Genomic DNA, 57,671 nt, shown 5'->3' with positions numbered 1-57,671 from the left:
CAGTGACGACGCATCGAGAAACTCAGTCCGGAAATATCCCGGCTCGACGACCGTTGCATGGATGCCCAGCGGCGCAAGTTCTGCGTGCAACGCTTCCGTGATGCCCTCGACAGCGAACTTCGTCGAACAGTACACGCCGAAGCCGGCTCCTGCGCGATAGCCGCCGACCGATGAAATGTTGATCACGTGGCCGGAGCGGCGTGCGCGCATCGTCGGCAATACGGCGCGCGTGATGTTCAGCAAGCCGAATACGTTCGTGTCGTACATACGGCGCACGTCCTTGTCGGCGGACTCTTCCACGGCGCCGAGCAGGCCGAAGCCGGCGTTGTTGACCAGCACGTCGATGCGTCCGAATTTCTCGACCGCCGCCTGCACAGCCGCCTTGGCCTGAGCTTCGTTGGTCACGTCAAGCGCGACGGGCAGCAGCGCGTCCGATTCGCCCAGACGTTCGACGATCGCCGAGACGTTGCGACCGGCGGCCACGACCGCGTTGCCGTCGGCGAGCGCGGCTTGCGCGATCAGTGCACCAATGCCGCGCGAAGCGCCCGTGATGAGCCATACGCGCTTGAAGCCACCTTGCTTGACGTTATCCATGACCTTGCTCCTGTGTGTGAAGGGGTGAAAACGTGATGAAGTGACGCCATCGTAAGCGCGGCGATTGACATCAACTAGCCGTACATTGATTGGTAGATAATCAATGTGAACTTGTTAATGGGTGAACAGCCGAGATGAACGGAATTCGTGGGGTCACCGTATTCGTGCGTGCCGCAACGCTTGGAAGCCTGCGCAGTGCGGCTGTCGATCAGGGCATTTCGCCACAGGCAGCCAGTCAGGCGGTCATGCAGCTGGAGAAGGAACTGGGCGTGCGGCTCTTTCATCGGACCACCCGAAAGCTCAGCCTGACTGAGGAAGGTCAACGGCTGCTTGATAGCGCGAAGCCGGCACTGGCGACGCTGTCGTCGGCGCTCGACGATGCGCGTCGCTCGAAGGAAGACACGGGTGGCGTGCTGCGCATCAGCGCACCGCGCGCGTTCGGGCTCACCGTTTTGTGGCCGTACTTCGAAGCCTTTCAGAAGCGCTATCCCAACGTGCTGCTCGAAGTGCAATTCGACGATCAGTTCACCGACCTCGTGACAGACCGCGCCGACGTGGGTTTTCGCGGCGGGCCGCCGCCATCGAGCGGTTCAATCGCGCGCCCGCTGGTGCCCATTCAACTCATCGTGTGCGCCTCGCCGGAGTATATCGAGCGTCACGGTGCGCCACAGACCATCGACGAGCTCTATGCGCATCGCTGCACCGGGTACCGTCGTGCGAACACGGGCAAGCTCGCGCAGTGGCAGTTTCGGATCGGCGACGAGATCGTCTATCGCGACGTGCCCGCTGTCGTCTATGTCAACGACACCGAAATCGAAACGCAGGCCGTGCTATCGGGTCTCGGTATCGGGCAACTGGGTAGCTTCAGTGCGGCACCGCATATCCGAAGCGGTCGACTGATTCCGTTGCTGACGCAGCACATTACCGACTACGGCATGATCCATATCTACTACCGGCATCGCACCGAGCAGTCACTGCGCTTAAGGACATTCATCGACTTCATGATCGAACACATCGCCGGCAACCGGGACTTTTTCCTTGACCCACAAGAGCTCCGCGCGACGCAGTCGCTCAAGCGCGGCGGCAAGGCGAAGGGGCGAGGCTAGTGACTGGAGATTAGCGGCTGGGGATTTGCAGATAGAGGTTTCCGGATCGACATTGGCAGCTAAAGGTCAATGGCTGGATGTTGGCGGCGGGAGCTTAGGCCAGAGGTTAGCGTCCACGTTTTTCACGTCTCAGTGTGCATCCGGCGGGGGAGCTGTGTTTGTCGCAGGCTTCGTTAAAAACGCACCGATCACCCCGACTCCAAAGCACAATGCAACGGCAAGAAATGCGTCGGCAAATGTCAGAGTCAAGGCCTCGCGCATCAGCAATGCATGTAATTCGCTCAACCCGGCTTGTGTGGCGTTGACGGTATCGCCCACCGCGTTGGAAACGAGCGCGGCCTGATCTCGCAGAAACGCCCCGACCACAGGTCGTCCGATGCTCGCGCGTTCGGCCAGTCGCTCATAATGAAAATTCAAACGATCATTGAGCATGGTGCTGGCCACGGCGATGCCGATCGCACCACCGAGATTGCGCATCAGATTGAACAAGCCGCTCGCTGATCTCAGCCGGGCCTGAGGCAATGATCCCAACGCCATGATCACAATGGGCGGAATAGCCAGCTGCTGCCCGAATCCGCGTAGTGCCTGAGGCAGCAAAAGCTGCTGCCAACCCCAGTCACTTGTGAGCGGTTCGTAGAGATAGCATCCAATGCCGAACAACGTCAGGCCCGCAATCATCAGATAGCGCATGTTGATGTATCGCGCCAACACGGTGTACGCGATCATGCCCATCAACTGAAAGCATCCGACCGACAGCAGCGCGATACCTGTCTGAAGGGAGTCGAAGCCGCGAACACGCGTGAGAAACACCGGCGTCAGATAGACCGTGCAGAAAATGCCAATGCCGATGATGAATGACAGCGCGCTGCACAGTCCGAAGTTGCGCACGGCGAGCGCACGCAGGTCGATGACCGGGTCTTTCGCCGTCAGCGCATGGACCACGAAGAGAAAGCCGCTGAGTGCGGACACCCATGCGCAAAGGAGAATCGCCTCGTCGCCGAACCAGTTTTTACGCGGCCCCTCTTCGAGCACGTATTCAAGGCAACCGAGGCACGCTGACATCAGCACGATCCCTCGATAGTCGCCCTGCTTCAGCAACGAGAGGTCTGCATGATCGAAGTTGACGAACCTGGGCACACAGAGCGTCACTGCAATGCCAGGCACGACATTCAAATAGAACAACCAATGCCAGGACCATGCTGCGGTCACCCAGCCGCCGATCACCGGCCCGATCGTCGGCGCGAGTGTCGAGAGCGCACCGATCGTCGTGGCGGCAACGAGACGCTGCTTCGGCGGAAAGATCACGAACACGGTCGTATAGACCGTCGGAATCATGGCCGCACCCATCGCGCCCTGCAGACCTCTGAAAAGGATCATCGAGTCGATGTCCCACGACAGTCCGCAAAGCATGCTGGTCACCGTGAATCCGAGCGCGGAGAAAGCGAACACCCAGCGTGTGGAAAACACGCGTGTGAGCCAGCCCGACATGGGAATGACAATGATCTCGGCGATCAGGTAGGACGTCTGCACCCAGGAAAGCTCGTCCTGACTCGCCGAGAGCCCGCCACCAATGTCTCGCAGTGACGATGCGACGATTTGAATATCGAGTGTCGCCATAAAGAAGCCGACACACATGATGCCGAAGGCAATCAGCTTCGTGCGTGCGGGCAAATCCATGGGATTCGGTAGCGATGTCATTGTGGAAGTGTTCATGCGTGTAATTCAATTGCTCGATTGCTCAATTGCGTCAAATCGGGAACGTCGTCCATACAATGCAGAACGGGCTCTGGATGTCCCCCGCCCCACCTGCTGCATCTGCTGCGTCGGTGAGGTGGGGCTTCGTGGTCGACCTCAGAGGGCAGACAAGTCAGGATGCTGATTTCGCACCGGGCTGACCGCTTCGAGCAGCGCGCCGAGATGCAGGCTCGTGGATTCCGCAAGCCAGGGCGATACCAGTTGCACGCCGATCGGCAACCCTTCCCTGCTCGTGCCGAATCGCAACGACAAGCCCGGAAGGCCCGTTACGCTAAAGGGCGCGGTGGCCGTCATGACATGCAGCGACGACACCTTTTGACCGTTGATGTTGAATTCGGTCGCGTCGTGTTCATGTGCGGGCACCGTCGTTACCGGGCACAGCAGCGCGTCGTACCGCTGGAAGTATTCGGCGAATCCGTCGCGCAGTTGTTGCGCTTGCTGATCTGCCTCGACGAAGTCGGCGATCGGGGTGTCGGGCGTGTCGTACACCGCCTGAACATGCTTGAAGATTTTGTCTTCGTGTCCGGCGGTCACTTTCCTGAACGCAGGTTTGGTTTCCATCACCTGTAATTTCCAAAGCAGTTCCAGTGCATTGATCTGCTCAAGCACGGGGATGCGCACGGGCTCGACGATGACACCGAGGTTCTGAAGGGCCTCGGCAGCGGCCTTAACCGTGGCCGCGACATCCGGATCCACCGGCGAAAACGCGGGGTCGACGAGCCAGCCTACCCGCAGCGGACGAAACGGATTCGAGGCCACGCCGGCGTCGAGATGAACCGGCGCGATGGAGAAACCATCCGCCCCGTCCGGGCCCGCGAGGAGCGAATAGGCAAGTGCGACGTCCCGCACGGAACGCGCCATCGGACCGATGTGCCAGAAGCGACGCGGCACGCGCGGCCAGATACCCGTCATCGGAATACGCCCATACGTGGCTTTCAGGCCCACGACACCTGTAAGTGCCGCGGGGCCTCGCACAGAGATGGCCACATCGGTCGCGAGACCGATCGGCGACATACCCGCCGCAATGGCTGCCGACTCGCCACCGCTCGATCCACCCGGCGTGCGGTCCGGATTCCAGGGGTTACGCGTGCGGCCCGACAGCAAGTTGTCCGTCTCGATCCAGAACGAAAACTCGGGGTGATTGGTCTTCGCGATCAGAATGCCGCCCGCGTTCTTCATGCGCACGATGCTGGTCGCGTCGGTGTCCGGCACACGCCCCTTGAAAATCGGCGAAGCACGTTGCGTCAGCACGCCAGCGGTGTCGATCGAGTCCTTGGCCGTGAACGGCACGCCATGCAGCGGCCCCAGCCTCTCGCCTGCCAATACCGCGGCTTCTGCTTCCTTCGCCGCTTCGAGTGCGCCATCGGCGATGGCGACGATTGCATTGATCTTGGGGTCCACCGCTTCGATACGGTCGAGGTGGGCTCGCATGACTTCAACAGGGGACACTTCTTTATTGCGGATCAATTCAGCCAGCGCGGTGGCATCTTGGGTGACGAGTTCGTTGCTCATGAGGAGCCTCAAAAAAAGTGATGTGAGGAATGAACAAGGTTTGGTTCGTGCATCTACCTAACGTTTGTTAGGTTGCAAATTAGACGCTATAATTCGTCTCGTCAACCGATTTTTTGAGCGGGTGCTTCTCGAACGATCCTGTGCGAGGGCACCAAGACGAGCTACCATCCGCCATGCCGCTGCCATAGCGGGCAGCAACGCAGGCCGACCGACGTCGCGCATCGCGATGAGGGCTGTGTCACTGAGGGGCGATTCGTGGAAAACAAAGCAAATACCAGTTCCAGCGACAAGATACTGGCCGTCGCGACGAAGATTGCGCAGGCACATGGTTACGGTGGATTGAACCTTCGGACCCTTGCAGAAGAGGTCGGCATCAAGGCCGCTAGCCTCTATCATCATTTTCCGAGCAAGGCCGACCTGGCCGCTGCCGTCGCCAAACGGTATTGGGAAGATGCTGCGGCCGCGCTCGAGGTCATCTCCGCGAAGACAGCCGACCCGATCGAACGCCTGCGCAAATTCCCCGGGACATTTCGCACCGCCCTCGAAAACGAGAACCGGATGTGCATGGCCAGTTTCATGGCCGCCGAATATGACGACTTGCCGGAGGTGGTGCAGGTCGAAGTCCAGGCCTTCGCCGACGCCAATGTCGAGTGGCTCGGCAAAACCCTCGTCGAAGCAGGCATCGTGAATTCCCGTGACGCCAAAAAGCGAGCGCGAGCCATCTTTGCGGCGGTGTCCGGCGCGCAACTCATGGCCCGCGGGCGCTCAGATATCAAGCTCTTCGACACGCTGATCGAGACTTACCGTTCTGCGGGGCTTTTGCCAGGATAGAAACGGGGCTACCGACCGGCGTCGCCACGCCGATATTCGGAGGTGACCTCATCGAGTTTTGAGAGCACAGCAGGCTGGACCTCCTGATCTGCGCCCACGAGCGTGTCGCGCAGCTGTTCGCTGCGGCTCGCACCGAGAATCACCGACGTGATAGCAGGATTCTTCAGAATCCACGCCACGCTGAGCGTGGGTAACGGTATGCCGGCTTCGGATGCCATCGAAAGCAACTGCTCGACGGTCGCGAACTCCCGATCACGCCAGTAGCGATCCTTGTACATCGCCCCGAACTGGCCCATTTCCGTTTGAGAGAAGCGCCCCTGGGTCGGATCATCATCCCTGCGATATCGGCCGGTCAGCAGACCGCCTGCGAGCGGGTTGAACGAGATTACGCCGACGCCTTCTTCTTGCGCCAAAGGCAGTAACTCGCGCTCGATCTCTCGAAACAACAAGTTGTAGCGAGGTTGTGCGGACACGAAGCGCGTGAGGCGCAGCACGTCCTGCCGGCCAATGGCGCGCGCCAATCTGTACGCCAGGAAGTTAGACACGCCGATATAGCGAGCTCTTCCCGACCGCACGATGAGATCGAGTGCCTCGGCCGTCTCGTCGAGCGGCGTGGTGCTGTCATCCATGTGAATCTGGTAGAGATCGACATAGTCGGTGTTCAGGCGTCGCAATGAAGCATCGATCGCGTCGAGCAAGTGTTTTCTCGACGTCCCGCGATCCCATGGCGAAGGCCCGATCGGCCCGCCGCCCTTCGTGCCGAGAATGAAGCGGCTGCGCTTGTCCTTGAGCCACCGGCCCGTGATTTCTTCTGAACTACCCAACTCATGCGGAAGCGCACCACCAGGATAGATGTCGGCCGTATCGATGAAATTGACACCCGCATCTGCCGCGGTATCGAGGATCTTGAAGGCTTCGTCTTCGCGGGTCTGATGTCCGAACGTTCCCGTTCCAACACAAAGCCGCGACACGGACAGGCCCGTACGGCCCAACTGCTTGAACTGCATCGTGAACCTCATTCAGTGAGAGCGCCCGACGACTCGAGCGTGACGAAATATATCGACCACTATATTTGAGGCAAACAACAAGTCAAGTGAAATATAGTGATCACTATGTTATCCTGCGGTCGGAGAATAGCTATGGCACGACAACGGACGTTTGACATCGAGCATGCGATCGACATCGCCACCGAGATGTTTTGGCGCAAGGGTTATGAACGGACCTCGCTCGCCGACCTGACGAAGGCAATTGGCATCACCCCGCCGAGCTTTTACTTTGCGTTTGGTAGCAAGGAAGACCTCTTCCGCGCGGTACTCGCGCGGTATCGATCCAGTCGACTCGAATACGCCGAGGCCGCGACGAGCCTTGCCACGGCGCGTGATGTCGCTGAGCAAATGCTTTTGCGGTACGCGGAACTCTATACAGACCCGGCGAAGCCGCCCGGATGTCTTGCCGTGAACTGCTCGCTTCCGAGCGGCTGTAGCGATGCGTTGATGCAGGAAGAGTTCACGAAGCAGCGATGCGCGAGGCGCGCACGGATTCGCGAACGCTTCGAGCGTGCTCGTGCAGAGGGCGACCTCCCGAAGGATGCGGACGCGGATGAACTCGCGCGCTATCTGATGACGGTCGGATGGGGTATGGCAATCGATGCGCAGTCAGGCGCCACGCGCAGCGAGCTGACGGCGACTGCGAAGCGGGCGCTCGCAGCCTGGCCCGCGTGATGCCTCGGCCGCGGGTTTGCGATCGTTTGCCCGATCATTAGCCCGAAGGGCGCGACGCCTCCGCCTCGGGTCATCGATTCCTACGTTCAAAGTTCAAGGCTGACGTTTGCCGTGGCCGCCACCGGGTTTGCCTGCCGGCTTATGTGAATTCGCAGCCGGTTTTGCTGCCGGTTTGGTCGTCGGCTTTGCAGCGGACTGGGTGGCGGACTTGGTGGCTGACTTGTTGCCGGATTTACCCAGCGTTTTTTGCCCTATGAATGGGCGATCGCTGGACACATCCACGCTTTTCCTCTGTCCCGCAGGACGTGACGGCGCAGGCTTGCGTTTGCTTTCGCCAGTTTGCGGGCGGGCTGCATTGCCGAGCGCCTTTGGTGCACCCGCCACCGCTTGAGGCACTTTGGGCTTCTTCGGCTTTTTGGGTTTCTTGATGAGTTCGCCTGCGGAGCTGGTTTGCGGCACGCGGTGTTCGGCCTCAAAACCCGGCTCTTCTTCGCGGGGCAGCGTTTGCCCGATCAACGCTTCGATCGCAGCTAGCTGCGGCGCTTCATCGGCGCAGACGAGCGACACCGCCACACCGCTTGCCCCCGCTCGGCCAGTACGGCCAATACGGTGCACATAGTCCTGTGCCACGATCGGCAGATCCACGTTGATCACCAGCGGCAAGTCGTCAATATCCAGCCCGCGCGCAGCCACATCCGTCGCCACCAGCATATTCACTTCGCCCGTCTTGAAGCGCTCGAGCGCACGCAAGCGTGCTGGCTGCGGTTTGTCGCCATGAATCGTGTCGATCGCATAGCCCGCATCTTCAAGGATGCCCGCAAGATACTCCACGCCCTTGCGAGTTTTGACGAACACCAGCGCGTGCTCCCAACTGTTCTCGGCCACCAGGTGCATAAAGAGGTCGGGCTTGTTCTTTTTATCGACCGGCACGACCCACTGCTTGATCTTGCTGGCGGTGACATTAGGCGGGCTGACGCTGATATTGACCGGGCTACGCAAAATGCCCGCGGCCATGGTCCGGATATCGTCGGTAAATGTGGCAGAGAACAACAGCGTCTGGCGCTGAGCCGGCAAGGCAGCAAAGACCGCGTTGAGTTCGCGTGCAAAGCCCAGATCCAGCATGCGGTCGGCTTCATCGAGCACGAGCGTTTGCACCTGATCGAACTGCACGGCGTTCTGGCGATTCAGATCCAGCAAACGCCCCGGTGTCGCAACGAGCACGTCCACGCCCTTGCGCAGCTTCATCATCTGCGGGTTGATACTCACCCCGCCGTACGCGGCCAGGAATCGCAGATCGAGGCCTTTGCCGTATTCGATAAAGCTTTGCAGCACTTGCTCAGCCAGTTCGCGCGTGGGTACGAGCACGAGCACGCGCGCACGGTTGCTCGACACTGCAGGCCCGTGTTGCACCAGGCGTTGCAACAGCGGCAGCGCGAAGCCCGCCGTCTTGCCTGTGCCCGTTTGCGCTGCAGCCATCACGTCTTTCCCGCTGAGCACAACAGGAATCGCCTTGGCTTGCACCGGCGTCGGCGTCTCGTAGTTAAGGCCGTGCACATTGCGCACCAGGGGATCGATCAGGCCAAGCGAGGCAAAAGACATGGACGTGTTCCGGACTGAAACCGTGATTTTAGCGGTCTCAGGGTCATGATGGTCTTTCAGCACATTGAGCGCATCGGACCGAAGGCCCGTTGCCGGTCAGGCTTCGATTGACAAAGGCGGCAGAAAGGCCGTGCTCGAGCGGCCCGCAGCGCATGACCTCGCTTCTACCCCTCCTCCGCAGCACGATCCTCTTGCTCGTCGCCCTTACCCGAGGTTCCGTGTCTGAAGTCCTTGGAGTGCAAGCCGTGCTTCTTGAGCAGCATCTGCAAGTGCGATCGATTCATATCGACGCGGCGTGCGAGTTCTGCGACGGTGCCGCCGACCTCCTGCAATCCGCGTTGAAGAAACGCCTTTTCCGCTTCGTCGCTCGCCGCGCGCTTGGCTTCGCTAAGGGACGTCACCGATGTGATGTTCGATGTGGCTACCGCGCCGGACGGATTCGCGTTGAACGAGGCCGGGCGTAGATCCACAGGAAGATGCTCGATGTTTGCGACGTCGCCGGCCAGGCACGAGATGCGATACATCATGTTGCGCAACTCGCGAATATTGCCCGGGTACGCGTAGTGAATCAGAAAATCCCTCAAGCGCGGCGTCAGCTTGACCGGGCGACGCTTGAGCATTTCGGCGGCCTCGTCGCTGAAATACGAAATCAGTAGCGGAATCTCGTCGCGCCGCTCGCGGAGCGGCGGCAGGCTCACATGAATCACGCTGAGCCGGTAAAACAGATCCTCGCGAAAGCGGCCTTCTTCGCTGAGCTTGCGCAAGTTGCGATTGGTCGCCGCCACAATGCGCGTATCGACGCCGATCACTTCGTCCGAACCCACGCGCTGGATTTCGTGCGATTCCAGCACGCGAAGCAGCTTGACCTGCCCCGTCAGCGGCAGCTCACCAATTTCATCAAGGAAGATCGTCCCGGTATGCGCGCTTTCGAATTTGCCCTTTCGATCGCTGGCAGCCCCCGTAAATGCACCACGCTTATGGCCGAACAATTCGGACTCGAGCAGATTATCGGGAATCGCACCGCAGTTGACCGAGATGTAGGGCCGGTCGGCTCGGCCGCCGTTCGCGTGAATGACCTTGGCCATCAGCTCCTTCCCGGTGCCGCTCTCTCCGTCGATCAGAACCGGCAAATCAGTCGGCGCCGCCTTTTCGGAGATTTCGAGTGCCTCGAGCAGGGTCGGATTGTCGCCAAACGTGCCTTCGAAAATAAAGCTTCGGGCAAGCAGCGCCTTGCGTCGATCGCCCGACGCCAGCGGCTTGTCGGGCATGCGCTCGACATCACCCGTTGCGGCCTGGACGAAGCGCTCGGTGTGCGACAGCTGCATCACTTCGTCGCGCAAGGTGCTGGCCTGGCGCAGCAGCTTCTCGATGTCGGCGCGTTCGAGACGCGATGACCATCGCAGCGTCGAGCGCAGGATTTCAATCTTTTCGATAAGCCCGGCGTACGAAATCGCCGGACCGGGCTGGCCAATCTGGTCGAGTATCTTCATCCGGCACTCAGCTGTTTCTGCACAAGTTGGTAATACATGCCCTTCCTCTCAACGAGGTCGGCATGCCGCCCTTGCTCGACGATTGCCCCTTCATAAAGCACGAGAATCTTGTCGGCCGACATGACCGTGCTGAGCCGGTGCGCGATGATGACCGCCGTGCGCCCCTTGAGAATCTCCTGCATATTCGCAAGGATGTTGCTCTCCGACTGCGTATCGAGCGACGACGTCGCCTCGTCGAACACAAGCAAACGCGGCTCGTGATACAAGGCGCGCGCAATGCACAGGCGCTGGATCTGGCCGCCCGACAATCCGATGCCACGCTCGCCGACGATCTGTTCGTAGCCGAGCGGCAGCTTCGTGATGAACGCGTGGGCATCCGCCATCTTCGCGACCTCTTCGATTCGACGTCGATCGGGGGCCTCGTCGCCGCTCGCAATATTCTCGGAGATCGTGCCCGAGAACAGCAGATTGGTCTGCATCACATAGCCGATCTGCGCGCGATAGTACGCCTTGTCGATTGCATCGATGTCGTAGCCGTCGATGCTCATCTTGCCTTCCGTCGGCGTATAAAAGCCAACCAGCAGCTTGGCCAACGTCGTCTTGCCGGAGCCGCTCCGCCCCACGATCGCAACAACCTCGCCCGGCTTGATTTCGAAGCTGATGTTTTCGAGCACGTACGGCGCATCGTCGCTCGCATAGCGGAAATACACGTCACGCAGACTGATTTCGCCCTGCAGATCGGGCAGCACCACGCGCGACGGCAAATCTTCAGGCCGTTGTTCAGGTGCGATATCAAGCACATCGCCAAGCCGTTCCATCGCCACCGCCGCATCGTTGAGCAAGCTCCACAGCCCGACGAGCCCCATCAACGGCGACAGCACGCTGCCCATAAACGCATTGAAGGCAATCAATTGCCCGATCGTGAGTTCGTGGGCGAGCACCAGATTCGCCCCCATCCAGAGGATGCCGATCGTCGTGGCCGCGTTCAGCAGTTGGCTCCCGAACGCGACCGCAATATTGAAAGACTGGGCCCGATACTGTGCCTCGAGTGACTTTGCGTACTTCTTTTCCCACTTGAGTCGCACAGCGCGTTCGATGCCCATGCCCTTGACGGTTTCTACCCCGCCAAGCAGTTCCATCAGGAACGACTTGGCCTCCGTCCCGGCTGAAAACATTTCGCGCGCATAGGCCTTGATGCGTGGCGTCGCAACAGCGGTCAAGGTCATGATCGGAATCACAAACCCGATCAGCAGCAACGTCAGCTTGACGTTGTAGACAAACATGATCGAGAAATAAATGAACACCATCAGCAAATTGAGCGCCGTGGTGACCGTTGATTCCGTCAGAAAGGAACGAATCGTCTGGTTCTCCTGAAATCGAGCGAACACGTCGCCCGTCTTCCGTTTAACAAAGAACGACAACGGCAACGACATCGTGTGCTTGAAGAACTGCGACATCATCGCGAAGTCCATATTGCGCACCATGAAGTTCGCAAGATAGGAGCGCACGGTGACCATCAATTGCGAAAAGATGTTCGAAATGATCAGCCCGATGATCAGCAGATGGAGCAAGTTCACGTTCTGGTGAACGATCACGCCGTCGAGAATGTTTTGAATGATCAACGGCGGTATGACGCCCAGCACCTGGATCACAAAGGTGGCCAAAAACAGGTGCAACAGAATCTTTTTATAGGGCTTGAGGTAGCCAACGAACCGGATCCACGGCGAGCGCGCAACCGACTTCTGCACGAGTTCGCTCGTCGACGTAAAGAGCAGGCACGTGCCACTCCAGCCGCGCTCGAAATCCTCGACGCTCATCTTGCGGAAACCCACCGCCGGGTCCGCGACCCAGACCCACTCCTTCGAGAGCCCGTACACGACAACGTAGTGATAGCCCTCCCAATGCACGATAAAGGGCAACTCAAAGCCGCTCAGAGAAGCAAAAACGCATTGCACGCCACGCGTCGTAAAACCCAACGACTCGCCCGCACGCGCGAGGCTTTCCAGGGTTGCGCCTTGCGTGGTCACATTCGCCAACTCACGCAGCTTGCCAAGCGTCATCGAAATGCCGTAGTGCCGGCACAGCATGGCGAGGCACGCGGCACCGCAGTCCATCTCCTCGGCCTGCTCGACGAGCGGAAAACGCCGGATCACTTTCTCGCCGAGTTCGGGCTTCGAGTGCAGATCGAGAATCACCGGACGCTTTCTACGCTCCGCGAGTTTCTTCTGGCGCTGCAACTCGCGTTCGGTAAAGCGCACGCGTTCGTCGAGCACCTCACCCAGCTTCGGATTGCGCTCGAGGATGAAGTGCACGGTCTTCTCGGGAATCACGAGCAGGCGCGTATCCGTCACGGCAATCGCTGACGCCATCTGCTCCTGCCTGAGCAGGCAGGCCTTTTCGCCAAAGATTTCGCCCTGCCTGAGCGTAGCAAGCACGAAGTCCTGCCCGTCTTCCTTGCGCACGATCTGGACTTCGCCCTGACGTACGACATAAAGACGTCGGTCTTCACGGCTGTCCTGCGCAAGAATCGTCTTGCCGGCACTCACGCGCTTGACGCCGACGCTGCGCACATATTCCTCGAGCTCCGCCTTGTTCAGCTTGTTTCGCAAATCGAATAGCCGGGCCACAAAGCCGCCCGCGGAACTGATTGCGACATAGCTGGTGATAAACGCAAGCGCGGCCGGATTGGACGCAAGCAGCGGTTCGATCGCTGTGCGCGGGATAAACAGCAATTCGGTTTTGCCCGACGAGCGCACCGACGATTCGTGACGATAGGCGCGCAGCATCGCGACATCCGCAAAGATCTCACGCTCCTTGCGCACGCCCATGCTGATTTCCTTGCCGTGCTCCTCGGTAAAGATGCGCACCGAACCTGAACGGATCACCACGACGCCATCCGCCGCATCGCCGACATTGCAGACTGTTTCGCCAAACGCGAAATGCCTCGATTGCACTTGCGCCGCGAGCTGCTCCACTTCTTCTCGGGAAAACGACGAGAAGATTTCGACGGTTGAAAGGAACTCGCCGACAGAAGGCGTGTTCGATGGTGCGTCCATGCTGGTCTCTCTTTCCAATGCGGTCAGCGCACCGCGATCACGTGTTCCTGCGCGCGCGCCATGAGCCACTCTTCGCGTAGCAGCCGCCGGATTTCAGCGGCGACATCGTCGTCGAGCCTGGCCGGATGCTTGGCGGTCACGGCAAAGATCTCAAAGCACGATCGATCCGGCGACGCAAACGGTCCCAGTAAATCGTCGACTTCTGCGTTAAATACTTTGGCCTCGATGTCACTCTTGAGCGAGCCACGCAAGACCTTGCCGATGACCCCACCCGCATCGCGGGTGTCGGCAATCGAATGCTCGCGCGCCATCTCGGCAAAGCTGTCGGGATCGTCACGAAGCACCGAAATCATTTCCTTGGCCTTGCCCTCGTCATCAAGCACGATATGGCTGACCTCGATGGCGTCGAAGCGCGGCGAATTGAGCACGAAGTAATCACGTATTGCTGCATCGCTGCCGACGAGATCGAGCATGCGTTCCTGGTACAAACCATCGGTCACGAACTGCTCGAACTCATCGAGGCCTACACCCAGCGCATCGAGGTAGTGATTCATATCGGTTGCCCGATGCAGTCCACGAACACGCCTGAATTGATCGGCGCGCTCCTGAATGTCTTCGGCTTCGAGCTTCACACCCGCTTTGCGCGCGGCATGCGAAGCCAGTTTTTCGCGCACCATCTGCTCGATCAGGTTTTCGAATTGCCCGGTCAGCTTGAGCCAGCGCATAAAATCCTCGGCGCCAATAGCCTCATCGTCGATTCGCACGATCGGGGTCATCTCGTCTGCTCCTTGACATAGGCGCCGCTCGCGGCGCAGGTCGATCCGTTCCCCGACTCCATCGGTGCGCGCGGGTCGTGCCCGGGCGTCATTGATTTGACCACCATGCTTGCCCACCACCTGAGTCGTTGGGTGCGCGTCGCTTTACCTGACTCTCACCGCCTGGCTCCGGCAAACGAACCACTTCGTCGTTAGGCCCCTACCCGGCGAGTTCCCTGAACGGGTCAAGGCCAAGGTCGATCAGACGGCGTTCACGCACAACGACTTCGGCGCTCGCCGTCATTCCGTAGCGCAGCGGATAGCGCGTCCCCGCGACTTCAAAGTAATTGCGGCTCAGCGTCACCCGACCTTCGTAGACGGGTTGCTTGTCCTGAGCCGACGGCTTGGTAGCCGGCGAAATGTATTCGAGCTTGCCGTCGATCACGCCATAGCGCTGATACGGGAACGCATTGAACTTGAGCTTGACCGCTTGTCCTTCATGAAGGAACGCGCGATCGCGCTCTGCGATTTCGATCTTGACGACCGAGCGCGCGTCCTTGGGAGCAATTGCGCCGAGCGGCATATTGGCCTGCACCTTGTCCCCGCGCTGGGTCGACGTCACATCGGTAATCACGCCGGACACAGGCGCGACGATCAGCAGAAAATTGTCCTTGTCGATATTTTCGAACTTGATCCGTGCGGCGGCCTCTGCAACCAGACGTGCTGTCTGCAATTGCAGACGCAGCTTGTCTTCCGTGCTTTCGATCTCGCGCGTCGCCTCATCGAATTGAATGCGTAAGTTCGTACTTTCCTGATCGCTTGTTTCAAGCACCGCCTTGGCCTGCTCATATTCATGACTCAGCCGGAAATCCAGCTCGGCAAGATGCGATTGCGCGACGCGAAGGTTGTTTTCAGCTTCGACCAGCGCATTGCGCTTGGCCTGCACCTGCAGTTCCGACACGCCACCGCCGCCTGGCTGCTCGAACAAATGTGAGTATTTGTCGAGTTCCTGCTTCGCCGCGTCGCGCACGTGCGACGCGTTATCCAGCGCGCTGCGCGCTTCTTCGAGTTGCGCCTTTTGCCCTTCCGCGAGCTTCGTCGTGCCTTCCGACACGCGCTCTTCGTGCAGGTGTTCGGCAACGTCCATCTGCTCCTTGAGTGCCGCAGCCTTGCGCTCCATCAAGGCTTTCTTCTCAGGAAAGTCCTTCCATTCGCGCTCGGCATCATCGAGCTTGAGCCGTGCTTCAAGTGCGTTGGTGGCCGCCTCGATCGCGCCGCGTGCGTTGAGGCGAGCTACGACATCTCCCTGAGAAACGGGCTGACCCTCGGCGATATAGATATCGGCAAGCTCTCCGTCGATCGGCGCATAGACGCGCCGGACTTCGGCTTCAGGCGCATAGGTGCCCGTCGCACTGACAATGACGTCGGCGCGCCCTACAAAGGACCATGCAAGACCGGCCATAACGAGACCAACCAGTGCGATCACCAAGCCAAGCATCATCTTGCGCGGCTCGGCCATCAGGATGGCGATGCCTTCCTCGCTGTGATCCTCGAGTGCGATCGATAGCGGCCTAAGGCGACTGGTGGACTTCATCGTCACCTCCTCCGATCAGTGCGAGCTTGGCCTTGAGCAGTCCCGGGTCGAGCACCATGCGCAGTTCGTCGAGCGAGCGCCGCTGGAGTTCGACCTCCGCGTCGACCGCATCGGCCAGTTGCGTATAGTCAGTCGGAAATTCCGCGTTGAGCTCGGTGAAGATGCGCATGCCTTGCTGCGCGGAGGTTTGTGCGTCAGACAGCAAGTGGGCCTGGCTGCGGAACTTCTCCGAAATGCCCGATTCGAGGCGCTGCGTTCCGCCAATCGCACCGCCATCGCGATACTTGAGCCACTCGGCCTGCGAGCGCGTGATGAGGTCATGTGCATGCGCAAGCGCCTTGTCGCGTACATCGTCGACGTCACCCTGTACGGCTCTGACGAAGTAAGCGTCGTCTTTCGGATCGAGATTGCCGTAAAACGCGAGCAAGCGATCCTGATAGACGGACGTCGCGCGCGCAGCCTGCAACGCGGCAAATTCATTGACGACCACTTTCTTGTGCGCGATATCGGCCGCCACGACGTCGGCCCACGGGGCGGGCGCCGAAATCGCGGCCAGGCTGGCAAGCGCCTGCTTGCTATTGCCCGCGTGCCAGGCCGTTGCCGCAGCCGCATAGGCGTCGGTCATCTCGGGCGACGGCAGCACGGTCTGCTTCATGTGTGCGTATTGCGCTTCGAACGGCGGCGTCGAGAAGTGTACGGCCTTGACCTTGTCGATCAGTGCCCCGAGCTTCTTGCCGCGCAAATCGGCGTCGAGCGCGCTATAGGTGCGCAGATCCTCACGCACGACATCGAGCCCGCCGAGCCGCGGATATTTGTCTGCGTATTCGTCAAGCGCCGATTTGACCGCACCGGGGTTGTCGGCCGCGAGCGCCGATACGATGGTCGAATTCAGCCGGTCCATCGCCGGCAAATAGACCGAGTTGTCGCTTTGCAACTTGCGCAGATGACTCAGGACATCCGCATAGAGATCGTTAAATGCCGGCACGAAAGACGCAATGCGATCGAGCCCGCGCTGATGCGTGAGCGGATCGTTGTTCCAGCGTTTGACGAGATCGCTGATCGGCGCCTCATCGTGGTAAAGACGGATCGGCGCTTCGGTGCCGCCGCGGCCGACGACGAGTCGCTCAAGGTCGGTCACCCATTGCAGCTCGCCGGCGAGCGTCGTGGCATCGCGATTATGGGTGCCTTCGACATTCATGCGATGAATCCCCGTATTGGCTGCGTCGAAGTCGCCGCGCGTCACGGCCCTTAGCCAGTCCGGCATCGACGACTTGAAAATGGCCTCGGTGTTCAGTGCAATCGACGACGCATCGTCCGGGTGATTCGCAAGGTAACGATCCGTGAGCACCGCGGCATCGCCGTAGCGGCCCTCGCTCATCGCTTCGTGAATGCGGCGCTCGCTACTGCCCGTCAAATAAAGCGCGAGTGACACAGCCGCCACCAGCGCGAGCGCGCAAGCCGCATAAATCACGTGCTTGCGAGTCACCATGGGCTCATCGCCCGAAAACGCGTCCGCGAGTTCTGCGCACATCGTCATGACGCGACCGCGCTTGCGACGCATCGTGGTCTGCGATGCCGACGCGTCATCGGCCTGCGACCCGGCGGTCTCGCGATTGATTTCGTCGGCCTGCCGCGCGACCGGATCGACGCAGAAAATGTCGAGAAACGAATGGGCCGCGGCAACAAAGGTGGTCTTGTCAGCATCCGCATCGACTTCAGCAAGATCGTCATTCGCACCGGGCGTCGCGCGCAAGCGCGTCAGCGTCGCGTCAGCCTGCTCGCGCCGCAAATGCACGCGATACGCGAAATGGCTGCCGCCAAACGCAAGCAAGTCGCCGTCCTGCAACGCCTGAGCACTCTCCTCAAGCCGTTTGCCATTGACGAACGTCCCGTTCGTGCTGCCCAGATCCTCGACGTACGCCGTATCGTCGTTGAGAAAGATATGGGCATGCCGGCGGGAGATGTAATTGACCTGGTGCGGATAGGTCTTTCGATAGCGCGCAAACCGTTCGTCGGTCTTGCTGATCATGAACGGAAAACTCGACAAATCGAGCTCATGCAAGCCGAGGTCCGCCCGCTCGGGAACCAGCGCAAGCCCAACAGTGCGTACCGTTCGCGCTTTGGTCTGTGAGGGACGATGCGCTTCAAGCCGGATGCGGTAAACGAGTGCGCCGCCAAGCGAAAGCTCGTCGCCGTCACGCAGCCGCGCCGGACGCTCCTTGACCTCGACGCCATTGAGCAACGTGCCGTTCTTGCTGCCGAGGTCGGCAATCCACGCGTCGCCGTCTTCGATAAAGATCTTGGCGTGGCGGCGCGACAGCTGCGCAACGCTATCGGCGGGAAGCGTCACAAACGGCGGGTCTCCGCGTCCGATGGAGAACAGCGTATCGGTGATCCGGATCACGCCGAGCATGGCATCGGAAACCGGCGAGAGCACGACATCGCAGGCCTGACCCACGGTCGTCCGCTTCTCGGCAATCGGAGCTTCGGCAGGAGCCATGGCGGCCATCACGCACCACGCCTGTTCGCTGCGGCGATCGAGTCGGACGTGTGTCTGCTGTCATCGCAGCGAACAAACTTCGTTGTACTGAACCGCCAGCACGGCGGAGACATTGGGGATTGTAAGTCACGCATTGGCGTAGTCAATTTGGTGTTGGCGTGTTGTGTATTTCGCGTGATTCGACGCAACGCTTAGCGTGCGCTCAGCGAATTTGCGGCGCATTTTTCGGCGCGGCATTCGCCGGTGATTCCGTCGGCGCCGCGGCTAGCGCAGCGGGCCCCACGTCGACCGCTTGCCATCCTCCGCCGAGCGCCTGATAAAGCAAGACCGTGTCGGAAAGGCTCTGTGCATGGTTCGTCAGCAGTTGCTGTTCGGCGGCCAGCAGCGAACGCTCGGCCTCGAACACTTCGAGTTGCGACACCACGCCCTCCTTGAGTTGCGCCTCGACCTGGGCGGCGACGACACGCAACTGATCGACCTGCTGCTGGATTTCCGCGCGTTCCTTGCGATCTGCATCAATATTGACGAGCGCGTTTTCGACATCCTGGAACGCGGTCATGACCGTGCGTTGATAGTCGTGTTCCGCGACTTCGGTTTGCGCTTCGGTCGTTTTGACGTGTGCACGTACCGCCGGATCGAGCAAGGGAATGTCGATGCTGGGCATGAAACCATACGTAAAGGATTTCAGCAGGTCGCTCAGTGCAAAGCTCGATGTGCCGCCATGACCGGTCAGGCTGACTGTCGGCAATTGCGCGAGCTTCGCCGAATGCGTGAGCTTGTAAGCCTCGAGCACGCGAAACTCGGCAGCGACGATATCGGGCCGGCGAGCCAGCATTTGCGAAGGCAGGCCTGCCGGGACGGCCGGCAATTGCACGCGTTGTTGCAAGTGACCGGAGGGCAATTGAAATGTGCCGGCCGGCGCACCAATCAGCGTCGCAAGCGCATTGTTCGCAAGATCACGAGAACGCTTGAGATCGATCAGATTGGTCGTCAGGCGATTGACTTCCGCACGTTGCTGCAGCACCTGTGTCTTCGGCACCAGGCCGGTTTGGCTCATGCCGTCCAGAATCGATGCCATTTGACGGTTCTTATCGAGCGTCACCTGCTGCTGGGAAATTTGGTCGTCGAACTGCAGGACCTGAAAATAGGTGGTCGATACGTTCGACACAAGCATCAGATAGCCCGCGCGCCAATCGGCCTCGGTCGCATGAAACTCGGCCTGTTGCGCCTCGACACCCTTCTGCACGGCGCCCCAGATGTCGATATCCCAGTTGACCTGACCTGCCGCGTTGTATTGCTTCGTAAAAGTCTGACCCGTGACCTTCTGATAGTTGACGCCCGCACCGAGGTCCGCGGTCGGCAATTCGCCTGCGTGGGCCTCGGCGATTTCGGCGTTCGCAACACGAATGCGCGACGCCAGCGACTTGATATCGAAGTTGCCGGTGATTGCGCGTTCGATCAGGCCATTGAGCTCGGGGTCGCCGAACGCCTTCCACCAGTCCGGGGAAATCGTGTCGGCCGCCGATACCGTGATTGCATTCGAGGAAGACCAGTTGGTTTTTTCGGGCGTTTCGGGCCGCTTGTAGGCTTGCATGCTGACGTCGACGCATCCCGAGAGCAGCGCCACGGTCAGTGCGGCGCAGGCGATCGCAGCGGCACGTGGAAGTTGAACACGCAGCGCAGCGCGCGCCGCCGGGCAAGCCGCCACAGCATCTTCTGCGTTGACTCGATCACTGCCCGTGCCACGGATCATCCATTCCACGATAGCCTCCCGATGGGTGCTGACCGAACAGCGTACGGAGCGTTGGATCCGGAATCCCGGAAGAGGCCGACCGCTTGTTGCCCTGGAGACTTCGCTCTCGCTAAGTCCCGTCTCTGCCCTGTCTGTTCGCGTCAGACTCATGCATGGGGCATGCCAGTCGCGTGTGAAGCGTGGATATCTTTGCGACGCCGATCGTATGTCGTTGCCCTCCTTCCCGCCTGCACACACGGGCGGCACTTCAAGCGAAACGAAGCGCGCTTCGCCGCATCACGCACGACCTCGACCGTGTCTGTGCAAGCCAAGGCTGTCGGGTGATTCACAACACTGCCGCACAGATGTGTTGCCAGAGTGGCGACACTTCACGCAAGGCTGTACCGGGCGAACGCACCTGAATGAATCGCGGCGGAGTCTGTGACGTATGCGTAGCACGCAAAGTATGCGCAGCGAATGACGGCACACGCTGCCGACGCGTTTTTCGCCACACGCCTACTTCACATAGATCGTGATCTTTTTCGAATAGACCGGCGGATTGTGCGGTATGTGATTCGCGTCGCCCAACAGCAGCTGAAGCGTGTGCTTGCCGGGCGCAAGCTGAACCGTCGTTTCCGTCTCACCCGCACCGAAATGAAGATGGTTGCGATCCGATGGGATCTCCTGATCCATCGGCGGCAAGTCGGTATCGATCAGCAAGTGGTGATGGCCCGTGTTGGGAAACACAATCCCCTTAGGCGCGACGCCCATATTGCGCAGGCCAAACCAGACGCGAAACGGCTTGTTGGATTCGACGGTCTGGTTATTGTTCGGGTAGCCGACATAGCAAAAGGCGCCTTCCGGCGAAGGCGTCGGGCCCGCGACGGCCTGACGATAGGCCGCGCTAAACGTGGCCGCTACGGCCGCAAGCGCATAACGTTTATTCATCGTTCGACCTCTCCCTTGACGCGTCGCGCGCCCTGCGTCACCGCACGACGATCGTGATCTTCTTCGAGTACACCGGCGGGTCGTGAGGCCGGTGGTTGTAGTCGCCGAGCAGCAGTTGCAGTGTGTGTTTGCCGGGCGGCAATTCCAGATGCGCATCCGTCTCGCCCGCACCGTAGTGGAGATGATTGCGATCCGACGGAATTTCCTGATCGAGCGGCGGCAGATCCGCGTCGACGATCAAGTGATGGTGGCCCGTGTTCGGACGATTGAATCCCTTCGGACAAACGCCCATATTGCGCAGCCCCATGCGGACCCAGAGCTTGCCACCGGTGATGACGGTGCCATCCGAAGGCCAGATGATGTAGCACATCGCATTGGGCGGAGACGGCGTAGCGCCCGTCGCATGCGTTGCCGACGCAGGCGACGCAGTCGCGGTCGACGGAGGCGTCGCTGACGCCGCGCTCGATGCCGCGCCCTGCGCGCTCACACGCGTCGTCACGCCGATGGACGTCATCGCTAGCGCGCCAAGCATTTTTCTTCTTCGCATACCCGGCATCCTCCAGAAGAATCGGGCACGACAAGCTGCGCGTATTTCATACGAATGAGGCCGCGTTCAGCGGCTACGACGTCATGTAGCTTAGGACGTGACCTGCTAAAAAGATACCCGGCATTCGCTCACCAACCCATGCGCAAGCTGCTATGGTTGTGAGTGTTCGCCGTGACGAATTCCTCAGCTATCCGAAGGATATGACTCGGGGACCGAAGGTTTGCGCACAAAGGAATCGATCGGCACTTGACCCGCATACAGTTGGCGCACCGGAAACGTGCCAGGCAGGGATACCGATTCGAACAAGACAAACAGGGCTCGACTATGTGGCGACATCTTCTGCTGATACTCATGATCGGCATCGGCGTGCTGCAGGGCGCCGCGGGCCCTGGCGCATACGCGGGCGTGATGCCGAAGGACAGCTCCGAGCAGTACGAGATCACGTTCTGGGACTCGATCAAGGACAGTTCGTACGCAAGCGACTACGAGGCCTATCTGAAGGCCTATCCGAACGGACGCTTCGCGACGCTCGCGCGCGCCCGAATCGACCGGCTCCGCACCGCTGCGTCGGCCCCCTCGGGCGGTGCAGCGCCTGCGCCGTCGAACGCATCGGCGGGCAACGCGTCGCACGCAACGCAGCAAGCCGCGCCCTCCACCTCTGCACCGTCATCGGGCAACAGCACGGCGACGCATGCGCCGGCGGCGGCGACACCTGCGGCAACCGGGGCTCAGGCCGGCGCACAGGGGGGCGCTCAAGGAGGCAATGCCCACCCCACGGCCCCGGCCCCTTCCGCCACGAATGCAAGCCCGGGAACGGGCGCACACACCCCGACGCCTGCGCCGGCGCCCTCACCCGCCCCTGCGCCGGTCGCTGAACATACCGGCGCGAATGAGGGCCGCGATTGCACGGGCTGCCCGATCGTCGTCACGCTGCAGGCCGGTGCATTCACGATGGGGAACAACACGGGCGACCCGTCGGAGCGTCCCGCGCATCACGTCGCGATCGGTCAGTCATTCGCGATCGGCAAATTTCCCGTGACTGTCGAGCAATGGAACGCCTGTGCCGATGCGGGCGGATGCCCGAAGCTTTCGCCCGACACGAATTCGAACAAGGGCAACCCCGCCCGCGACCTGAGCTGGGACGACGCGCAGCAATACCTGAAGTGGCTCAGCAAGGTCAGCGGCAAACCGTATCGATTGCCGACCGAAGCCGAATGGGAATATGCGGATCGGGGTGGCACGACAACGCGCTACTGGTGGGGCGAGCAGATGAAAAAAGGCATGGCCAACTGCAAGGACTGTGGCGACCCGTGGCGCGCCGATGGCCCATCGGATGCAAATGCGTTTCCACCGAACCCGTTCGGCCTCTATGACATGAACGGCGGCGTGTGGGAATGGGTCGCCGACTGCTGGCAGAACACCTACAAGGGCGCGCCGCCCAATGGCAGCGCATGGGACGACCCGGCGTGCGTGGCGCGCGTGATCCGTGGCGGGTCATGGCGCGAGGGCGGCGACTATATGACTGCCACCACGCGCTTCAAGTACAGTCCGAGCGTGCGCCAATCGCAAAACGGCTTCCGCGTGGCGCGAGACGTCAAATAGTCTTGCGATTGAATGCCGAGTCTTAGGCGGCAGATCTTTAGCGCCGAGTGATTTGCACGAAGCCGGTGGCTCTGAGCTTGGGGCCATTGAGCCGCCGCTCAATCGATGTTGCTAACGCGTTGCCCCCAAAGCTTCAACGCCGCGCAGCGCGCGTCGTGATCTGCGCCATATCGACGTCGACCTTGTCCGCGCCGTACTTGTCGGATATCTGCTTAAGCCGCGGTTGTAACGCGGCGAGGTACTCGGCACGCGATTCGCTGGGCGGGCGCAAGACATCGAATACCGGCACCGGGGTCGTCGTGAGCACGATCAGTTCGGAGCCGAACGGCTTCGAAATCACCCACCCGCCTTCACTGCCCACGGTCGCCGAATAGTTCGGCGGAGCCTGGTTGTCTTTTTCCCGCAGGCTCGGCACCAGGTGCACGACGCTGCCATCGAGTTCGAAGTAGTCGACGCTGACGTAGGTCTCATAGGCGGGCGTCGTCACGTCGACGATCAATGAATCGCCGTCGCTCAGATGACCGTTGTGCTGCCTCGGCTTGACGGCGGCAGGATGCCCGCCCTGCCAGTTGGTCATCATGAACGGCGACAGGGCTTTGACGACCTCGCATTTGTCGTCCGCGATGGTCTCGACGTCGACGTCACGCGTGCTGGCGCCATTGACCCCGCGCAGCATCTCCGAGATCTTCGACGCGTTGTAGCCCGGTGGCGCAAAGCCGCGGACCTGTACCGTGTGGTCGTGTACGTTTGCGCTCAGCGCCGAGCAAGGAACCTGCGACAGCACCGGCATCACCGTCGCCAGCGACAAAGGCGCCGGCGGCGCGGTGGGCGCAGCGGGTGCACCAGGGCCTGCAAGCGACGCCGCCGATACCACGGTCGACGGCAGCGGCGGCACGACCGGTACGACGGCCGATGCCGACGCGAGCGGCGGTGTAGCCGACACGGCAGCAGAGACCGCGGCTGGTGCCTGAGCAGCCGTGCGTGCGGTCGCCGACGCCAACGATACCGTTGGCGGAGTCGGGCTGCGCGTCAATGCGGCCTCCGATGCGGGAGAACTCGCGGGCGCCGCGGCAAGCGACGCATTCGGCAGCGATCTGCTCGACAACGCTGAACTCGCTTCGCTTCCCTTTGACGGCGTCAACGTCGGCGCCGCCGTCGCATCCGACTTCGCCACGACAGGCGGTTGATCCAGATGACCGGTCGACGCGCTGCGATACCAATACGCGCCGATGCCCAGCACAGCGAGTACGCCAAACCCGATCGCCGACTTCGCCCACATGCCGACCTGAGGGCGCTCGCGTTGCTGCGCCCCCATTTCCGACACGAAGCGCGCGACCGTCGGTGTACGCAGTTCCCGATCGAACGACAAGGCGCACTTGAGCGCACGCCATTGACGCATGCCGAGTGCATCGGGCCGGCGCAACTTGAAGTGCGCATTGCGCGCCTGAGTCGCGGAGAGCCGGTCGAACGGATGCACGCCCGTCAGCATTTCGTACGTGATGCAGCCCAGTGCATAGATATCGTCACGCGGATCCGGCTCGAGATGCTCGAGCATTTCCGGACTCGCGTACGCAGGGGTCAGCGCGCCGAGGCTGCCCGGGTCGAACACTGTCGCATCGGTCTCCTGCTCGGGTCGCTGAAACACGCGCGCTATGCCGAAGTCGATGACTTTGACCTCGCCGGCGTCGGTCAGAAACACATTGGCTGGCTTGAAATCGCAATGCACGAAGCCGCGCTCATGCGCATAGGCAAGCGCATGGCCCATGCCGCGCACGATCGGCAAGGCATCGGCAATGGGCATGCCTTTAAAGTTCGGTGCACGCAGCACGCGGCTCAGGGGCTTGCCTTGCAGATACTCCATCGTCAGAAAGACGACCGGTCCGTCGCGATCGAAATCGTAGACAGTGACGATATTGCGGTGTGCGAGCGTCTGCGCCTTGCGCGCCTCGCGCTGCAGGGCGATCAGCGATTTCGGATTGCCCCGGAACTGCAGATTCAGCACCTTGATCGCGACATACGGGCGCCGGTCGGACGCCTCGAGCTTACGCAGATCGAGCGCCTTATAGACCGTGCCCATCCCGCCCACGCCGAGGCATTCCTCGAGCACAAAGCGGTTATTGAGCGTGTCGCCGATGCCTTTTGTCTGATCCATCTCGGCGAGCGTGCGCGCATGATCTTCGGCGCTTGCACGCAGGGACGGCAGCGAGGGCAGAGACGGCGCATCGTGCTGCCCCGGCGGAATGAGCATCTCCGTATCCGCAGCGAGCACGCGTGTTTCCTCGACGCCTCCCGGAGCATTCGAAGCAGACAGCAACTCGATCCGGCGACGCAACTCGGCGTAAAGATCCGGAGGCAGCGGCATGCGGCTCTGCTCATCCCTGAGCGTTTCGAGAAGCCGCGCCGAACTGACCCCGTCCGCGGATAACGTGCTGTCAATCTGTTCGAAAAACTCGTCGTGCGTCAGGCTACCGCTATGGAAGTTGTGAATTACGAACGCGAGGCTAGCCATCTAAGCAACTCGATGCGGCTCAAGATCGGTCGGGAATACGCCCATTCGCCTGTGGTAACCAATTAAGTGCTCTGTTGGATACTAGGCTGCACCTGCTCCTTTCGCAAATGGGACATATTCGCAAAACGCGACGGAACACCGAATCATTCCCTTCGATATCCGAATTAATGCCATCGACCCTATACCGCGCAAATGTACAAAAAAAGAGACGGTGGCAACTTCGCCACCGCCGCGAAAGAAAAGCGGAGCACCCCCATTCCAGCGAGTCGACGATCTCGCGTTGACGGATAGCGCGCCGAAAACCGCTTTCCAGACCCGATGCCGTTCGCCGCAGCGATCGGCGCGCTCGTAAGCGCACCGACGCGCAGTCATGCAAGGCCCGGCATCGGGCCGAATCGAGTTCAGTGTTGCTGAATCGCTGCTGCCAGCGTGCCAAGCGCGTTCGTGACGCTGGACATGTTGACGTCGACATTCGTGTCGCCGATTTGCGTCACGACGGGCGCAAATACGCCAACGTTCGTGACCGGGCTCAGAAAGCCGCCGCCACCGGCAACGGTCTGGATCTGGCTGCCGACGCCGGCGATGTTGAAGCCGCCGCGCACTTCGGACAGTTCCTTGTCCGACAGGTCCTTGCTCATTTCGAGGTCTTGAATCGCGATATTCGAGGTCATGATCGTCTTCCGTGTGTGTGGATCAGCGTTCGCCTGCGCGGTCGTCGGTGTTGCCTGGTCCATGCAACAAGCCGGTGTGCCGGGTTGTGTGTTTTGCCGCGTGCGCCGCTAAAAAGTCTGGATATTCGGTGTTGCGTGTGGAGAGAGCAGCACACCGTCTTGCAGGATGGTGCGCAAGGTGGGCTGCTCTCAAAGCGCCTTACTTGCCTTGAAGTTGTTCGGCCGACAGCTGGCCCAACACATTCGTGATGCTGGCGAGGTTGACGGTCGTCGTCGTGTCGCCGCCTTGCAGAACCGTCGGCGAATACGAGCCGATGTTCGTCGTGCCGCTCAGGAAGCCGCCACCGCCGACGACGGTTTGCACTTGGCTGCCGACCGATGCGACGTTCATGCCGCCGCGCACGGCTGCGAGTTCCTTGCCCGACAGGTCCTTGCTGATTTCGAGGTCTTTGATCGAGAGAGTTGCGTTCATGATGATCTCCTAGAGGTTGGGTTGGTGAGCACTTCTTTGCGCTCGCATCTCTTTATGCGAGAGGTGTGCCATGTCGTGCCACTGCGCTCAAAGAAATTTGCATTGCCTTGAAAACAAAGGGGAAAGACGGCATCAGCGCGCGGCAACGCCCAACATCCACGATCAGGATCACGAATGATGTGTTCGATCGACGGAGACACTTCGGCCAAAGGTGTCTGTTCAGCAAAAACACTGCGGATTTTCAGGCCCCGCTGAATCGGCGAACCTCGATCGGGATGGGTACTTACACCGATGCGTACACCGATGCCCCCCGGACAACCGTTGCGATGCAGCACCAAGTAACACCTGGCGCGCGTATTTGGATGTAGAGTCGAAGCGCACGTGATCCCCCGCCCCAAGATCCACGCGCGACGATTGATCAGATGAACATCGGAGCCCTCAATACATATGGCAATCCTGACTATCAAGGATCTTCCCCAGAACATCGAACTCGACCGCGCAGCGATGACTGCGATCGTCGGGGGATCGAGAGCGGGAAGCAGCTCGACTTTCGTGTCGATGACCCCGACGTCGATGCCGCGTCCCTCGCGTGTCTTCGACTATCCGCCCGGTTTTCCGAACGCCCACCCCACTGATCCGGTCAGCGCAGAAGATCAGACCCATTCCGCCGCGACTGACGTGCGGACAAAAAAATAGCGCACTCGTTATTCGCCTCCGCCCCGACGCTCGTTCTCATCGAGTGATCGCTTCGATTCGCCTCGTTCTTCCTTGATACCGGCCGATCCGCGCCTGCGGATCGCCAAGCCGGTATCATGCTCCGGCATTCCCGTTAGGCTTGGTCCCCGTTGCGCCGATCTGTATCGGCAACGGGCACTCAACACGTCACGACGAACCTTTCCATGCCCTTGCTCGAACCGAATCGCCGCTATGTCGACCCCGCGATCCAGTCCCTCGATCCGCGTTTCCACTCGCTGAGGCTGGCCAACGCATCGGTCGAACATCTTTTCGATGGTTGCCGCTGGTCCGAAGGCCCGGTCTGGTTCGGGGACGGTCGCTACCTGCTCTGGAGCGACATCCCGAACAACCGCGTGATGCGCTGGGACGAAGCGAGCGGACAAGTCAGCGTCTGGCAGCAACCGTCGAACTTCGCGAACGGGCATACGCGCGACCGGCAGGGCCGTCTCGTCAGCTGCGAGCACCTGACACGCCGCGTGACACGCGTTGAATATGACGGCAGCGTGACCGTGCTCGCCGACAGCTATAACGGGCACCGCCTCAATTCGCCCAACGATGTCATCGTCAAATCGGACGGGTCGATCTGGTTCAGCGACCCGACCTTCGGGATCGACGGCTTCTATGAAGGCGAGCAAGCGAAGCCTGAACTCGCGCCGGCCGTGTACCGCGTCGATCCGCATTCCGGTGAAGTCACGATGGTCGACGACGGCATGCTGGGCCCGAACGGCCTTGCGTTTTCACCCGATGAGCGCGTGCTCTATATCGTCGAGTCGCGTTCGAACCCACGGGAGATTCGCGCGTTCGACGTCAGTGAAGACGGCAAGCGCCTGAGCAATCCGCGCAAGTTGATCGATGCACAAGGCGGCACGCCCGACGGCTTCCGCGTCGATATCCACGGCAATCTGTGGTGTGGCTGGGGCATGGGCACCGCCGAACTCGACGGCGTGCGCGTGTTCACGCCGCATGGCGAAGCGATCGGCCATATCGCGCTGCCAGAGCGATGCGCGAATCTGTGCTTTGGCGGCCGGCACCGCAACCGCCTCTTTATGGCGGCAAGCCACGGGCTCTATTCGCTGTATGTGAATACGCAGGGCGTGGCGGGCGGCTAAGTTTGAGCTGGGCTTTTGGCATTGGCTTTGGCCGAGTTTGAGTCCATCACGAGCCGAATACGCACGCATCGAAAGCGAATCGAAACCTCTTACGGAATCGGTCTTGAGAGGTGCGAATCTCGCCGCGACTCGCACAAGACTATCGATCGATGCAACTGATCGCAGGATGCGCTGTCGAATCGGCCACATCTTCCGATTCAGCGAGTCAAAGTGACGCCGCATCCGCATAACTTACTCAATCCGTAACAAAAAGTACTCGGACAGACTGCCGAGAAAGACAAGGCACGGTAGTCGAAAAAATTTATAATTGCCGCGCCGATCTGCGAGCGCGCCGCGAGGCAAATGAAAGCTTCAATGCGCGCACGCAGGATTTCGCAGCCAGTGTCATGCGATCGGCCGAAGTCATTCTGGCTGCCAATGAATTCGCCTATGCAGATCAAAACCGGGTTGTCGTCGTTTTCGTTTCTGACGTTGTCGTGTAGTGCGCTAGTGCTGCTCTCGGCATGTTCGTCGACACCCAAGCCGCTTTATCAGAGCGAGCAGTTCGATTCGAAGGCCAGTCCCTTCGCGCGGAATTTCAATGTGGGCGCCGCTTCGGCGTGCCAGGCGGCTCGTCGCGCCTTGTTGAGCCAGGGGTATATGACGACATCGACGCGTTTCGATCTCGTCGACGGCTCAAAGAATTTTCAACCCGACGGCGATTCGCACGTGACGATCGAGTTTCATGTCGTCTGTACGTCCGATGACCCTGAAAGCCCGAATAGCACGGCATTTGTGAGTGCCGTGCAGGATCGCTACACGCTCAAGAAGACGAGCACGTCGGCCAGCGTTGGCCTTAGCGTGCTGGGCTCGGTGTCGCTGCCCATCGGTTCGAGCGACGATTCGATGGTCAAGATCGCGAGCGAGACGATTCCTGCCGGCGTGTTCTACGACCGGTTCTTCAACCTGGTCAAGTACTACATCGACACGGCGCCCGAGAAGCCCGCACCGGCCAAGCCAGTGGCACCGCCACCGCCGATGCCGGAACCCGTCAAGCCGCCGCACGCCGAGCAGCACACGGAATCGGGTGCCGCAGCCGTTGCCGCGCCGGCGATTGCCGCAAGCGGCGCGAGCGCGGCCGGGACGACGATCCTGGCCACTCCCGCCACGGCGCCCACGCCGGCTGTTTCGACAGCGGTGCCCGCGCCAGTCAATCCGGCAACGGCGTCGACGTCCGTGTCTGCGCCGGCAGGGTCGACGTCCGCACCCGCCACGGTAACTGCTCCGACCGCTTCGACTGCTGCGGCCGCGCCGGCTAGTGCGGCGATCAACGCGCCGGCCGTAGCGACGCCGGCTATCACGCCCGCCGCGTCACCCGTGGCCCCCACTACCGCGCCTGTGAACGAAACCCCAACGGTCGCCCCCGCGGTCATCACACCGGCAGCACCTGCAGCAGTGCCCGCAGTCGCTGCGCCGGCCCCCGCGTCGTCCGCAACGCCGGCTCCGTCGTCGGCGGCTGCACCCGAAGTGGCCTCGTCGAGTTCATCGAACACGTTGGACTCTTCGAAGCCGGTGGAAACGGCGCATGCAGAAGCTGCCAGTTCGACGGCATCGGCCGCATCGTCGGCTGTCACCACGACGGCCGCAGCCGACGCATCGCCGTCGCCCGCTGCGGCAGCAAGCACCGACGCCCCTGCCAGCCCCGCGTCAAAGTAAGCGCAAAAGTAAGTCCGCGACGCCGCAAGTCGAAGCGATGTCCTGTCCGCACGCCTCTATTAAAATCGCAGGCAAAAAAAAGGGGGCCGTCTCTGAACGGCCCCGAAAGCACACTCGCAGCACAGGGGAAGCTGCAGGACCGATAGTGCTGCGCGATTCTTAAGTCAATCTTAGGACTTGCCCCGAATAATCGGGGCACGATGCAGCGGGCCTTACGGAGCAATACCGCTGAAATGTTTCAGTACGCGACAGCAGTGTGTCGCGCGTGTGCAGTTACATATCGCGCGATCCAGCGATAGCGATGTCATTCAAACGCGTGCTCGAATTGTGGTGACTGTCGCGTCCGCCTTAACAGGCTCTGATGCCGTTGATACGCTGACGCATCCGCCATCACCGTTGGTTGCGATCACCGTTGGTTGCGATCACCGTTGGTTGCGATCACCGTTGGTTGACGTCTTCGTTAGCTGCCGTCTCCGTGGGCGGGGCCCAAGCGTTTCAGGTCGACGCCCTGCAGACCGCGGCAAGTTTGTTGCCATCGGGATCACGCACATACGCCACGTAAAACGTCGGTCCGTAGTAGGGCCGCACACCTGGCTCTCCCTCGGACGTCCCGCCGTTGTCGAGCCCGGCCCGATAAAACGCATCGACGACCGCGCGCGAACTCGCATCGAATGCGACCATCACGCCATTGCCCGGTATCGCGGGCTGGTTATCAAATGGTTTGACGACCCAAAGCGCAAGCTCGATCACCTCGCCGTCTTCGTATGTCCCCCACCCCGCCCATTCGAAGACGTCGGTCACGCCGCCTTCAGGGCAACGACGGTGACCCAACGCAGTCATCACCGGGTCGTAAAAGCGAATCGAGCGCTCGATGTCGTTGGTCCCTACAGTCACGTAACTGAACATGCATTTCCCTGTGTGAACGCGTGGGGGTTTATGTATCCGGCGCAAGTACGGATCGCAATGAGGAGTGGCAGCGCTTCTGAGCGACCGTCATCGAGACGTTGCCGAGACCAGGCTGAGCCTTAAATTACCGCGGGTTACGTATCGCGCAGCCTAGCGCAAACACGCATGTTGCGGGAGCATCGCGGCGCGTCGAACTGGTTTATAGTCGCGCTGCCGTTCAACGCCTGCCCACCCTGCTTTGCCGACTTATACCCTTCGCGATCGCGTATCCGTCGAACTCGATATCCGCAAAAGCCGCTTTATCGGCCTCGTCATTCCCGTTGACGACCGCCAGGCGGCAATGGTCGAACTCGACGCATTGCGCGCCCAGCACCCGACAGCCACGCATGTCTGTTGGGCGCTGCTTGCGGGCGGCGAATCAGGCATGTCCGATGATGGTGAACCGTCGGGCACAGCTGGCCGGCCCATCCTCGAAGTGCTTCGTCATCATGATGTCGACGGCGTACTCGGTGCCGTTGTTCGCTACTACGGCGGCATCAAACTCGGCGCGGGCGGTCTGGTCCGCGCCTACACCGACGCGGTTGCGAGCGCGATGCAGGTCGCCGAACGCATCGAACGCATTCCTCTGACCGGATTGTTCGTCGAAATCGACTACGCCGATGAAACGCGGATGCGCCACTGGATCGAACAGCAAGCCTACACGCTGATTGATGCGACGTACGGCATGAACGTTCGCCTCCATATTCGCCTGCCAGTCGCGTCCGCACAGGATGCACACGACACGATGCGCGATATGACCAGCGGCCGCGCGCTCGTCGAAAGGGATTAGAAAGCAATTTACGTCGCGATAGTCTTTCGCGACCATTGTCAAGATTTCGATAGCATTTTCGCGCGAGCGCCGACGCGAGCGCCCTTCGCATGACGAGACGACGATCAGTCGGCCGAACGCATTGATCGCAATCAGTATTTTACGAATCGGCCGGAATCTGCGACAATGCGTCGCCGGTTCGATTCGTCGAACCGGTTTTGTTTGGTCGGCCAGCATGGTGTCGATCAGTCGTTTGGCCCAACCGGGTCGCGACGGATCGACAGGATTTTGGCGATCGGGCCGGTGCGAACTGTCGCAAATGGCCCAAACAATTAAGCTTTACCGCGCTCCGGCTTCCATAAAACGACAGCCGTACGCATGACGCGTGTATACTGCGCGTTCTCGTCTCCGTGGTGCTGGATTGGCGGAAGACTCGTACGGATTGCATTTGGCAATCTGTTGCACACCCTGACATCAACCGAAGGATTGCATGACAACCATTCACATCAAGGAAAATGAGCCGTTTGACGTAGCACTGCGCCGTTTCCGCCGTACCATCGAACGCAATGGCCTGATCACCGAACTGCGCGCACGTACCTCGTACGAAAAGCCGACGACCGAACGCAAGCGCAAGAAGGCTGCTGCTGTTGCTCGTCTGCGTAAGCGCCTGCGCCGCGATCAGCTGCCGAAGAAGATGTACTAAGCGTTACGATGCATACGGCCCGGCACTCGCCGGTCCGATGCTTTGTGTTCGCATCGTGTGTGTCGCAGGCGTGATGCAGTGCTTGTGAAGTCGCCCCCGGCTTCCCGCCCTGCCTAGGCTGCCTGGCCTTAACCTGCGATTCCTCTTCTTTTCTGGTCATCTACACTCGCTGTTTGCTCCGGTGAATTGAACCGGCGTCTTCGGCTGGATGTGTTCGCCCGTTTCGACCATATCAACTTCATGACCCATTTGGGCCGATGAGGATTTTTTGCGTCTGTCGTCGTTGAGCGGACCCCGTTCGATGCTCGATCGAGTCGAACTCCCCCGCCACATCGCCGCGGGCACGCTCCACACGGACTCCCAGGCACCACGTGACGAGGCCCGCGCCGCTCGCATGTACGAGGTGCCACATCGGCATCGATCGATACGATAATGCTTCGACTTCAATCAGCGAACGGCACCGTGCCGCGCATGTCGACATGAGCGTATCTCCGCGCATTGCAGATTCGACCACGCCCGCTTCACAGGCCACTTCACAGACCGCTGCACAGCTCGCTCCACAGCCCGCTTCCGCGGCCGATGCGACCGTTCTGTTTCGAACGCTCAATCACATCGCCTTTATCACCCTGAACCGCCCGGCCGCGCTGAATGCGCTCGATCACGCGATGATCGAACAGATTGCGGCACGGCTCGAACAGTGTCGTCACGATGACGATATCGTCGCCGTCGTGATCAACAGCGCGATCGAAAAGGCTTTCTGCGCGGGCGGCGATGTTCGCGCCCTGCTACGGCCCGGCAGCGACGGACGCGCCGACATCGAGCGCTACTTCAACGACGAGTACCGGCTCGACTACGCGATTCATCGCTTCCCCAAGCCCGTTGTCGTGATCATGGATGCCATCACGATGGGCGGTGGCATGGGTCTCGCACAAGGCGCCGCGTTGCGCATCGCAACCGAACGCAGCCGGATTGCCATGCCCGAAACCAAAATCGGCATGGTCCCGGACGTGGGCGCGACGCATTTTCTCGCGGCCATGCCCGTCGAACTCGAGCTGTATGTCGGGCTGACAGGCGTCACGCTAAGCGGACCGGACGCCGTCGTATGCGCGCTCGCTGACGTGTGCGTCCCGCACACGAATCTTTCCGATGTCGAACAGCGATTGAACAATATCGACGCGCGGGCGCTCGCCGGGCAACGCGATGCGCTGCTTGCCGCGTTACGCGAGGCGTACGTACGCACCGAGGCAGGCACTGACGCATCGGTCATCGAGCGCCAGCGTGGGTGGATCACCGAGCACTTCAAGCGTGAAGCAGCGCCGACTTCGATCGTCGCGTCTCTCGGGCGAACGCTTGAAGGTCTTGAAGACGCCGAGGCCACGCGCGAGGAACGTGAGTGGATCGAAGCCACCCTCACGGCATTGAAGAGCTACTCACCCACCATGATTCACGTGACACGCGAAGCCCTGCTCCGCGGCCGTGAGATCACACTGGAAGACAGCTTCCGCCTTGAGATGGGCATCGTGGTGCGCACCATTGAAGAAGGCGACTTTCGCGAGGGCGTGCGAGCCCATCTGATCGACAAGGACCGCGCGCCGAAATGGAAGCCCGACACACTCGAAGCCGTCACGCCTGAGCATGTCGCGCATTTCCTGAGTTCACCGTGGTCGAGTGATGCTCATCCGCTTGCCAATCTTGGCGACGACGCACAACGCTAGACTCTCGCGCGGCGCGAGCGTAGCAGCCCTTCCCCTGCTGCGCTCGCCACCGTCAGCGGCCTTCGGCATGCCTGACTGATCTTCGAGGCCACCGCTTGCGGCCATCCGATGCGACCACTCGATGCATTAGCGCCCCCTCACCGCGACGCTGCATCTCTCCAGCTGAACTTCGGCGCGTAACCCAGCACACGTCGCGCCTTGTCGATCGACAGCAGCGTATCGTGAGGTCCCTTGGGTTCCGTGAACGGCACCGAGGGGAAGAACTCGGCAACGAGCTCGCGATTGGGACGCGTCATCACCGTATCGGCGTTCGCGATAATGAAATGGTCGGCGCCCTTGACCTTCGCCTCGAGCGCGAGACGAATCGCTTGTGAGCCGTCGCGCGCGTCGATATAGCCCCACAGATTCCATTTGCGCGATGCCGGGTTGGCGTCGAACGGGAATGCCGCATAGTCAGCCGGCTCCATCACATTCGAAAACCGCAGGCCAATGATCTTGAGCTCCGGATCCCAACGCGCGAACTGCTTGGCGATTTCCTCACCCACAAGCTTCGACAACGAATAGGCCGATTCTGGGCGCGCATCACATTCCTCATCGATCGGAATGCGTTGAGGCGGAATATCGAGCGGCAGCCCGAGCAGTGTTTCACTCGATGCCCAGACCACATTGCGAATTTTGAGCCGGCGCGCCGCTTCGAAAACGTTATACGTGCTGATCGCGTTCGTACGAAAGATGACGGCATTAGTCTGAAGACCCGGGGCCGGAATGGCGGCAAGATGCACGACGCCGTCGACACCGTTGAAGCGATCGTCGATTTGCGAGAGCACTTCGAGCGTCTGGCCCATATCTTCGAGATCGGCTTTGACGAACGGACAATTGCGCGTGGCCGGCAATGCCGCATCGACGTTGATCACCTCGTATCCATGCTCGAGTAAATCGAGCACGCATGCACGACCCAGCTTGCCGCTACCGCCCGTCACTACGATCCTGGCCATTCATCTGTCTCCTGTATGGTTACTGTTATCAAGGGGCATCTGCCCGCGATACCGGTCGCCGCTGGTTTTTGATTTCATGCCGGCGGCTCCGACCCGGTTGTCGCGCGTAGCGTACGACGTATTCAGGAACCGTGCCTGTCAGCGAACGACAATGGAGAAGTGCATGAAGCTCAGGAATCGCGTGCGCGACGGTCGGAATGACCTATCCTAGTTGTCAAAAGCTGTCGCGCAACGATGCTGTCTGCGTAAAGGACGCACGTTTTATTTCGGTAAGACTGATGCGGCACAATGGCCGGTCAATTCATGGAGCCTATATTGAATCCAGTCCGCAACGTCGATCTAGCGCGCAATCTGCTCGTTATCGTGATTCTGTCCGCGCTCGCCGCAGGCAGTTTCTATGTGCTGCGCCCTTTCATCCCAGGCCTGATCTGGGCGTCGACGATCGTGATCGCTACGTGGCCCATGATGCTCGGGCTTCAGCATCGCCTGGGTAACCGCCGCTGGCTCGCGACGACCATCCTGCTGGTCGGACTGTTGATCGTCATTATCCTGCCCTTGTACTCGGCGATTTCGACGCTGGCCGAACATGGCGGCGAGATCATGAGCTCGATCAAGGCGCTGCCGACCTATTCGCTGCCTCCGCCACCCGACTGGGTCACCAAAGTCCCGCTGATCGGCGCGCGCGCGGCCGGCGAATGGCAGAAGCTCTCGGACGCAGGGCCAGGCGGCATTCTTGCCAAGCTGGAGCCATATATTTCGATCGCTGCGAAATGGCTGCTCGGGCACGCTGCCATCGTCGGCGTGTTTGTGATTCACATGTGTATCACCGTGATCATCGCCGGCATTCTCTATATGAACGGCGAAACGGCAGCGGGATTCATGATGCGATTCGCGAGCCGCGTGGCGGGCGAGCGCGGCACAGCGGCCATCCGTCTGACCGGATTGTCGATTCGCGCGGTCGCATTGGGCATCGTCGTGACAGCCATTACCCAATCCGCGCTGGGCGGCATCGGATTATGGATCTGCGGCGTGCCGGGCGCCGGGATCCTGACCGCCATCATGTTGATTCTGTGCCTCGCTCAGATCGGACCGTTGCCCCCGTTGCTCGGCGGCATCATCTATCTGTTCTGGCATGACGCTCACGTCTGGGGCATCGTGCTGATCGTGATCACCGTGCTCGTGACCATGCTCGACAACGTATTGCGGCCGATGCTGATCCGGCGCGGCGTCGACCTGTCGATGCTTCTGATCCTTTCGGGTGTGCTCGGCGGGATGTTTGCGTTCGGCATCGTCGGCCTGTTTATGGGGCCCGTGATTCTCGCAGTGACCTACACCCTGCTGCGTGCGTGGATCGACGAACTTCCGCCGCAGCACTCCGCCGACCCTGTCATCGATGCGCTTCTCACGGCTCCGCCTGACGACGTCAAGATGAAGGACGCGTAAGCACGACGCTTTACCGCTGTTCGAAACGATCGTATTTACGTTCTGAATAACTTCTTTCGCTATCGAGTTCCGTCACGCGCGCGCCTGGCGGACCTTTACGCATGAACTCGAGCATGCGATCGACCTGATCGGGCGTGCCCTGAATCAGCGCTTCGACCGTGCCGTCCTCCATGTTCTGAACCCATCCTGATACACCGAGTTCGTGAGCACGACGCACGGTCGAAAACCGATAACCGACACCTTGCACTCGCCCGTGCACGCGTACGTTATACGTTTCGACACGCTCATGACTGCCGCTGACCATCGTCCGACTCCGTTGCTTTTTCGATTGGGCGATATTCTAGGACGTAATGGATGAACCTGTCGGCGAGCGCGCGACTCTGCGTTCGAGCGAACAAAAAAAGCGCTCGCGAGATCACGAGCGCTTTTTCAGGGTCGATCGTCGTTAGAACGAATACCGATAGCCCGCATTCACGAGATACGTGTTCTCGACGTCACGCCCCTTCTGATACTGGAAGTCGGCGAACAGTGCATGCCGCTTCGCGATCTGTGCCGACAAACCCAGGTTCACGAAGGCACGCGACGCATCCATCTTTGTCTCGATCGAAGCGCCGGCATAGTGCACGGTCTGAGTGCCCGCGAACTCCTCGGCATAACCCACGCGCACATAAGGTTCGAAAATCTGATCGCCGCTGACGAATTGCTTCGACAGCGTCAACGACGCGTTCGCACCGGCAGAACCGACACCGTCTGAACTCACAAAATGGCCGACATCCGTGGTGAATGACTGGCTATTCTGATGCATGTACCGCACGCCAACCGCAGGCTGCAGGCGCCAACCGTTACCGATATCAAACTGTTTACCCGCTTCGACATAGACCGCGCTTGAGCGGCTTTGCCAGTCATTGGCGTTGACGACCGAGTGAGCCGGGTCGCCATAGTAGTTCGCGGTGTAACGGTTGTCGAAGTTGCCGAATGCAGCCATACCCTCGACGTACCACCCGGAGGCGTGTTGCCAAGTGCCATACAGACCGACGGTGTAACCATGTGCCTTGCCACTGCTGCCCGACGCGTTACGATCTTCCTCAACGTACGACGCGTAAGCGCCGCCGAAAATCTGCGACACCTCGTCGCGGTCGAGCACTGCATCCACACCGATCGACAGACCGGCGACCCGTGTATCAAACGTGTCGCTCGCACTCGAGCTGTAGCCGTTACTCAGATCGTAGTCCGCGCCATATCCCTGCACCCAGAACGAGCCCTTGCTCGGCGCAAAGTCACGCAACGCTTGTTGACGCAGATGGAGCGCGGCGAATTGCGTATCCCAGATCGCCTTGGTCGCCGCGACAGACATCGCATTCACCGCCGCCGTCGCGCCGTCATTCAGCGCTGGCTTGGCCGGTTTTGCCGGGTCCGGACCCGCACCGGGATCACTCGGCTGGTCGCCCGGGTTATCTCCGGGGTTATCTCCGGGGTTATCTCCGGGGTTATCGCCGGGGTTATCGCCGGGGTTATCGCCGGGGTTATCGCCGGGGTCATCGCCGGGTTCATCATCGGGCGGAACGGTGTTTTGTACGGCCACGACGTTGCCCTTGCTGTCGACCGTGCTCGTGTATTGATACGCACCAATATCCGACTTACCACTGACTTGCGCGGTATTGGGGCCATCGACTTCGGCGATGACGTAGCTTGGCTTAAGCTCTCCGTCCGCATACGAATGCCGCGTATCCGTCATGGTGACAGTCCATTCGCCCGACATCGTCCCTGTGTCATGTATGGACGGGCGTAGACGGACGACTTCAAAATCCGACGTCAGCGTCCCCGTGCCGGATAGCGCATTCGTCGTCAACGTACTCGCCTGCGTGTCGATGACGCCGTTATTCGAGTAAATAGCGTGAACGTCAGAATTCGCCATTAATTTCCAGCGACTGTCGGAAATAAATAATTCGGAAACACCGTACATTGCTCCGGTGATATTTCCATTATCCTGCATCACAACCTTGGTCGAAACGATCGGCACAGTCGGATTGACACCATTTTGGCTCGCATCAATGTCCCCCTGCAGGTCGACATTGTCGGCAATAAACGTCACGCCGAGATAGTCATTTGAGCCTCCCGTATCCGGGTCCGTGTCGACGTAAAGCAACTGATTGGAGCCGGAATCAATTGTGGATCCGTTTCTTACAGTAATGGACACTTCGTCGGACTCAAACGTGTCAGTGACATAGAAAGCGGCACCAGACGTATTGACTGATGTATTGTCGAGGACGATCGAAGTGGTCGCCCTGTCTGTGCTGGCTCCACCCACATAAATTCCGCCAGCCTGCGCACCTCCTGTTGCCTGAATCGTCGAATTGACGAGTGTCAGCGTTCCGTTCCCCATTTCAATGGCGCTTTCGCCATCTGTGCTACTGATAACCGAGTTATCGATATATACCCCGGCGTCGTCAGCAATAAGATGACCGTTGACAGTGGAATCTTTCAGGTAAAGATATCCTCCCCCAAAATTCGTGTAATTCACGCCCCCAGAAAATGTAAGATTACCATTGACGGTTACGTTCGAGCCAAGCAACGAATAGCCATCCGTATGTGAATAACCACCATCAAATGTCTCATTCACGAACACATCAACCTGCTCTGCGAACCGGCAAGCGTCACAAGGCGACCCGATGGACGCATTGGAACTCGCATCCCAAGATGCATGCGCGGGCACGGCCCATAGCGTTACGACTATTGCAACTGCATTAGCAATACAATGTTTTCTTGCACGAATTTCGGAATCAATCCCCGTTGCAATCCAATTTTTCACAAAACCTCCCTAACAAAGGAAGGCGCAGTTTATGAATGACGCGCAATCGCAATATCTTTACATCAGTATCATTCACTCTCAATCACACATAAGAAATCTGAGTTTAAATTCGCGGAATACCGAAATACGTCCACTCTCTCGATCCACAAGGCTGCTGCGAACAGGCCTTCGCCAATGAATTCGGCGCACCTCCCCGGCGCGTTTATAATCCGCCCGAACCGACCGGAGCCGCCGTGGGCATCAAGAAACTCGCGAATCACCTGAATTTGTCGATTGCCACCGTCTCTCGCGCCCTGAACGCGAGCGACGAGGTCAGCGCAGCAACCCGTCAGCGAGTGCTCGAAGCCGCCGCCGAGCTGGGCTATTCGCCGAACAAGGCCGCGGAAAGCCTGCGCAAAGGACGCATCGACACCATCGGTCTGATGCTGCCGATGCGCAGCCCTGAAGAGAACTACACGCTGTCTTTGTTCCTGACGCTCGCGGACGGGATTCAGGAATCGCTGTCGAAAGCGCAACTCGATCTCGCGATTTATCAGAGCAGGACCGACGAAGACGAGCTCACCCGTCTCAAACGCATCGTCGAGCGACGTCAGGTCGACGGCGTCATCGTCTCGGGCACGCGCCGGCACGACCCTCGTCTCGACTACCTCGCCGAGAAGCGTTTCCCGTTTGTCGCGTTTGGCCGCAGCGAGTCCGGCGGCGAACATGCCTGGATTGATCTCGATTTCGAATCGGCGGCCGAGGAAGCCATCGAGCGCCTGGTCGGCTTTGGTCATCGTCGCATCGCGATCGGCATGCCGGGGCAGGATGCGATGCAGGCACACGTGTACCTGAACGGATACAAGCGCGCGCTTAAGCGCCTGGGCATCGCATTCGATGCATCGCTTGTGAGACACGACGACCTCAGCGAACGCGGCGGCTATCGCGTGACCGGCGAACTGCTCGACGCCGCACAGCCGCCGACTGCGATTGTGTTTCAGAGCGACTGCATGGCGATCGGCGCGTACCGCAAGCTCAGCGAACTGGGCCTTCGGCCCGGGAAGGACATCGCGATCAGCGGCGGCGTGCTGACTGGCGAAGTCCCCGACTACCTGTCGCCGCGGCTTACCGGCTTCTCGATCGCAACCCGCGAACTCGGCGCGCGAATGGGAGAGGCGATTCTGTCGCGCTTGCCTGGCACAAACGTAGTGCACGACGCGCCGATCATGCAGGAGATTTGGCCGCTACGCCTCAAGGCTCGCACCAGCGATGCACTGCCGCGAGACGGCGCCGCCTGATGTCGCCGCCAACATCCAGGCGTCAGCCGATGCCGACGCCGGCGATGTGAACAGACGCAATGACTTTAGATTCACATAGCGCAGGCCGGTCAAAACGCGTATTGATAGCCGAGACTAATCAAATACGTGTTTTCGACGTCACGTCCCTTTTGGTATTGGACGTCTGCGAAGAGCGCATGTCGTCGAGCGAGTTCGGCTGATAGCCCGACATTCACAAACGCCCGCGACGCGTCCAGGTTTGTATCGATCGGCGCGCCGGCGTAGCGCACCGTTTGAGTACTCGCAAATTCCTGCGCGTAACCCAGGCGCGCATACAACTCGTAGCGGTTCTTCGCACTGCGGAATCGCTTCGACAGCGTCACCGAGACTTGGGCACCTGCCGAATTCACGCCGTCGGAGCTGACGAAATGTCCAACGTCGGTTGAGAAAGACTGACTATTCTGATGCACCATGCGAACGCCTACGGCCGGTTGCACGCGCCACTCTCCGCCAAGCGTGAACTGCTTGCCCGTTTCCATGTAGATAGCGCTTGAACGGCCCTTCCAATCATTGGCGTTGACGACAGAGCGTGAAGGACTCCCATAGTAATTCGCGGAATAGCGATTCACGAGACTGCCGAACGCCGCCATGCCCTCCAGGTACCAGCCGCAATCGTGCTGCCAGACACCATACAGTCCGACGGAATATCCATGTGAATTGCCGTAGCTTCCTGAAGCACTGCGATCCTGTTCGACATACGACGCATAGACCCCGCCGTACGTTCTCGTCGCGCCGACTTGATCGAGCAATGCATCAACACCGATCGACATCCCGCTCACGCGCGTATCGAATGTGTCACTCGCGCCAGCGCCGTACCCGTCGTTCAGTTGATATTCCCCGCCATACCCCTGCACCCAGAATGCGCGTCTGCGCGGTGCGAATTCTCGCAACGCCTGTTGCCGCAAATGCACCGCACCGAATTGCGTGTCCCACATTGCCTTGGTTGAAGCAACCGACAGCGCGTCCACCGCGGCTGTCGCGCCGTCGTTTAGCGCTGGCTTGACCGGGCCAGTCGGCGCCCCCGCGTCTCCTGAGCCGCCCGGGTTGTTGGAGGTATCCTCACCACCGGTGTCGCTCGGTCCGTCCGCCGGCTCAGTCGGCGCCCACGGAATACCCGTTTGCACCGCGACGACTTCGCCGTTCGAATCAACGGTGGTTGTATATTGATACGCGCCAATATCTGATTTCCCGCTGACACTTGCGGAATTGGAGCCGTCGACCTCTACGAGAACGTAAGCCGGCTGCAGTTCCCCATCTGCATAGTTGTGTTGCGTGTCGGCTACCGTAATCTGCCACACGCCGTCCATATTGCCGGCGACCTGGACGGGTGGAGACGAAACAACGCGCATGAAGTCCGAACTGATGCTACCCGAGCCCGACAATGAAGAGATATTTAAATCGTGATCCGCAGTGTTAATCACAGCAGTGTCGCCGATCAAATCTCCAACCACTGAATCACCCGTGAGGTCCCACTCGCTCCGGCTTATGTGGAATGAATCAGCACCATTCACAGCACCTTCCAGACTCGAGCCGTTTTGCAGCGACACATTCAGCGTAGCCTGCGTGGCGCCGGAATAAACATAAATATCTCCCTTCAGATCAGACTGATCGACGGTGAAATTCACTTGTCCGCTGCTTTTACCCGTCACCTCCAGAATCTTTCCGTTTCCACTGAGAAGCTCAGACTGGTTCGTTACGTTGATATTCATCACTTGATCTTTAGCGACTCCGTAGACTACGATCGCCGATCCCGTTTCCCCGTGTATCGAAGAGTGATCGACTGAAAGTGTCGCACCATCCGTAGAAGCACCTCCGTATATGATGGCCCCGGTGCCCTTTCCGGTTATCGAGGAGTCGTACAAATTAGCGTTTCCGCCATACATTACAATTCCGCCGATAGTTCGCGAATTCGGCGATGAGACGATCGAAGTCGAATACAGCGTCGCGACACCGTCGTATACAATCAGCTTGCCGTTTTGCGTTGAACCAACCATCGTCAGTTCACTTGACGCAGATTTCAGGGAAATATCACCATTAATATTAGAATCATTTATCCAATATGTTTCATCAGAGATCGAAATATTCTGATTAACTTCAGTGGCTGCGATGACATGAATATCACGTGACCGACGCGACATATAACGATAGCGCGATTCATTTTCGGCATACACGAGTTCTGACACTGTGTCTTCGGTCGATGCCCGCGCAGCGTCCGCGAAAGTGCTCATTGCAGCGCACACGAAAATACACCGCATACAGTGCACAGCTATCCCGAAATCAGTCTTTCCTGAATTGACGCTCATTTCGCTCTCCATTTTCACGCCGACGCCGACTTCAGCGGAGAATAGGCGAGCAACAGATTCCAAGAAGTACGAATTTTCCTAATTGGATTAGGACGGATCGCATCATTAAATCAACGACATCGTGAAGCCCGTCGCGCACGTCTCTCACCAAACATTGCGCACATATCGTCGTCTCGAACCGCGCCCACACCACGCCTGACCTTCGCTTGCGTTTTTCGCCGGGGCTCGTTGTGTTTGGTGTTACCTCGCCTTGACATCCGCGCTTCTGAGGACAAGAATCTGCCCCATTCCCGGAAACGTTTCCGGAACTGTTTCGAGGCACTGCGAGAGCAGACGATCGGGCAGCGCCGACGCCACGGGCACACAAGAAGCGCGAGCATCCGCGCCGACATTCCACTTCGGAGGAGCACATGAGAAAGACCTTGACCGCCACCGCCGCGGCGATCAGCGTTGTCGTTTCAATGATGTCGATGTCCACGGCGTCGTATGCCGCCGACCAGCAGACTCTCAATGTCTGGACGGTTGACGAGCCGAACCCGTTCACCGAAAAGATGGCGAACGAGTTCGCCAAGCAACACCCTGAAATCAAGGTGCAGATTCGTCGCGTCGGCTTTGCCGCGCTCAATGACGAAGCGATGCGCGCCGTCATGTCGGGCAACGGCCCTGACGTGGTGCCCGTCGACAACCCGAATACCGCGATGTTTGCTTCGCGTGGCGCGCTCGTCGATCTGACGCCGTTCCTCGCGAAGTCGAAGGTCATCGATTCGAAGCAAATCTTCCCGGGACCGCTGAAGAACGCGACGTGGAACGGCAAGGTCTATGCGATCCCGCGTGGTGCAAACACGCTCGCGCTGTACTACAACCAGGACGCGTTCAAGGCCGCCGGCCTCGATCCGAACAAGCCGCCCCAAACGTGGGACGAGCTCTACACGGACGCAAAGAAGCTGACGGATTCGTCGAAGGGCGTCTACGGTCTGGCCTTCTCGGCAATCGGTACTGAAGAAGGTACGTTCCAGTTCCTGCCGTTCATCCAGACGACCGGTGCGGACTGGACGTCGCTCGGCTCGGCCGGCGCGATCCGTGCGGCGCAATTCTGGCAAAAGCTGCTCGATGAAAAGCTCGCGTCGCCTGACACGCTGTCGCACTCGCAATCGGAAGCTGCGGCCACGTTCATCAACGGCAACGCCGCGATGGACATCGATGGTCCGTGGGAACTGCCTGCTGTGTCGAAGGGCGCGAAGTTCAAGTGGGCCGTCGCGCTGCTGCCGGTCGAGAAGGAAGGTTCGCCGCGCGCATCGGCACTCGGCGAACAGAATCACGCGATCCTGAAGACAAGCAAGAACCCGCAACTGGCGTTCGAATTCCTCGAGTACATGTATAGCCAGCGCGGCCGCGACTGGAACGAATTCGGCATGCTGCCGCCGTCGAAGGACACGGTCACGAACGATCCGAAGTGGCCGGAAGCGTACAAGGTCTTCAACGAGCAGATGCAATACGCTCGCGGCCGCGGCCCGAACCCGAACTGGCCGCAGATCTCGAAGGCAATCTACACGGCCATGCAGCAAGTGCTCACGCATCAGGCCGATGCAGCAACGGCCATGAAGAACGCCGCCGCGGAAGTCGACAAGGTCGCGAAGTAACAGCAGGTTAAGCGACTCGATATCGCAGTCGAATGCGGTCATGACGAAGTAACCGATCCGCCATGACCGCATCACCGACCTACCGATGAAACGTCGCCCATGAAGTCCACGCAGGCGCAGCACCGGTGCCGAAGCACAGCGCAACCCCGCACCGCCGAACGAGGGTGTTTATGAATACGAGCCCACGCAGTACCCTGCAGACGGCGCAAGACAGGCCGCCCGCAACGCAACATTCCGGCGCAAGCACGATGAAGACATGGTTCCGCCGTACGCAAGGCCGCAACGGCTTTGAAATCACGATGGCCTCGCTGGCCCTGCTGTATCTCTTGTTGTTCGCGGGTATCCCGCTGCTCTACAACGTCGTGCTGTCGTTCCAGCAAGTCGACCTGATGAGCCCGGCGTTTTTCGTGCGGCCCTTTGTGGGCATCGCCAACTACCTCGACGTGATCTCGCGCCCCGAGTCGCGTACCGTCGTGATCAATACGATCCTGTTCGTCGGGCTGTCGCTTGTGTTCCAGATCGTGCTCGGTTTCCTCCTGGCGCTGCTCTTTATGCAGAGCTTTCCGGCCGCATCGTTTATGCGCGGCCTTTTTCTTGCAGGCTGGATCATGCCGGGCCTCGTGGTCGGCGCGATCTGGAAGCTTCTGTTTGCGGGTGACTACGGCGTGCTGAATCACGCCCTGTCGTCGATCGGCCTGATTCACGGCAAGATCTTCTGGCTCTCCGACCCGCACTACGCGCTGTTCGCCGTGATCCTCGCCAACGTGTGGCTCGGTGTGCCGTTCAATATGCTGCTGCTCTCCGTCGGATTGATCGGCATCCCCGCCGAGATCTACGAAGCCGCAAAGATCGACGGCGCAGGCCCGATTCGCCGCTTCTTTTCGATGACACTGCCGATGATGCGTTCGACGCTTGGTGCCGTCGTCTCGCTCGGTGCGATTCTGACGATGCAGCAATTCGACCTGATTGCCGCGTTGACACAAGGCGGTCCGGCAAATTCGTCGCAGGTTGCGCAGTACTGGTCGTGGCAGCTGTCGTTCCAGACCTTCGAAGTCTCGCAAGGCAGCGCGGTTGCGACCGTGATGCTGGTCCTCGTGCTGATCGTCGCCGTGGTGTACGTGCGCTCGATCCGCCACGAACAAGTCGCCTAAGGACACGAGGCTCATCATGAAGAAAACCGTGTTCTTCGTCGTTGCACTTGCCGTGACGGCGCTCTATCTGTTCCCGCTGTACTGGATGTACATCACCGCGTTCAAGAGCGCGTCGGAGATGTTCCACTATCCGCCGACGATGTGGCCGCTCAATCCGCAGTCGCATTTCGTTGCGACGTTCGTCGACCGGCAGATGGCGAACTTCCTGTGGAACTCGTTCGCGATCGCATGCGGCACAACCATTGCCACGATCGTGCTCGGAACCGGCGCGGCCTATGCGTTTGCCCAGCAGCAAAACCGCGTCACGGCGGTCGCGATTTTCGCTGTGCTCGTGCTGCAGGCCCTGCCCTCTTCGCTGATGGTTACACCGCTGTTCACCGCGTTCAAATCGCTGGGCCTGTTGTCGTCGCCGCGCGTTGCCGTGGTGCTCGCGCAGATTTCGAAGACGCTGCCGTTCTTTATCGTGCTGTGCCGTTCGAGCTTCGTTCAAGTGCCGCGTGATCTGCGTGATGCGGCAATGGTCGACGGTGCAAGCCCTGCGGGCGCGTTCTTCCGGGTTGTGCTGCCGCTGGCGATGAACGGCATTCTGGTGAGCGGCATCCTCGTGTTCCTGCAGTCGTTCGGCGAATACGTCTATGCGCGTTCGCTGATCCTCGACGATTCGTATCAGACCGCGACCGTTGGCCTGTCGGCCTTCGTCGGCGCGACCAATACGGACTGGATCGGGATCATGACCTACTCCGCGATCTACGTGACGCCGATTCTGGGCATCTTCATGCTGCTGCAACGACGCATCGTCGGCGGCCTGACGGCCGGCGCCATCAAATAAGGATTCCCCGACGATCAAGACACGCATCGATCTGGACATCCTCGCGGTACAGAAGCACGCCTTCGATTTCGCAGCGCTCCGCCCGGCGAGATCGATGGTCACCGCGAATTCAAGCAGTACCTGAACCGCAGCGAGTGCACTGCACGAAGCACCGCTGCGCGAGTCACCCCTTTTGAAACACACGAGGCACGGCCTGCGCCGCCAGGACGTGCCACGGCATCCGACTGTCATTCGAAACGAGACACACCATGAAAATCAGCGACGGTAACTGGCTGATCCACGAAGGCTTGCAGGTGATGTACCCCGTCTACGTGCACGACGTGCAGGTGCGCGGCAACGAATTGCTGATCTACGCGGCGCCGCGCGACGTGAGTTCGCGTGCGTATCAGCTCGACACCGCCCTCTTTACGCTGCGCGTGCATTCGCCACAGGAAGGCATCATCGGCGTGCGGATCGAGCGTCATCAGGGCGGGCTCGATCAAGGGCCGCATTTCGGCATTCATCAAGACGAAGCACTGAAGGTCCGCACCACGCTGACCGAAGACGAAGCGACGCTCACGAGCGGATCGCTGACGTTCCGTATCGCACGCCGCGGTGACTGGTCAATTGACTTCCTGCGTGAAAGCGCGGTCATCGGCGAAGCGAATCGGCAAGGCGGCGCCGCGCGTGAACGCCTGACGGGTAGCGGATTCCGCGCGGCAGGCCACGTCACCGAGAGCGGTGGTCGCACGCACGTGTTCGAGCGGCTCGACCTTGGCGTCGGCGAAACGGTGTATGGCCTTGGCGAACGCTTTGCTGCGCTCGTCAAGAACGGTCAATCGATCGACATGTGGAACCGTGACGGCGGCACCGGCACGGAGCAGGCGTACAAGAACATTCCGTTCTATCTGACCAATCGCGGCTACGGCGTATTCGTCAATCATCCGGAACGCGTCGAATTCGAAGTCGCGACCGAGAAGGTGGCGAAGGTACAGTTCAGCGTGCCGGGCGAAGGCCTCGAGTACTTCATCATCGACGGTCCGACGCCCAAGCAGGTGCTCGACCGTTACACGCGCCTGACGGGCCGCGCGACGTTGCCGCCGGCCTGGTCATTCGGACTCTGGCTCACGACCTCGTTCACAACAAACTACGACGAAGCGACCGTCAACAGCTTTATCGACGGCATGCGTGAGCGCGATCTGCCACTGCATGTGTTTCACTTCGACTGCTTCTGGATGCGCGCCTTTCATTGGTGCGACTTCGAGTGGAACCCGGAAACGTTCCCCGATCCCGAAGGCATGTTGCGCCGCCTGAAGGACAAGGGCCTGCATATCTGCGTGTGGATCAACCCGTATATCGCGCAGCCGTCGCCGCTATTCGCCGAAGGCAAGCAGAAGGGTTACCTGCTCAAGCGCCCGGACGGCAGCGTGTGGCAGTGGGACAAGTGGCAACCGGGTCAGGCGATCGTCGACTTCACGAACCCAGAAGCGGCCGAGTGGTACGCCGGCCATCTGCGCCGCCTGCTCGCGATGGGTGTCGATTCGTTCAAGACCGACTTTGGCGAGCGGATCCCGACGGACGTTGTCTATCACGACGGCTCCGACCCGGAGCGCATGCATAACTACTACGCGTTCCTGTACAACAAGGTCGTGCACGACGTGCTGGTCGAAGCACGCGGCAAGGACGATGCGGTGTTGTTCGCGCGTTCCGCGGCTGCGGGTAGCCAGCAATTCCCGGTGCATTGGGGCGGCGATTGCAACTCGACGTATGAGTCGATGGCCGAGAGCCTGCGTGGCGGTTTGTCGCTGGGTCTGTCGGGCTTTGGTTTCTGGAGCCACGACATCGGCGGCTTCGAGAACACGGCGCCGGCACACGTGTACAAGCGTTGGTGCGCGTTCGGGCTGCTGTCGAGCCACAGCCGCCTGCATGGAAGCAAGTCGTATCGCGTTCCATGGTTGTTCGACGACGAAGCGGTCGAAGTGCTGCGGCACTTCACGCAGTGGAAGTCGCGGCTGATGCCCTACCTCTACGACCAGTCGAGCATTGCAGCAGGCGAAGGCACGCCGCTGATGCGCGCGATGATGCTCGAGTATCCGAACGATCGCGCCTGCGATTACCTCGATCGTCAGTACATGCTTGGCTCATCGGTGCTGGTCGCGCCGGTGTTCAGCGAGGCGGGCGATGTCGACGTGTACCTGCCGGCCGGACGTTGGACGCATCTGTTCACAGGCGAAGAAGTCACCGGCGGCACGTGGCTTCGGGAACGGCACGGGTTTATGAGCGTGCCGATCTATGTCCGTCCGGATACGCTGCTGGCGATCGGCGCGGATGCGTCACGGCCGGACTATGACTATGCGGACGGCGTTGAACTGCGGCTTTATGCGCTGGGTGACGGCAAGACGGCTGAGACGACCGTGCGCGGGCTCGATGGACAGGTTGTGCTGACGGCGAAGGTCAGCCGCACCGGCAATACGCTCGTAGCGGAGTTCGGAGGGAATACGCGGGATTGCACCCTGGCGTTGCAGAACATCGCATCGGGCGCCGTGCAAGTGACCGAAACGACCGGTTCGAAGACGGACGTATGCCGCATTGCGGCAATGCAGCATGGCACGCAAGTCACCCTGCCGGCCGGCACAAGCCGTTTGACATTGACCGTCTAACCTTCGCGATTCGTCGCACGCAGGTATCATCTCGGAACCGGACGACGCCACCGCGTCGTTCGGGAACCCGAAGAGGATACGTATGCAGATTGCCCTGCTGTGCGATGTCCCCCGATTTCTCCCTGCTGTCGCGCAGGCCGTTCACGAGACCTTCTGGCTCACGGATCCGGAAGCGTCTGTCGAGCGCGCCGAGATGCGGCTGTCTCAGCGTCTGAACGCGAATTCCCTCCCCTTTACGCTGGTCGCGCATGACCATGGTGCCTTGCTTGGCACCGGCAGCGTGGTCGTCAATGAAGTCAGCGAAGATACGGTCCAGTCCGCCTGGTTGTCGGGGGTCTGGGTCGATGAGTCACATCGAGGCAAGGGGATCGGCACGGCCGTCGTCGACGCGTGCTGCGAGCATGCGCGTCGACTCGGCGAGCCGTCCTTGTTGCTGATGACGGCTGACGAACGTGAATTCTATGAACGGCGCGGCTGGACCGTGATCGACGCGCTTGCTGCGCCGACGGTCGTCATGAAACGGTCACTGCGAACGCCGTCGTAGTCTTAGATCGTCGTAGTCTTAAATCGCCGCGGCCCGAGCGCCGCTTCCAGCCTGCTCGGCCTTCCACGCGGCGATCTGGGTCGCGGAGATGCTGACACCGCCGCAGACAATAACGACCACATCGCGTGCGCCTTCAATGCAGGCGTGATGTTGATAAGCGACGGCCAGCGAAACGCCACATGCCGCTTCGACAAGCTGGCGCGCTTCGTCGGCATAGCGAATCGTCCCGGCGATGGCTTCCGCATCCGACAACACCACCGACGCATGTGGCACCTGCCGGATCGCATCGACCGGCCACTGCGCAACCTGCAGCGCGCCGAGTGACTTCGCAACCGACGTGATCTTGCCGATGTTGACCGGATGCCCGGCCTCGAGCGCTGCGTGGAAAGACGCTGCACCATCGGTCTCAACAGCGATTACCCGGCAGTCGTTGCGGCGGTAGCGCTCGAGGCCGATCAACAGGCCTGACAGCAGACCGCCGCCGCCCACGGATGCCACCACCGCGTCGAACGTCGGCAAGTCTTCGACAATCTCGTCGATCAAGGTGCTATGGCCTTCCCAGATCACCGGGTGGTCGAATGCGGGGATGTATTGCGCGTCGTCCGCTTGCGAGCGCTCGAGCGCGAGTTCGTTCGACTGATCCCATGCCTCGCCGAACACCATGACGTCAGCGCCAAGCGCCCGTATGCGCGCACGCGTCGCCTCTGGCGTCGTCGTCGGTACGATCACTTCGACTTCCATGCCGAGTTCCCGGCCGGCATAGGCGGCCGCAATACCCGCATTGCCGCCCGACGGCGCGATCAGCTTGCGCTTGCCCTGCAGATGGGCGTGCTGACACAGCGCGCCGATGCCGCGCAGCTTGTACGAGCCACAAGGCTGGAGATTTTCCAGCTTGAGCCAGATCCGTTGTTCAGGGGTCGACAGCTCGCGATGGAGTACGAGCGGGGTTCGGCTGTGTAACTTCATGAAGGCTTTCCGCAAAGACCATGGAGATGCGTAGAACGAGGCGGGCTGGCGATCTGCACCAGCGACGCCGCATCCGGCCGCAAAGTGTAGCAAGCCATATATGACGCTGTCGCGGCTAGGGACCGGAATGCCTCTTAGGGTTCTGCCTGAGCCCGTTTCCACCGGGATTCCCCCGACCTCCCGCTACTTTTCGCCTACATTGTTTTGTACGCACTCTGTTCATCCGTGCGCGCGCGGCATCGTTTTTGCGGCTTGGCTCACGGCTGGGGCGATTGACTGCCGGATGTTGCATCGCCACAAGACCGCCTCGCCGACTGGACGCGACGGGATTGCGAGATTCCGCCGTACACCCCCATCGAGAAGCACAACAACAGGAGGTCGGCATGGAGACGCCGGTGAATCTGAACGATCTGCAGAAGTCGACGCTCGCCATTGTCCTGGCAGGCGGCCGTGGCACACGCCTCGGCGCGCTGACCAATAAGCGCGTGAAACCCGCGGTTCACTTCGGCGGCAAATACCGGATCATCGACTTTGCATTGTCGAACTGCCTGAACTCGGGCATCCGGCGCATCGCGGTCGTCACGCAGTACAAAGCTCACTCGCTGCTGCGCCATTTGCAGCGCGGCTGGGGTTTCCTGCGCGGCGAATTCAATGAATTCATCGATCTGTGGCCGGCGCAGCAACGCATTGACGAAAGCTGGTACCGCGGCACGGCCGACGCGGTGTATCAGAACATCGACATCATCCGCTCGATCCGTCCACGCTTTGTCGTGGTGCTCGCCGGCGACCACGTGTACAAGATGGACTACACGAAGATGCTGGCCGACCACGTGCAAAGCGGCGCGGATTGCACGGTCGGATGTATCGAAGTGCCGCGTATGGAAGCCGTCGCGTTCGGTGTCATGCACGTTGACGAGTCTCGCCGCGTGACAGGGTTCGTCGAGAAGCCGAAGGATCCGCCTGCCATGCCGGGACATCCGGACATCGCGCTGGCCAGCATGGGCATCTACGTCTTCAGCGCCGACTACCTCTACAAGCTGCTCGAAGAAAACATCGAGAAGTCGAACACCGAACACGACTTCGGCAAGGACATCATTCCGCAGGTCGTGGCCAGCGGTAACGCAATCGCCCACCCGTTCAGCATGTCGTGCGTGACCTCCGACAACGAAGCGCCCGCTTACTGGCGCGATGTCGGAACGATCGACGCCTACTGGTCGGCCAACCTCGACCTCGCTTCGACGATCCCGGCACTCGACCTGTACGACGGCCGCTGGCCGATCTGGACGCATCAGGAGCAACTGCCTCCCGCGAAGTTCGTGCGCGATCTCAACGGCCTGCAAGGCACGGGCACGAACCTGCTCGCCTGCGGCGGCTGTGTGGTCTCGGGTTCGCAGATCTCGCGTTCAGTGCTCTCCTCCTCGGTACGCGTGCATTCGTTCTGTAACATCAATGAGGCAGTATTGCTGCCACAGGTCACCGTCGAAAGGAGCTGCCGCTTGCGTAAAGTCGTGATCGACCGGGGATGCACGATTCCCGAAGGCACTGTGATCGGAGAGGATCCCGAACTCGATGCGTCGCGCTTCTATCGGACTTCCAGTGGCGTTGTGCTTGTCACGCAGAACGCCCTCGAAGCGATGGTTGCCGGGCGGCGCTTCCATCCGGAATCGGAGGATGACGAGTGACGGTGCGCGTCCTTCACGTCGCGGCCGAACTGTATCCCCTGCTCAAGACGGGCGGTCTCGCCGATGTCGTCGGCGCGCTGCCGCCCGTGCTTGCGCCGCTCGGGGCCGATGTCCGTGTGCTGATGCCGGGCTTTCCCGCGATTGTTGCGGGACTCGACGACCTCCGCCCGGTTGCGCATCTCGGGCCTCGATTCGGTCTGCAGGACCCGACGATCCAGTTCGGTCGCATGAAAAACGGTACGGGCGTCTATGTGATCCGTGCCGATGAGTTCTACAACCGGCCCGGCAGTCCGTATCTCGACGCGTCGCATCATCCGTACGCGGATAACTTCAAGCGGTTTGCCATGCTCGGATGGGCCGCTTCGTTGATGGCCCAGGGCGCGGATCCGAACTGGTCTCCGCAGGTCGTTCATGCGCACGATTGGCACGCGGGGCTGGCCGCGCCATATATTCGTGCGGCGGAGATGGCCCAGCATCGCAAGCTGCCGTCGACAATCATGACGGTGCACAACCTGGCATACCAGGGGCTCTTTCCGGCGACGACGTTTCATGAGCTCGGTTTGCCCTGGTCGTATTACCAGATCCAGGGCATGGAGTTCTGGGGACAGGTTTCGTATCTGAAGGCGGGGCTCTTCTACTCCGACAAGATCACAACCGTCTCGCCGACATACGCCAACGAGATCCAGACGCTTGCGCAAGGGGCTGGCCTTGATGGGCTGCTGCGCGAACGCCAGCACGATGTACTCGGCATTCTGAATGGCGTTGATTACGCGGTCTGGCATCCGTCGATCGACGAGTCGATTGCCGCGAAGTATTGGGTCGATGACATGGCCGGCAAGGCGGTGTGCAAGCAGGCGCTGCAGAAGCGATTTGGTCTCGCCGAACGCAGCGATGCGCCAGTGTTTGGTGTTGTCAGCCGGCTGACTGAGCAAAAGGGCCTGGATCGGCTGCTTGCGGTCGTGCCCGAGATCATTGAGCGTGGCGGCCAGCTTGTCGTGCTCGGCACGGGTGAGGCGAGGCTCGAATCGGGGCTTAAGGATGCTGCGCAAGCCCACCCGGACGCTGTCGCAATCGAACTCGGTTTTGATGAGGCCCTGGCGCACGTGATCATCGCGGGCAGCGATGTGGTCTGCGTGCCCTCGCGCTTCGAACCCTGCGGGCTGACGCAGCTCTATGGCCTTGCCTATGGAACGCTGCCGCTCGTGCATTGTGTCGGCGGTCTCGCCGATACGGTCGTCGATAGTTCGCTCGAGAACCTCGCGGATGGTGTTGCGACGGGGTTCGTCTTTGAGAAGTTCGATCTCAAGTCGCTGACGCTGGCAGTCAAGCGCGCGTTTGCGCTCTACGCACGTCAGGATGATTGGGCGCACGCTCAACGCCGTGGCATGAAGACGAATTTCGGCTGGGAAGCCTCGGCACTGCGGTACTTTGATTTGTATCAGCGGCTGTCGCAGAACTAGGTCGTTGATAGATGGAAAACAGGGCCGACGTGGATGTCGGCCCTGTTTATTCTCATCTCAATCCTTCTGATACACCGCTCGTCGCGAATCCGCGGCAGACACTCATCGATGCAGGTGCATCCCGCAATGAGCATCAGACATCACGTCCCGCACGGACCCGATAGCTCGTCGCAAGCCACAACGATGATGCGACTCCTTATTTCTTCTGCTGAAGCAGCGCCTTAAGCTCCTCGACGTGCTCGGCAGCGCGCTTCGTGACCACCGCAATGCTTTCGGATTGCGCGCGATAAGCGGTTTCTGCCAGATCCTGCATATCCGCCAGCGCCTTGTGCATGGCTTGTTGCACGAGTTCGCCCGTTTGTCCTCCCGGCTCGGTGCTGCGCGAAGCGACCTGCGTCAGCAGCGTCTGCACGCCCGCCATCGTTTCGCGCAGGATCTCAGCCTGCTTTTGACCCAGCGCCTGCACGCCGGCGATGGCGGTCGAGTTGGCCGTCGCCAGGGCCTCGATATCCTTGCGCTGCGTCTCCATGAGTGCGCCGATATCGATACCGGGCAGCTTGAACTGCCCGAGCATTTTCGTGTACTCGGCGAAAAGCATATTCGGGTTCGTCGATTCCATGGCCAAGGCTCCAGTAAGTAAGGGTTGAGGACAGACCTGGCGCTAGCGCCGCGTAACAGTATGCGTCAGGTGAGGCCACTGGTCACCTCCACCCCGGTCCTGTACATAAAAATACGAGCCGCTACGCCTTCGATACACCTTGGACAAATCGCAGATACGCCTGCGCCGTCAAATACATCCACGCCAGACAAAGGGCGTGCGACACAAGCGGAGACGCCCCCCCGATCAGGGTGGTGTTTCCAAAAATGGAATCCGGTATGCCAAGGTTGCCTGAAGCAGCCTCCTCCGGACACCGCATTGTCCACGCCCTCCTGGCAGCTGTTGACCTCGAACTGTTTTCGCTCATCGCCCCAGGAGATTTCCATGTCCACGAAGCACGCGTCGCTCGCTGCCTCCCTCGCCCTTTCCCTGACTGTGCTCGCTGCCGGCGCGCACGCCGCCGACAAGCCGCAGCCGACGACCGAAAAATGTTACGGCGTCGCGCTCGCAGGCAAGAACGATTGCGCCGCGGGCGCAGGCACCTCGTGTGCCGGCACGGCCAAGAAGGATTACCAGGGCAATGCCTGGATCGCCGTCGCCAAGGGCACCTGCACGTCGATCAAGACGCCCAAGGGCTATGGCTCGCTGGAGGCCAAGTCGTGAGCGCACCCACGCCCTATCTCCATACGGCCGCGGCGCAGAACACGTCGCTCGCTGCACGTGTCAGACGCGAACTGCAGTTGCTGACGCCGGACTGGCTGCTGCTGCTTGTCGCGCGTCTGGGTATCGCCTCGGTGTTCTTTCTGTCGGGCCGCACCAAGGTCGAAGGCTGGTTCACGATCAAGCCGTCGACGTTCGACCTGTTCCGCACCGACTATGCACTGCCTTTGATTCCGCCTGAAATCGCCGCGCGGATCGCAACGTGTTCGGAACACTTCTTCCCTGTGCTGCTGGTTCTCGGACTGTGCACACGCGGCGCTGCGGCTGCGCTGTTCGGCATGACGATGGTCATTGAGATCTTCGTCTATCCCGATGCATGGCCGACCCACCTGACGTGGGCAGGTCTGCTGTTGCCGCTGATCGCACGCGGTGGTGGTGCGCTGTCGCTCGACCGGCTGCTGAGCCGCAAGCCCTGATAACGGGCTTACGAACCGACGCATTCCGAATACGAAGCACTGGGTACACGAATGACCTGCATCGCCGCAGTCGCTGCAGCAACGGACGTTGCCAAGGCGTAGGCGACGACAGGGTCAGCAGCAATACGGCCCGTCGCAAGGGTCGGGAACAAAGGCCATCCGGCCTCACGGAGCAACACCTATGTATTTGAAGTCCACTCTCGCAGTCGCCGCACTCGCGCTGGCGGCACCCATGCTGGCAACGCCGGCATCGGCCGCCACGCCCAATGCACCCGATACACCTCCGGGCGCGCACAACATCGTGATCGTGCATGGCGCGTTCTCCGATGGATCCGGCTGGCGGGTCGTTCACGACATCCTGATTCACAAGGGCTACAACGTACGCGTGGTTCAGGAAACGATGACGACGCTCGCGGACGATGTCGACGCGGTCAACAGCGCGATCATCGGCGCCGATGGCCCAGTCGTGCTGGTCGGCAAGGACTACGGCGGCGCGGTGATCACTGCGGCCGGCACCCGCGGCAAAGTGCGCGCGCTCGTGTACGTCGCCGGGTTCGAACCTGACGTCGGCGAAAGCGTGACGCAGCTCCTCGACTCGATGCCCAAGCCGACGGACGATATCCACGCAACACGCGATGGCCATCTGTACTTCGACCGCGCCAAGTTCGATGCGGACTTTGCCGGTGATCTGGTCACGAATCGTTCCGACTTTCTGGCTGCCTCGCAGGCGCTGCCGACGGCAGCCGCTTTCGGCGGCAACTCGTATGCGTCGGCATGGCGCGATAAGCCGAGCTACGCGGTCATTGCGACCGACGACCTCGTCGTGAGCCCCGATCTGCAACGCTGGATGGCGGAACGCGCCGGCTCGAAGATCACGCCCGTCAAGGCCAGCCACGCAATCGAAATCACGCAGCCCGAAGCGGTTGCGCAAGTCATCGAGAACGCCGCGCTCAACGCGAAATAACCCCTGCGCTCGATCTCTTTTGATCGACCGCTTATTTGCTGCCACTCATCGAGTGTATTTGGAGGAACCATGAAGTCCATCGTCAAATCCCGCGCCTCGTTCGCCGCTGCCGCCGCCCTGCTCGCCGTCGCTTCGGCCGCAATGGCCCCCGCGGCTCACGCTGCCGGTTCGGAACAGCCGGGCCGCTGCTATGGCGTCAACTCGTGCAAGGGCCAAAGCCTGTGCGCGACGGCCAAGCACGATTGCAAGGGTCTCAACACCTGCAAGGGCCAAGGCGTTGTCGTCAAGACGCCGAGCGCGTGCCTGTCCGCGGGCGGTACGTTGACTGAACCGAAGTAAGTACGAAGCAACGATCGGTTCGCCCCACCACAATGGTGTGAGGTGGGGTTCAGGACCAGAGCCTGCAGCCTCAGCGTCCCGCATTCGCGTTTGTCGGGTCTGGTCCGCAGGCTCGCGTCGGTTGCCTCCGGTGAGCGGATTGGTGACTTATGAAGCCACACGCGAAGCCCGAGGGCGGCTTCTTTTGACGCC

Annotated in this window: 45 protein-coding genes and 1 pseudogene (1 of these 46 cut by a window edge); 23 read left to right on the top strand and 23 right to left on the bottom strand. The window is 60.4% G+C overall.

All coding sequences use genetic code 11. The features are described 5' to 3' along the window. A protein-coding gene (locus ACMFWR_RS19255) for an oxidoreductase (protein WP_413196294.1) crosses the window boundary here: on the bottom strand, positions 1 to 594 show its 5' portion. It extends 264 nt beyond the left edge of the window; only the first 594 of its 858 coding nucleotides appear in the window; the start codon lies at positions 592 to 594; its stop codon lies beyond the left edge, outside the window. A 134-nt stretch (positions 595 to 728) separates the two neighbouring features. Here ACMFWR_RS19255 and ACMFWR_RS19250 point away from each other — a divergent pair, with 134 nt between their 5' ends. Further along, the gene (locus tag ACMFWR_RS19250) at positions 729 to 1,700 is read left to right on the top strand and encodes a LysR family transcriptional regulator (protein WP_413196293.1); all 972 of its coding nucleotides are present in this window, start codon (positions 729 to 731) and stop codon (positions 1,698 to 1,700) included. A gap of 129 nt (positions 1,701 to 1,829) precedes the next feature. Here the strand turns inward: ACMFWR_RS19250 and ACMFWR_RS19245 are convergent, their stop codons facing one another. Both ACMFWR_RS19245 and ACMFWR_RS19240 read right to left on the bottom strand, forming a co-directional pair. Continuing rightward, positions 1,830 to 3,398 (bottom strand): DHA2 family efflux MFS transporter permease subunit, encoded by a 1,569-nt coding sequence (locus ACMFWR_RS19245; protein WP_413197286.1) that lies wholly within the window; start codon positions 3,396 to 3,398, stop codon positions 1,830 to 1,832. Between the two features lie 153 nt (positions 3,399 to 3,551). Then, positions 3,552 to 4,967, bottom strand: coding sequence for an amidase (locus ACMFWR_RS19240; protein ID WP_413196292.1), 1,416 nt, complete (start codon positions 4,965 to 4,967; stop codon positions 3,552 to 3,554). A 255-nt stretch (positions 4,968 to 5,222) separates the two neighbouring features. On the opposite strand from ACMFWR_RS19240, the gene ACMFWR_RS19235 reads away from it, so the two are divergent. After that, entirely contained in the window at positions 5,223 to 5,798 is a 576-nt protein-coding gene (locus ACMFWR_RS19235) for a TetR/AcrR family transcriptional regulator (RefSeq protein ID WP_413196291.1), read from the top strand. 8 nt (positions 5,799 to 5,806) lie between these two features. Here the strand turns inward: ACMFWR_RS19235 and ACMFWR_RS19230 are convergent, their stop codons facing one another. Next, positions 5,807 to 6,805, bottom strand: coding sequence for an aldo/keto reductase (locus tag ACMFWR_RS19230; protein WP_413196290.1), 999 nt, complete (start codon positions 6,803 to 6,805; stop codon positions 5,807 to 5,809). Positions 6,806 to 6,937: 132 nt separating this feature from the next. Between ACMFWR_RS19230 and ACMFWR_RS19225 the strand changes: the two genes are divergently transcribed. Beyond that, positions 6,938 to 7,519 (top strand): TetR/AcrR family transcriptional regulator, encoded by a 582-nt coding sequence (locus ACMFWR_RS19225; RefSeq protein WP_413196289.1) that lies wholly within the window; start codon positions 6,938 to 6,940, stop codon positions 7,517 to 7,519. A gap of 93 nt (positions 7,520 to 7,612) precedes the next feature. Here the strand turns inward: ACMFWR_RS19225 and ACMFWR_RS19220 are convergent, their stop codons facing one another. From ACMFWR_RS19220 to ACMFWR_RS19180, 9 genes are all read right to left on the bottom strand, one after another. Continuing rightward, positions 7,613 to 9,118, bottom strand: coding sequence for a DEAD/DEAH box helicase (locus tag ACMFWR_RS19220; RefSeq protein WP_413196288.1), 1,506 nt, complete (start codon positions 9,116 to 9,118; stop codon positions 7,613 to 7,615). 164 nt (positions 9,119 to 9,282) lie between these two features. Beyond that, positions 9,283 to 10,608: a sigma-54 interaction domain-containing protein gene (locus ACMFWR_RS19215; RefSeq protein ID WP_413196287.1), complete on the bottom strand. Its 1,326-nt coding sequence runs from the start codon at positions 10,606 to 10,608 to the stop codon at positions 9,283 to 9,285. Then, positions 10,605 to 13,664, bottom strand: a complete 3,060-nt coding sequence (locus ACMFWR_RS19210; protein WP_413196286.1) for a peptidase domain-containing ABC transporter — start codon at positions 13,662 to 13,664, stop codon at positions 10,605 to 10,607. The genes ACMFWR_RS19215 and ACMFWR_RS19210 overlap by 4 nt, the downstream gene beginning before the upstream one ends. A 23-nt stretch (positions 13,665 to 13,687) precedes the next feature. Further along, complete coding sequence (locus ACMFWR_RS19205; RefSeq protein WP_413196285.1) at positions 13,688 to 14,440, bottom strand: peptidylprolyl isomerase; 753 nt, start codon at positions 14,438 to 14,440, stop codon at positions 13,688 to 13,690. A 199-nt stretch (positions 14,441 to 14,639) separates the two neighbouring features. Further along, positions 14,640 to 16,013 carry an HlyD family efflux transporter periplasmic adaptor subunit gene (locus ACMFWR_RS19200; protein ID WP_413196284.1) on the bottom strand — a complete coding sequence of 458 codons (1,374 nt, stop codon included), beginning with the start codon at positions 16,011 to 16,013 and terminating at the stop codon, positions 14,640 to 14,642. After that, positions 15,991 to 18,513, bottom strand: coding sequence for an FHA domain-containing protein (locus ACMFWR_RS19195; RefSeq protein ID WP_413196283.1), 2,523 nt, complete (start codon positions 18,511 to 18,513; stop codon positions 15,991 to 15,993). Before ACMFWR_RS19195 ends, ACMFWR_RS19200 begins: the two co-directional genes overlap by 23 nt. A gap of 202 nt (positions 18,514 to 18,715) precedes the next feature. Continuing rightward, positions 18,716 to 20,266, bottom strand: a complete 1,551-nt coding sequence (locus ACMFWR_RS19190; RefSeq protein ID WP_413197285.1) for an efflux transporter outer membrane subunit — start codon at positions 20,264 to 20,266, stop codon at positions 18,716 to 18,718. Between the two features lie 495 nt (positions 20,267 to 20,761). After that, positions 20,762 to 21,193, bottom strand: coding sequence for a DUF4399 domain-containing protein (locus ACMFWR_RS19185; RefSeq protein WP_413196282.1), 432 nt, complete (start codon positions 21,191 to 21,193; stop codon positions 20,762 to 20,764). Positions 21,194 to 21,230: 37 nt separating this feature from the next. Continuing rightward, entirely contained in the window at positions 21,231 to 21,740 is a 510-nt protein-coding gene (locus tag ACMFWR_RS19180) for a DUF4399 domain-containing protein (protein WP_413196281.1), read from the bottom strand. A gap of 402 nt (positions 21,741 to 22,142) precedes the next feature. Between ACMFWR_RS19180 and ACMFWR_RS19175 the strand changes: the two are divergent. Beyond that, positions 22,143 to 23,342: pseudogene (locus tag ACMFWR_RS19175) on the top strand (formylglycine-generating enzyme family protein); the annotation flags it as partial. Between the two features lie 133 nt (positions 23,343 to 23,475). On the opposite strand, the gene ACMFWR_RS19170 reads toward ACMFWR_RS19175, so the two are convergent. From ACMFWR_RS19170 to ACMFWR_RS19160, 3 genes are all read right to left on the bottom strand, one after another. Beyond that, on the bottom strand, positions 23,476 to 25,851 hold the full coding sequence (locus tag ACMFWR_RS19170; protein ID WP_413196280.1) for a protein kinase domain-containing protein: 2,376 nt from the start codon (positions 25,849 to 25,851) through the stop codon (positions 23,476 to 23,478). Between the two features lie 401 nt (positions 25,852 to 26,252). Then, positions 26,253 to 26,522, bottom strand: a complete 270-nt coding sequence (locus ACMFWR_RS19165; RefSeq protein WP_413196279.1) for a hypothetical protein — start codon at positions 26,520 to 26,522, stop codon at positions 26,253 to 26,255. Positions 26,523 to 26,721: 199 nt separating this feature from the next. Then, positions 26,722 to 26,994 carry a hypothetical protein gene (locus tag ACMFWR_RS19160; RefSeq protein WP_413196278.1) on the bottom strand — a complete coding sequence of 91 codons (273 nt, stop codon included), beginning with the start codon at positions 26,992 to 26,994 and terminating at the stop codon, positions 26,722 to 26,724. A gap of 447 nt (positions 26,995 to 27,441) precedes the next feature. Between ACMFWR_RS19160 and ACMFWR_RS19155 the strand changes: the two genes are divergently transcribed. From ACMFWR_RS19155 to ACMFWR_RS19145, 3 genes are all read left to right on the top strand, one after another. After that, entirely contained in the window at positions 27,442 to 27,690 is a 249-nt protein-coding gene (locus ACMFWR_RS19155; protein ID WP_413196277.1) for a hypothetical protein, read from the top strand. 203 nt (positions 27,691 to 27,893) lie between these two features. Continuing rightward, complete coding sequence (locus tag ACMFWR_RS19150; RefSeq protein WP_413196276.1) at positions 27,894 to 28,838, top strand: SMP-30/gluconolactonase/LRE family protein; 945 nt, start codon at positions 27,894 to 27,896, stop codon at positions 28,836 to 28,838. 429 nt (positions 28,839 to 29,267) lie between these two features. Next, the gene (locus tag ACMFWR_RS19145) at positions 29,268 to 30,533 is read left to right on the top strand and encodes a DUF2242 domain-containing protein (protein WP_413196275.1); all 1,266 of its coding nucleotides are present in this window, start codon (positions 29,268 to 29,270) and stop codon (positions 30,531 to 30,533) included. A 495-nt stretch (positions 30,534 to 31,028) separates the two neighbouring features. Here the strand turns inward: ACMFWR_RS19145 and ACMFWR_RS19140 are convergent, their stop codons facing one another. Further along, complete coding sequence (locus ACMFWR_RS19140) at positions 31,029 to 31,439, bottom strand: VOC family protein (protein ID WP_413196274.1); 411 nt, start codon at positions 31,437 to 31,439, stop codon at positions 31,029 to 31,031. A gap of 238 nt (positions 31,440 to 31,677) precedes the next feature. Between ACMFWR_RS19140 and ACMFWR_RS19135 the strand changes: the two genes are divergently transcribed. The 3 genes from ACMFWR_RS19135 (at position 31,678) to ACMFWR_RS19125 (ending at position 34,665) form a co-directional block, all read left to right on the top strand. Then, a complete protein-coding gene (locus ACMFWR_RS19135; RefSeq protein ID WP_413196273.1) occupies positions 31,678 to 32,268 on the top strand; it encodes an IMPACT family protein in 591 nt (196 codons plus the stop codon). A 469-nt stretch (positions 32,269 to 32,737) separates the two neighbouring features. Then, complete coding sequence (rpsU, locus tag ACMFWR_RS19130; RefSeq protein WP_413196272.1) at positions 32,738 to 32,950, top strand: 30S ribosomal protein S21; 213 nt, start codon at positions 32,738 to 32,740, stop codon at positions 32,948 to 32,950. Positions 32,951 to 33,429: 479 nt separating this feature from the next. Then, on the top strand, positions 33,430 to 34,665 hold the full coding sequence (locus tag ACMFWR_RS19125; protein WP_413196271.1) for an enoyl-CoA hydratase/isomerase family protein: 1,236 nt from the start codon (positions 33,430 to 33,432) through the stop codon (positions 34,663 to 34,665). Between the two features lie 137 nt (positions 34,666 to 34,802). Here the strand turns inward: ACMFWR_RS19125 and ACMFWR_RS19120 are convergent, their stop codons facing one another. Further along, positions 34,803 to 35,660 (bottom strand): NAD-dependent epimerase/dehydratase family protein, encoded by an 858-nt coding sequence (locus tag ACMFWR_RS19120; RefSeq protein WP_413196270.1) that lies wholly within the window; start codon positions 35,658 to 35,660, stop codon positions 34,803 to 34,805. Between the two features lie 315 nt (positions 35,661 to 35,975). On the opposite strand from ACMFWR_RS19120, the gene ydiK reads away from it, so the two are divergent. Next, positions 35,976 to 37,103 (top strand): AI-2E family transporter YdiK, encoded by a 1,128-nt coding sequence (gene ydiK / locus ACMFWR_RS19115; RefSeq protein WP_413196269.1) that lies wholly within the window; start codon positions 35,976 to 35,978, stop codon positions 37,101 to 37,103. Positions 37,104 to 37,113: 10 nt separating this feature from the next. On the opposite strand, the gene ACMFWR_RS19110 is transcribed toward ydiK, so the two are convergent. Both ACMFWR_RS19110 and ACMFWR_RS19105 read right to left on the bottom strand, forming a co-directional pair. Beyond that, entirely contained in the window at positions 37,114 to 37,407 is a 294-nt protein-coding gene (locus ACMFWR_RS19110) for an acylphosphatase (RefSeq protein ID WP_413196268.1), read from the bottom strand. A 141-nt stretch (positions 37,408 to 37,548) separates the two neighbouring features. Then, positions 37,549 to 39,912 carry an autotransporter outer membrane beta-barrel domain-containing protein gene (locus tag ACMFWR_RS19105; RefSeq protein WP_413196267.1) on the bottom strand — a complete coding sequence of 788 codons (2,364 nt, stop codon included), beginning with the start codon at positions 39,910 to 39,912 and terminating at the stop codon, positions 37,549 to 37,551. A gap of 233 nt (positions 39,913 to 40,145) precedes the next feature. Here ACMFWR_RS19105 and ACMFWR_RS19100 point away from each other — a divergent pair, with 233 nt between their 5' ends. After that, positions 40,146 to 41,189 (top strand): substrate-binding domain-containing protein, encoded by a 1,044-nt coding sequence (locus ACMFWR_RS19100; RefSeq protein ID WP_413196266.1) that lies wholly within the window; start codon positions 40,146 to 40,148, stop codon positions 41,187 to 41,189. A gap of 89 nt (positions 41,190 to 41,278) precedes the next feature. Here ACMFWR_RS19100 and ACMFWR_RS19095 read toward each other — a convergent pair whose 3' ends face one another. Then, positions 41,279 to 43,594 carry an autotransporter outer membrane beta-barrel domain-containing protein gene (locus tag ACMFWR_RS19095; protein WP_413196265.1) on the bottom strand — a complete coding sequence of 772 codons (2,316 nt, stop codon included), beginning with the start codon at positions 43,592 to 43,594 and terminating at the stop codon, positions 41,279 to 41,281. A gap of 347 nt (positions 43,595 to 43,941) precedes the next feature. On the opposite strand from ACMFWR_RS19095, the gene ACMFWR_RS19090 reads away from it, so the two are divergent. The 5 genes from ACMFWR_RS19090 (at position 43,942) to ACMFWR_RS19070 (ending at position 50,334) form a co-directional block, all read left to right on the top strand. Then, positions 43,942 to 45,171 carry an ABC transporter substrate-binding protein gene (locus tag ACMFWR_RS19090; protein ID WP_413196264.1) on the top strand — a complete coding sequence of 410 codons (1,230 nt, stop codon included), beginning with the start codon at positions 43,942 to 43,944 and terminating at the stop codon, positions 45,169 to 45,171. Positions 45,172 to 45,341: 170 nt separating this feature from the next. Beyond that, positions 45,342 to 46,322: a carbohydrate ABC transporter permease gene (locus tag ACMFWR_RS19085; protein ID WP_413196263.1), complete on the top strand. Its 981-nt coding sequence runs from the start codon at positions 45,342 to 45,344 to the stop codon at positions 46,320 to 46,322. Between the two features lie 16 nt (positions 46,323 to 46,338). Beyond that, on the top strand, positions 46,339 to 47,151 hold the full coding sequence (locus tag ACMFWR_RS19080) for a carbohydrate ABC transporter permease (RefSeq protein ID WP_413196262.1): 813 nt from the start codon (positions 46,339 to 46,341) through the stop codon (positions 47,149 to 47,151). A 248-nt stretch (positions 47,152 to 47,399) separates the two neighbouring features. Further along, a complete protein-coding gene (yicI, locus tag ACMFWR_RS19075; RefSeq protein WP_413196261.1) occupies positions 47,400 to 49,790 on the top strand; it encodes an alpha-xylosidase in 2,391 nt (796 codons plus the stop codon). Between the two features lie 82 nt (positions 49,791 to 49,872). Next, positions 49,873 to 50,334 carry a GNAT family N-acetyltransferase gene (locus ACMFWR_RS19070; RefSeq protein ID WP_413196260.1) on the top strand — a complete coding sequence of 154 codons (462 nt, stop codon included), beginning with the start codon at positions 49,873 to 49,875 and terminating at the stop codon, positions 50,332 to 50,334. Between the two features lie 18 nt (positions 50,335 to 50,352). On the opposite strand, the gene ACMFWR_RS19065 is transcribed toward ACMFWR_RS19070, so the two are convergent. Next, complete coding sequence (locus ACMFWR_RS19065; RefSeq protein WP_413196259.1) at positions 50,353 to 51,300, bottom strand: pyridoxal-phosphate dependent enzyme; 948 nt, start codon at positions 51,298 to 51,300, stop codon at positions 50,353 to 50,355. 383 nt (positions 51,301 to 51,683) lie between these two features. Between ACMFWR_RS19065 and glgC the strand changes: the two genes are divergently transcribed. Then, positions 51,684 to 52,982: a glucose-1-phosphate adenylyltransferase gene (gene glgC, locus ACMFWR_RS19060; RefSeq protein ID WP_413196258.1), complete on the top strand. Its 1,299-nt coding sequence runs from the start codon at positions 51,684 to 51,686 to the stop codon at positions 52,980 to 52,982. Next, a complete protein-coding gene (glgA, locus tag ACMFWR_RS19055; protein WP_413196257.1) occupies positions 52,979 to 54,442 on the top strand; it encodes a glycogen synthase GlgA in 1,464 nt (487 codons plus the stop codon). Before glgC ends, glgA begins: the two co-directional genes overlap by 4 nt. 196 nt (positions 54,443 to 54,638) lie before the next feature. Here glgA and ACMFWR_RS19050 read toward each other — a convergent pair whose 3' ends face one another. After that, positions 54,639 to 55,061, bottom strand: a complete 423-nt coding sequence (locus ACMFWR_RS19050) for a phasin family protein (protein ID WP_413196256.1) — start codon at positions 55,059 to 55,061, stop codon at positions 54,639 to 54,641. Positions 55,062 to 55,424: 363 nt separating this feature from the next. Between ACMFWR_RS19050 and ACMFWR_RS19045 the strand changes: the two genes are divergently transcribed. From ACMFWR_RS19045 to ACMFWR_RS19030, 4 genes are all read left to right on the top strand, one after another. Then, the gene (locus ACMFWR_RS19045; RefSeq protein WP_413196255.1) at positions 55,425 to 55,703 is read left to right on the top strand and encodes a DUF2282 domain-containing protein; all 279 of its coding nucleotides are present in this window, start codon (positions 55,425 to 55,427) and stop codon (positions 55,701 to 55,703) included. Beyond that, positions 55,700 to 56,176 (top strand): DoxX family protein, encoded by a 477-nt coding sequence (locus ACMFWR_RS19040; RefSeq protein WP_413196254.1) that lies wholly within the window; start codon positions 55,700 to 55,702, stop codon positions 56,174 to 56,176. The genes ACMFWR_RS19045 and ACMFWR_RS19040 overlap by 4 nt, the downstream gene beginning before the upstream one ends. Before the next feature lie 181 nt (positions 56,177 to 56,357). Beyond that, entirely contained in the window at positions 56,358 to 57,140 is a 783-nt protein-coding gene (locus tag ACMFWR_RS19035; protein ID WP_413196253.1) for an alpha/beta hydrolase, read from the top strand. 69 nt (positions 57,141 to 57,209) lie between these two features. Beyond that, on the top strand, positions 57,210 to 57,479 hold the full coding sequence (locus ACMFWR_RS19030; RefSeq protein ID WP_413196252.1) for a hypothetical protein: 270 nt from the start codon (positions 57,210 to 57,212) through the stop codon (positions 57,477 to 57,479). Positions 57,480 to 57,671 lie beyond the last annotated feature (192 nt).

This window comes from Pararobbsia alpina (assembly GCF_965118125.1).
Lineage (GTDB): Bacteria > Pseudomonadota > Gammaproteobacteria > Burkholderiales > Burkholderiaceae > Pararobbsia > Pararobbsia alpina_A.
This window is presented reverse-complemented; position numbering and strand designations above follow the sequence as displayed.

Bases quoted from the DNA above. Each gene is read 5' to 3' on its own strand.
- ACMFWR_RS19250 (WP_413196293.1), top strand. From the start codon at position 729: ATGAACGGAATTCGTGGGGTCACCGTATTCGTGCGTGCCGCAACGCTT.
- ACMFWR_RS19245 (WP_413197286.1), bottom strand. From the start codon at position 3,398: ATGACATCGCTACCGAATCCCATGGATTTGCCCGCACGCACGAAGCTG.
- ACMFWR_RS19240 (WP_413196292.1), bottom strand. From the start codon at position 4,967: ATGAGCAACGAACTCGTCACCCAAGATGCCACCGCGCTGGCTGAATTG.
- ACMFWR_RS19230 (WP_413196290.1), bottom strand. From the start codon at position 6,805: ATGCAGTTCAAGCAGTTGGGCCGTACGGGCCTGTCCGTGTCGCGGCTT.
- ACMFWR_RS19225 (WP_413196289.1), top strand. From the start codon at position 6,938: ATGGCACGACAACGGACGTTTGACATCGAGCATGCGATCGACATCGCC.
- ACMFWR_RS19220 (WP_413196288.1), bottom strand. From the start codon at position 9,118: ATGTCTTTTGCCTCGCTTGGCCTGATCGATCCCCTGGTGCGCAATGTG.
- ACMFWR_RS19215 (WP_413196287.1), bottom strand. From the start codon at position 10,608: ATGAAGATACTCGACCAGATTGGCCAGCCCGGTCCGGCGATTTCGTAC.
- ACMFWR_RS19210 (WP_413196286.1), bottom strand. From the start codon at position 13,664: ATGGACGCACCATCGAACACGCCTTCTGTCGGCGAGTTCCTTTCAACC.
- ACMFWR_RS19205 (WP_413196285.1), bottom strand. From the start codon at position 14,440: ATGACCCCGATCGTGCGAATCGACGATGAGGCTATTGGCGCCGAGGAT.
- ACMFWR_RS19200 (WP_413196284.1), bottom strand. From the start codon at position 16,013: ATGAAGTCCACCAGTCGCCTTAGGCCGCTATCGATCGCACTCGAGGAT.
- ACMFWR_RS19195 (WP_413196283.1), bottom strand. From the start codon at position 18,513: ATGGCTCCTGCCGAAGCTCCGATTGCCGAGAAGCGGACGACCGTGGGT.
- ACMFWR_RS19190 (WP_413197285.1), bottom strand. From the start codon at position 20,266: ATGATCCGTGGCACGGGCAGTGATCGAGTCAACGCAGAAGATGCTGTG.
- ACMFWR_RS19185 (WP_413196282.1), bottom strand. From the start codon at position 21,193: ATGAATAAACGTTATGCGCTTGCGGCCGTAGCGGCCACGTTTAGCGCG.
- ACMFWR_RS19180 (WP_413196281.1), bottom strand. From the start codon at position 21,740: ATGCGAAGAAGAAAAATGCTTGGCGCGCTAGCGATGACGTCCATCGGC.
- ACMFWR_RS19170 (WP_413196280.1), bottom strand. From the start codon at position 25,851: ATGGCTAGCCTCGCGTTCGTAATTCACAACTTCCATAGCGGTAGCCTG.
- ACMFWR_RS19165 (WP_413196279.1), bottom strand. From the start codon at position 26,522: ATGACCTCGAATATCGCGATTCAAGACCTCGAAATGAGCAAGGACCTG.
- ACMFWR_RS19160 (WP_413196278.1), bottom strand. From the start codon at position 26,994: ATGAACGCAACTCTCTCGATCAAAGACCTCGAAATCAGCAAGGACCTG.
- ACMFWR_RS19155 (WP_413196277.1), top strand. From the start codon at position 27,442: ATGGCAATCCTGACTATCAAGGATCTTCCCCAGAACATCGAACTCGAC.
- ACMFWR_RS19150 (WP_413196276.1), top strand. From the start codon at position 27,894: ATGCCCTTGCTCGAACCGAATCGCCGCTATGTCGACCCCGCGATCCAG.
- ACMFWR_RS19145 (WP_413196275.1), top strand. From the start codon at position 29,268: ATGCAGATCAAAACCGGGTTGTCGTCGTTTTCGTTTCTGACGTTGTCG.
- ACMFWR_RS19140 (WP_413196274.1), bottom strand. From the start codon at position 31,439: ATGTTCAGTTACGTGACTGTAGGGACCAACGACATCGAGCGCTCGATT.
- rpsU (WP_413196272.1), top strand. From the start codon at position 32,738: ATGACAACCATTCACATCAAGGAAAATGAGCCGTTTGACGTAGCACTG.
- ACMFWR_RS19125 (WP_413196271.1), top strand. From the start codon at position 33,430: ATGAGCGTATCTCCGCGCATTGCAGATTCGACCACGCCCGCTTCACAG.
- ACMFWR_RS19120 (WP_413196270.1), bottom strand. From the start codon at position 35,660: ATGGCCAGGATCGTAGTGACGGGCGGTAGCGGCAAGCTGGGTCGTGCA.
- ACMFWR_RS19110 (WP_413196268.1), bottom strand. From the start codon at position 37,407: ATGGTCAGCGGCAGTCATGAGCGTGTCGAAACGTATAACGTACGCGTG.
- ACMFWR_RS19090 (WP_413196264.1), top strand. From the start codon at position 43,942: ATGAGAAAGACCTTGACCGCCACCGCCGCGGCGATCAGCGTTGTCGTT.
- ACMFWR_RS19085 (WP_413196263.1), top strand. From the start codon at position 45,342: ATGAATACGAGCCCACGCAGTACCCTGCAGACGGCGCAAGACAGGCCG.
- ACMFWR_RS19080 (WP_413196262.1), top strand. From the start codon at position 46,339: ATGAAGAAAACCGTGTTCTTCGTCGTTGCACTTGCCGTGACGGCGCTC.
- yicI (WP_413196261.1), top strand. From the start codon at position 47,400: ATGAAAATCAGCGACGGTAACTGGCTGATCCACGAAGGCTTGCAGGTG.
- ACMFWR_RS19070 (WP_413196260.1), top strand. From the start codon at position 49,873: ATGCAGATTGCCCTGCTGTGCGATGTCCCCCGATTTCTCCCTGCTGTC.
- ACMFWR_RS19065 (WP_413196259.1), bottom strand. From the start codon at position 51,300: ATGAAGTTACACAGCCGAACCCCGCTCGTACTCCATCGCGAGCTGTCG.
- glgC (WP_413196258.1), top strand. From the start codon at position 51,684: ATGGAGACGCCGGTGAATCTGAACGATCTGCAGAAGTCGACGCTCGCC.
- ACMFWR_RS19050 (WP_413196256.1), bottom strand. From the start codon at position 55,061: ATGGAATCGACGAACCCGAATATGCTTTTCGCCGAGTACACGAAAATG.
- ACMFWR_RS19045 (WP_413196255.1), top strand. From the start codon at position 55,425: ATGTCCACGAAGCACGCGTCGCTCGCTGCCTCCCTCGCCCTTTCCCTG.
- ACMFWR_RS19035 (WP_413196253.1), top strand. From the start codon at position 56,358: ATGTATTTGAAGTCCACTCTCGCAGTCGCCGCACTCGCGCTGGCGGCA.
- ACMFWR_RS19030 (WP_413196252.1), top strand. From the start codon at position 57,210: ATGAAGTCCATCGTCAAATCCCGCGCCTCGTTCGCCGCTGCCGCCGCC.